Below are 57,671 nucleotides of genomic sequence, written 5' to 3' on the forward strand. Positions count from 1 at the left end.
CTTCAGTGCGGGCCTTGACCTCAAAAAATCAATCAAATAGTAGTGTGAAAGTTGAGCGGGCGTTGTGTAATGGTTAAGACCTCAGTTTTCCAAACTGAAGATGCGGGTTCGATTCCCGCCGCCCGCTCCATAAAATAATTTCCGACACATTACCTGCAAAAAGTTGTTTCTGGTTTGGTTAAGTATCTGAAATATTGAAATTAATTGCGTTTTGATGGCTGGCCTTCCAAGCTGATGATACGGGTTCGATTCCCGTCGCCCGCTCCAGATCTTCCAAAAATTGGCTATTTCCAAGTAGAACCGTCGCCTTGCATGCGACTCATGGCTTGACCCCACGCCTTCGCGACGCCACTAACGGCTGCACGTTAAACCGGGGATGACACAGACATGGCCAGACAACCCAAACCGCCCGTGACCGAGGCGGAACGCGAGAAATCGAAGCGCGTTGGAGCGCTGCGTGGGCTTGGCCCTTTTCTGGCACCGTATCGCGTGATGGTGGTGCTTGCGGGCATGGCGTTGACGTTGACCGCCACAGTATCATTGATCCTGCCGATGGCCGTGCGCCGTGTGGTCGATAATTTTGGCACTGAAAGTGACGCTCTGCTGGATCAGTATTTTGTTGCAGCCCTTGGGTTTGCGGCATTGCTCGCCGTTGGAACAGCCTTGCGCTACCTGCTTGTGACACGCCTTGGTGAAGTGGTCGTGGCGGATATCCGGAAAGCGGTTTTTAACCGGGTTTTGTCTATGAGCCCGGCATTTTTTGAAAAGGTTATGACCGGGGAAGTGCTGAGTCGGATCACCACCGACACCACTGTGATCCAATCGGTGATTGGATCGTCTGTTTCGGTGGCCTTGCGCAATGTTTTGTTGTTCTTTGGCGGCTTGGTTTTGATGCTTTTCACATCGGCCAAGTTGACTGGGATGGTGTTGTTGATCGTTCCGATGGTGATCGTGCCAATTCTTCTTTTGGGTCGGCGTTTGCGCAAACTCAGCCGCGAAAATCAAGATTGGATTGCAGCCAGTTCCGGTGCTGCATCCGAGGCGCTGACTTCGGTCCAGACGGTTCAGGCCTTTACCCATGAAACTCAAACCCAAAAGAGCTTCGGGGACGTCACGGATTTGTCTCTGACGGCCGCTAAACGTCGGATCAACACCCGTGCAGTGATGACAATGATCGTCATCTTTTTGATATTCACCGGTGTTGTGGGTGTCTTGTGGATTGGCGCACGTGATGTGCGGGCAGGGGGCATGAGCGTGGGTGTAATGGTCCAGTTCGTGATCTACGCCGTTTTAGTTGCAGGCGCTGTCGGCGCACTGTCGGAAATCTGGGGTGAGCTACAGCGCGCGGCTGGGGCAACCGAACGGCTGGTCGAACTGCTGCAGGTTGATGACAGCGTGCAGGACAAGCCTGAACCCAAATCTCTGACCCTTCCTGTGAAAGGCGAGATCGTTTTTGAAGATGTGTCGTTCTCATACCCTTCGCGCCCGAATATCTCGGCCTTGGATCAGGTGTCATTGACGATACAGCCCGGAGAAACTGTGGCATTTGTCGGCCCTTCTGGTGCTGGCAAAACCACAGTAATTCAATTGCTTCAGCGTTTCTATGACCCAGACAAGGGTCGTGTATTGCTGGACGGTGTGGCACTCGATGATCTTGCACGTGAAGATTTCCGCCGGGAACTGGCACTGGTTCCGCAGGACGCCGTCATTTTTGCTGATACGGCCCGCGAAAACATTCGCTTCGGTCGTCCCGATGCCAGCGATGCCGAGGTTGAAGCCGCCGCACGTGCCGCAGCCGCTCACGATTTCATTATGGCCTTGCCGGACGGCTATGACGCCTTTGTCGGCGAGCGTGGTGTGATGCTGTCGGGGGGGCAAAAACAGCGGATCGCAATTGCTCGTGCCATCTTGCGTGATGCGCCTGTATTGTTGCTGGACGAGGCCACGAGCGCATTGGACGCCGAAAGCGAACGCCTTGTGCAGCAAGCGGTCGAGGAAATGGCCCGTACGCGCACAACATTGATCGTGGCCCATAGGCTGGCGACCGTTAAGAAAGCAGACCGAATTGTCGTTTTGGAAGACGGACGCATTGTGGCGCAAGGCAAGCATGATGATCTGGTAGCCCAAGGTGGCCTATATGCCAAACTGGCCAAACTGCAATTCACTGACGGGGCAAATTCGCTCTGAATTCCCCTTAAGTATGCCCCGTTCATTGACCATTCTCTACTCATCTTAAACTGGGAGAGAAAAAATGGGTTTTTGGAGTTTCCTAAAAGGGTCTGGCAAATCTTTGGTTGGCGGCAGCGACACACCGGATGTCGATGCGCTGAAGCAAGAAGTTGCTGATTTGGGTCTGGATGCAGACGGTCTTGATATTTCCGTTGAAGGCGACACAGTCAAAGTGACCGGTGATGCCGTCAGCCAGGAAATGCGCGAAAAAGTAATTCTGGCTGTTGGTAATGTTGAAGGTGTTGCAGCCGTTGAGGATGACACAAGCGGGCCCGAGCCCAAGTTCCACACCGTTGAAAAAGGCGACACGCTTTGGGCGGTTGCGGAAAAAGCCTTGGGCAAAGGTAATCGCTACACCGAGATTTTTGAAGCCAACCGTCCCATGCTGAGCCATCCGGACAAAATATATCCTGGTCAAGTTCTGCGCATTCCGCAGGACGCATAAGTCATGGAGACCGGGGGTAGGGCTATTCCCGGTCTCAAACCATCCAGATTATCCAGAAAAATTTGCTCAAAACCGAAATTTTTAGAAAATTTGACACCTCATGTGAAAACTAACGCAACGTCTTTGTTTGCCTTGACCTTGGGTGAGTGCTGGTCAAATGCTTGCGACTTGGTGTTTTTAGCTCCATCTTGGCTGCACCAGATGCGTGCGGGCGCAAGGTTTAGGGGAGGAGATCATTCATGTCATTTTCAACAGGCGCAGAACTTCGGGCTATCGAACAGGAAGAACCGTGGGAGAAACGCAATAATGCGGCCACGATGTATCAGTTTCTGACGCACACCAAGGATCGCTTTCCAGATCGTCCAGCGGCCAGCTACCAGTTGTTGTCGGGACCAGCAGACAAAGCCGAAACCGTCACCTGGAGCGAGCTGCATGCCAAAGTTGTGCAAGCCGCCAATTTGTTTCGGTCCCTTGGTGTTGGGGAAAAGGACACAATTGCCTTTGTCATGCCGAACTGTAACGAAACGCTTTATACGCTGCTCGGGGGAATGATCGCGGGTATCTCGAATCCAATAAACCCGCTCTTGGAACCAGAACAAATCGGTGCGATCCTTCGGGAAACCGACGCCAAAGTTGTTGTGACGCTCAAAGGTTTCCCTAAAACAGACGTGGCCCAAAAGGTGGCCGAGGCTGTGCGCCACGCGCCGCATGTCCATACGGTGCTTGAAGTGGACCTCAATCGCTACCTCACCCCCCCAAAAAGCTGGATTGTGCCGCTGGTCCGTCCGAAAAATCCGGGCAATCACCATGCCGACGTCAAAAACTTTAACCGCGAGATGGCAAAGCAAAACACCACGCTTGATTTCGCGGATTCTGATGGTGATCGTGTCGCGGCCTATTTCCACACGGGTGGCACCACCGGGAAGCCCAAGGTCGCGCAACACCTGTACTCTGGCATGATTTACAACGGCTGGTTGGGCGACACGCTGTTGTTTGATGAAACCGACAGCATCATGTGTCCGCTGCCATTGTTCCACGTGTTTGCCGTGCATGTGATCATGCAGGCGGCGATTGCGTCGGGCGCGCATGTGGTGTTTCCAACGCCTGCTGGGTACCGCGGCGATGGTGTGTTCGACAACTTCTGGAAGTTGATCGAGCGCTGGAAAACCACTTTCATCATCACCGTGCCGACCGCAGTATCTGCTTTGATGCAACGCGAGGTCGACGCTGACATCTCGACCGTAAAAACCGCGTTTTCTGGATCGGCGCCGATGCCGATGGAATTGTTCAAACGATTTGAGAGCGTCTGTGGCGTCGATGTGGTCGAAGGTTATGGCCTGACCGAAGCGACCTGCCTAGTGTCTTGCAACCCGCCGACAGGGTCTAAGAAAGTCGGCTCGGTCGGCTTGCCACTTCCCTATACAGATGTGCGCATCTTTATCAACACCGTTGAAGGCCCGGTAGAGTGTGCCGCAGATGAAGTTGGAGAGATTTGCGTGTCCAACCCGGGCGTCTTTGCGGGCAACACCTATACCGAGGCCGAAAAGAACAAAGACCTATTCCATCACGATAAATACCTGCGTACGGGCGATTTGGGCCGCATCGACGAAGACGGCTATTTGTGGATCACCGGCCGCGCCAAGGATTTGATCATTCGCGGCGGTCACAACATTGACCCCGCCGAGATCGAAGAAGCTCTGTTGGCGCATAAAGACGTGGCCTTTGCCGGAGCCATCGGACAGCCCGATGCTCACGCGGGTGAGGTGCCATGTGTCTATGTCGAGCTGGTCGAAGGTGGCACAGTGACGGCTGAAGAACTGCGCAAACACGCCAAAGTCCATGTGCATGAGCGCGCTGCACACCCCAAACACGTTGAGGTGATGTCGGAATTGCCGAAAACGGCGGTGGGCAAAATCTTTAAGCCTGACCTGCGCAAATCTGCGATCACACGTATTTACAATGCGGCCTTGGAAAAAGAGGGCGTGCCTGCGCGGGTGACAAGTGTTCTGGACGACAAAAAACGCGGCCTTGTCGCGCAATTGGCCAACAACGGTGATGCGTCGGATGAGGAAGTCGGCAAAGTCTTGGGGGCCTTTGTACGCCCTTGGGAATGGTCTGAGTAAGCCAAACACCAAACGCCGAAATTTTCCGGATGGCGGGGCAACCTGCCGTCCGGTTTTCTTTTGGAGCTTTTCAACGCGCCGAAACAGGGCTAGCGAGTGAGAAGGATAAAAGGACCGCATCCATGGTTGAACCAGACAATACGGTCGATCTATTTGTGATCGGCGGTGGTGTGAACGGAACAGGTATTGCCCGTGATGCTGCGGGCCGTGGCCTGTCGGTGATGCTGGCGGAAAAGGGTGATCTGGCCTCGGCGACATCGTCTGGATCTACCAAGCTGTTTCACGGTGGGCTGCGGTATCTGGAGTACTTCAAATTTCGTCTGGTCCGAGAAGGTCTGACAGAACGAGAGGTGCTTTTGCGGGCGATGCCGCATATCAGCTGGCCGATGCGGTTTGTGTTGCCCTTGCACCCTGAGATGCGGTTTGAAGGGGACACACCTACGTCGCGGCTTTTGACATGGGTCATGCCGTGGATGCGGGGCAAACGCCCGGCCTGGCTGATCCGGTTGGGGTTGTTTCTCTATGACCACATGGGAGGGCGCGAGATTTTGCCGGGCACCCGGGCGCTGGATCTTGGTCACGATCCCGCGGGTGCGGCGCTAAAGCCTGAAATGCAGCGCGCTTACGAATACTCGGATTGTTGGGTGGATGACGCTCGTCTTGTCGTCCTGAACGCCCGTGATGCTGCAACGCGTGGCGCGACGGTTCTGGTTCAAACCGAAGTGACGTTTGCCAAACGGGTAGGTGATCTGTGGCAAATCACCCTGCGTGATGGGGCAGGGGTGCGAAAGGTCAAAGCACGGGCCTTGGTGAACGCAGGGGGCCCGTGGGTAAGCCGCATTGTCGATGAAGTGATCCAGACAGATAGCCGCGAAAACGTGACCCTTGTGCGGGGGAGCCATATCATTCTGCCGCGTCTCTTTGACCATGACCGTGCCTATTTCCTGCAAGGGTCAGACGGGCGCATCATTTTTGCGATACCCTACGAAGATGATTTCACATTGATTGGCACCACGGACGAAACGCATGATACGCCGAACACGCCGCCTGTTTGCACAGATGAAGAGCGTGACTATCTGATCGCCTTTGCAGCACAATATTTCGACGTTTCGATTCGTACCGAAGACATTGCCTGGACTTATTCCGGGGTGCGTCCACTTTACGATGACGGGGCGAGTTCTGCGACAGCTGCTACGCGGGATTATGTTCTGACGTTGGATCAGACCGGCGCGCCTTTGTTGAATGTATTTGGCGGCAAGATCACCACATATCGCCGTTTGGCGGAGGCCGCACTTGCGAAACTCGCACTGTTTTTCCCTGAGGCCAAAGGGAACTGGACCGCGGCTGTGCCTTTGCCAGGGGGGGATTTTGCCGTTTCTGAAAAGCCCGCTTTAACGGCGCGTTTGATGCAAAACTATCCATTCTTGTCAGAATATTGGGCGGCAAGATTGATGCGTACTTATGGCACCGATGCGCGCCTGCTTCTGGGGGACGCCAAAGCCTCAAGCGACTTGGGGCAGGATTTCGGGGCCACGCTCAGCGAGGCTGAGCTGCGCTGGATGAAGACCCAAGAATTCGCGACCTGCGGTGAAGACGCGTTGTGGCGTCGCACAAAGCTGGGGCTGCGTTTGGATGCACAGCAGCGCGCGGCCGTAGAGAATTGGTTTTCAGAGCAAAACTGATTGGCGGCGCAGGGGAATCGGGGCAAGCTGACGACCACACGTGGCAACTCGGATACCGATATGACCTATATTCTTGCGATTGATCAGGGCACCACTTCTTCCCGGGCCATACTGTTCGATTCCGGGATGAAGATCGCCGCAACAGCACAGCAAGAGTTTCCTCAGCATTTCCCGGCTTCAGGCTGGGTGGAACATGATCCCGAGGATATCTGGACGACGGTCCTGACGACCTGCCGCAAGGCAATGGTAAAAGCGAACGTAAATGCCAGTAATATTGCTGGCATAGGGATCACGAACCAGCGGGAAACCACCGTCGTCTGGGATCGCCACACCGGAGAATGCATCTACAATGCCATCGTATGGCAAGATCGCCGAACGTCGGATTTTTGTCGGGATCTCAAAGACAAAGGCCATGAAGCTGAAGTCACGGCACGGACCGGCCTTCTGTTGGACCCATATTTTTCCGGCACCAAGATCAAATGGATTTTGGACAATGTTGAAGGCGCACGTAACCGCGCTATGGCGGGCAATTTGCTGTTTGGAACCATCGACAGCTTCCTAATCTGGCGGCTGACCGGAGGCACCGTACATGCGACGGATGCGACCAATGCGTCACGCACATTGCTGTATGATATTCATCAAGGGGCATGGAGCGACACCTTATGTGACTTGCTGGATGTGCCCATAACCATGCTGCCAGAGGTCAAAGACTGTGCTGCAGATTTTGGCGCAACCAGACCAGATCATTTGGGTGGGGCTATTCCCATTCTTGGTGTCGCAGGAGATCAGCAGGCCGCCACGATCGGGCAGGCATGTTTTGCGCCCGGCATGATGAAATCCACCTATGGGACGGGTTGTTTTGCTTTGCTCAATACGGGGTCGACCGCAGTTACATCAAACAACCGCCTGCTGACCACTGTGGCCTATCAGTTCGAGGGGCAGCCCACCTATGCCCTTGAAGGTGCAATCTTTATCGCGGGCGCCGTGGTGCAATGGCTACGAGACGGGTTGCAGATCATCTCTTCGGCAGAGGACACTCAGGCATTGGCCGCAAGTGCAGATCCCTCGCAAGACCTGATCCTTGTTCCTGCGTTTACGGGTCTTGGCGCACCCTATTGGGCCCCCGATTGCCGGGGCGCGATCTTTGGGCTGACGCGCAATTCTGGTTCTGCGGAAATGTCCCGCGCGGCATTGGAAAGTGTCGGGTTTCAGACCCGCGACCTGATAGAGGCGATGCAGGCTGATTGGGGAACCTCCAGCGATACAGTGCTGCGGGTTGATGGCGGCATGACGGCCAGCGACTGGACTATGCAATTCCTGAGCGATATCATTGGCGCGCCTGTTGATCGACCAGAGGTTTTGGAGAGCACCGCAGTGGGTGCCGCCTGGTTGGCGGGAATGCGTGCTGGTATTTATCCGGAAAAAGATTCGTTTTCAAAATCTTGGGCGCTGGAGCGCAGGTTCGAACCTGCTATGGAAGAAACTTCTCGCGCATCGCGCTATGCCGCCTGGAAGCGCGCCGTCCAGGCCACTTTGGCTGTTTAGGACTTAAGAGCGATTAAAAGGTCCATAACATTGGTGCCTGTCGGCCCTGACTTGAACAAGGCACCGCGCTCTTCAAGAAAGTGACCACTATCGGCCAGACGTTGGAACCGTTTGGCTTCTTCGGTCCAAGTCGCGCCGTTTACAAACGCTCCGGCAGCGTCTGTTGGCCCATCGGTGCCATCGGTCCCCGCGACCAGTATATCCAGACCAAAGGTGCCAGATATCTGTTCCGCCAACGCCAGCGCCAGCGCCTGATTGCGCCCTCCCTGACCGGGGTCTGGTGGCAGAACAATGGTTGGCTCACCACCCCAGATATGCACCCCAGGAGGCGCTTTACGCAAAATGGGACCTATTTGTGCCGCCAATTCGAAAACATCAGAATACAGACTTTCGGAGTTGGTCATCACACCAAGCCCCAGCTTTGCAGAGTGGTTCGCACAGGCTGAGCGGGCAATTGCATTTGAGGCCACGATGAAGGGATCAAAGGAAAACCGGTGATACTCAGGTGCCTGTCCAATACCTGATCCGATCACTGACAGGCTGTCACCTTCCACGTCCGAGATGGCAAGGGTGGTCACCAATTCACCCTGAAAATGGGATAGCAATTTGCCCCCTTTGATTTGGGACAGCTCCTTGCGACGGGCGTTCATGGCGTGAATGTCGAGCCCTTCTGAAAGCAAATGGGCATTCTCGGACTGCAGAGCATGAAGTGATTTTCCCACCTCGGGCAGTTCCACCAATGACGAAGCTCCTCCTGAGACCAAAAACAGAAGGTGTGCATTTTCAGGTTGATGTTGCACGGTTTTCAACATTTCCACTCCGGCTACCAGCGTGTTTTCATCCGGCACAGGGTGGGCCGCTTCGATCACGCGTACAGGCCCTGGTAATGCTTGGCTGTGCCCATATTTCGTGACGACAAGGGCAGGGCTGTCAGGTCCAAAGACGGCTTGCGCCCCGGCAAGCATGGCCGAGGCAGCCTTGCCAACAGCGATTATCTGATCCGGACGCGCGACCTGATGTTTGCGCAAAGCCGTCTCAACAGCTTTGCTTCCCTGCACAGCCCGCACACCATGCCACCAAATACTTTTGACTATTTCTTGGGCGTTAGTGTCCATCACCGTGCTCTCCTCGCGCGCTGCTCAGTACAGTCGCGCAAATGGCGAAGGGATTCCAGAAAAATCAGGGGCTGTAACCGGTCTGGACCCGATCAATGTAAAAGGTCATAAGCATCTTAACCCGAAAGGAACTTCTCATGGCCGCTCCTTGTGTACTGTGCAGTGCTGATGCCTCCGACACTCATGTTGTAGCACCCAAAACAGATGAGATCGCTGTCTGTGCAATCTGTCTGGAAGGTGTGGAAAATGGCCCTAAGGATGCGCCCCATTGGCAGTGCCTGCACGGCGCCATCTGGTCAACCGAAGCGGCGGTTCAGGTTGTGGCTTACCGAGTGTTGAATGCCCTGACCGAAGCTCCTTGGGCGCGCGATCTGCTGGATATCGCCTATCTGGAAGACGACGTAAAAGCCTGGGCCGAAGCCGGAATGACCGATGCGGGCACAGTCGAACATCGCGACAGCAATGGCGCAGTTCTGTCCCAAGGTGACAATGTGGTACTGATCAAAGATCTACTTGTCAAAGGCGCAGGTTTCACTGCCAAACGCGGGACACCCGTTCGCAATATCGGGCTGGTTCAGGACAATGCCGAGCACATCGAAGGTCGCGTTGAAGGTCAACGCATCGTGATCCTGACTAAGTTTGTAAAGAAATCGTAATTGAAGGGAAAGATCGCGGAGCTGGCATGCTGCTTTGCGGGGTGGAGGCGATTTTGTGCAGTTGCCGCGTGATTTGTCTCCAATCCTAGACTTTCGTTTCACACACGCAGATGCTGAAGTACGCGCGCGCGAATTGGGTATCTTTGGGCGCAGTTATCGTCAGTTGCATTCACATTCACCATCTCAAGAGTGGGTGGAAACGCCCCGATTATTCAGGGCCGCTCAACGTGTGGTGTGGGTTAACCTAGATCTTATTTCATGTGCCGAGCCGCGTGAAGGTGGACAGGTCATCTGGTAAATGATTCACAAATAGCCCGCTATCAAGAAGTGGGCTGCCATGCTGAAAACCTTTTAGCAGTGAGAGAGGTGTTGCTGTGGCACGGCGAATGGCGCACGACAGCCCGTCGCCGGCTTTGTTCACCATTGTTGACAGTGCCCGGGTCATCTCAAGGTCGGCGCCGGCCAGTGTTCCGTCTTGCAAGGTCAACCGTTGATCTTTTCTGATCACGTGTCGGCCATTGAGGACAAACCCGTCAATCCGCGATCCGGCCGTTGCCATAGCGTCGGTCACAAGCATGATCCTCTCGTTGTTCTCAGCGGCAGCGAGCGCAATGCGGATCACTGTGGGATGAACATGGATCGCATCAGCAATCAATCCCGCGTAGATGTTTCCCCGCGCGAGGGTCGCGCCAACAAGCCCGGGCTCGCGATTGCCAAGTTGGCTCATTGCATTGAACAAATGCGTCACGCAGAGCGCGCCGGCATCAAAAGCAGCCATGCAGGTTTCGAAATCAGCATCGGTATGACCAAGAGAGACGATGACACCAGCGTCCGTCATTGTGCGGATTTGTGAATTTGTAGTGTTTTCTGGCGCAACGGTCATCATCACGTTCGGCAAGCGGTTTGCCGCATCCAAAACAATCGCCAGATCGGTTTCCGTCATCCGACGGATCAAGCCCGGATCATGGGCACCCTTTCGGGCTATTGACAAGTGCGGCCCTTCCAAATGGATCCCTGCGATGCCTGCAACCTGCGCGGCAATGGCTTGTTCTACCGCGCGGATTGCGGCTTTGGTTCGGTCTGGAGTGTCAGTGATCAGTGTCGGCAAAAGCGCCGCAGTTCCGATCGAGGCATGTGCTTTTGCAATGGTGCGCAGGGCATCGACGGACTGATCGTCATTGAACATCACTCCACCACCACCATTCACCTGCAAATCCACATAACCCGGCAAGATGATGCCACCCGGCAAAGTTTTTATTTGGTTGTCGTTGGATAACTCACTGCGGGCGATCAGGTCGCGTGAACCATCAGTGTAAATAACCAGAGCGTGGTCATCATGAAATCTGACACCATCGTGGATTCGCGCGCCGACATAGGCCTTTGCAACCTTGCTCATACTGTTTCGGTCACTTTTTTCAGGTGACGAGGGGCGTCCGGATTAATTCCGCGCGATGCTGCGACCTTTTCCACCATGGCATAAAAGCTCGCAATCAAACTAATCGGATCCGTCAATGCATGACCGGTGCGGATTGTTTTCAACTGGGTCGCACGATCGAGTTTTTCGCTTGTGGCAAAGACGGCTGCACCCTTGGCCGCGATATCATCTGCAACGCTGGCCAGTGCGCTTTCAGCTTCGTCCTGCGCAGCAAGGCCGATCACAGGAAACCCCCCATCCACGATAGAGATAGGACCATGAAGGACCTCTGCGGAGGAGTAAGACTCTGCGTGGATCTGGCACGTTTCCTTGAATTTCAACGCGGCTTCATTTGAGATGGCATAGGCCGGTCCGCGGCCCAGACAGAATATCGAATTACGGCCAGCTAGGGCCGCGCGCGCCTCAGGCCAATCTAGCTGTACGGCCTGTTCCAGCTTCGAAGGCAAATCCGCAATCGCACTTTGCAAAGCCATATCTTCGGCGCATTCAGCCAGAAGCCAAATTCCTGCAATTGTCGAGTTCACAAACGTCTTGGTAGCGGCGACGCTGAGTTCCGGCCCGGCGTGTAGATTGAGCGTATGGTCAGCCACCTGTGCCAGTGGGCTCTCAGGTTGGTTCGTCATCGCGATGGACAGCGCGCCACTTTCGCGCGCCGTTCGTGCCATTTCGACGATATCTGGGCTTTTGCCTGATTGCGAGACAGACAGGCACACGCTCCCGTCCAGCCGTAGCTTGCGTCCGTAGATCGAAGCTATCGAGGGGCCGATTGATGCAAGCGGCGTGCCCAGCAGGAGTTCGGATGCATATTTCAGGTACGTTGCGACGTGATCTGATGATCCTCGCGCAACACTCACCAAAAACTGCGGATCCCGGGCTCGTACCGCGTCGGCTGCGCGCTGTATGGCATCGCCGCCGTTTGCAAGTAAGCGTTCAGCCGCTACGGGAATTTCCAGCACTTCCGTGCGCATTTGGGTTTGGGCGGCGGTCATAATTTTGGCCTACTCTTTGGCAAGGCGAAGTTCGGCTACAAAGTTGTAGGCGTCGCCACGATAGATGGATTGGGTAAATTCGACGACACGGCCGTCAGGAAGATAAGACGTACGCTCGATGCGCAAACCAGCTGTCCCAACTGGCACATCCAGCAGATTTGCTTCATTTTCGCTAAGGTTGATTGCTGATATTTTTTGAAGCGCGCGATGTGGCCTCAGCCCGGATTCTTCCAACACAGCGTAGAGCGATGTTTCAACTTCCAATGGATTTGGCAGCATCTGGGTAGACAGGGATGCGCGCTCTACCGCCATCGGTTTGTTGTCGGCAGTTCGAAGCCTTGCGATCCGGGAAACAGAGGCATCAGGAGTCAAAGCAAGCGCCAACACTTCGTCTGGAGATGGCATAAAGATACCGCGTTCCAGCCAAACGCTCGACGAGGACATGCCTCGGCGCGCCATGTCCTCGCTGAAAGACGTGAGACGTGAAAGGGATTGCTCGATTTGTGGGGTATCTGACGCGACGAAAGATCCCGACCCTTGTTTTTGAACAATGATTCCGTCTTTGGCGAGCGCTTGAATGGCCTTGCGGACGGTGACACGAGACATTTCTGTGATGGAAGCAATTTCCCGTTCAGGTGGCAGCGAACTACCGGCCTTCAGCAAGCCCTGATCAACGCCGTCGGTCAACCGCTTGCGCAGCTGCATGTAACGTGGCCCGCCATCTGATTTTAGCCATCTGTCTGGTGATAAAAACTCTGCGATGTTCATATCTGGGCCTCTGGATGTTTCTCAAAATGTGCCCTGGCAAAGTTGAAGGCGCCGTCTAGGGCATTTCCTTTGCACGCCACCAGACCCGCAGTGATATCCGAAGGCAGGTAGTTTGCGTAATGTGGTCCAACGCCACCCGTTAAGCACAGCGCATCGCCTGCCTTGAACCCCAACGCATTCAAGCATTTCCTCAGATACTCAACCCCTGAGCCTATGATTTTTTGACCTACCAAGTCATTGGCGCGGGCACTTTCAACAACATCGGGCGCGAATGTGCCGTAATCACCCGGCTTGGCTGACATGCTGAATGCCACAATCTCATTTGGGTCATTTTGGAATTTTGCTAAAAGGGCGCGTGTCAAATCACTGTGCAGCGCTAGCCCATCATGGCAGAGCAGCACGTGACGCAGGCTTTCCTGACCGAGCCACGAACCAGAGGCCTGATCGCCAACATGAAACCCCCAACCACCGACACTGCGGTAAACTCCGTCCGTACAAGCGGCTGCAATTGTACCCGTTCCCACCGATAGCAAGAACCCGTCCTGCCAACCAAGCGCACCGTTTAAGGCTGTCGGGCGGTCGTCTGAGACCGTGACATTGCCATAGGGGACGGCTGATGCCACCATGTGGGCATCTTGTGCTGTCATTACCCCGGCCAGACCAAGATGCGCCGTGGCGGTCTTTAGCTGTTTAGCTGTAAGTCCGCATTTGGCGGCGGCTGCCGTGACTGCATCGATAATATTCTTGATAGCAAGCTCCGGGTCTGAGGCCACGTTGGCGCGGCCACCTTCTGACTTTGCCAACACCCCGTCTGTCGGCGTGCCAACAGCCGCGCGACAACCTGTGCCGCCGCCATCAACGCCAATTAGTAGGGTGTGTGGTGAATCAATCATATAGTACCTTTACAATACCTATTTGGTAAAAGCCATACCTATGCCTGTATTGTTGGACTGTATTGGTCTTTCATTTCAGCAATTACTCCCCCAAACACAAAATGGTAGACAAAAGGTATTGTAAAGGTATTGTATGTTGAGCGAGGGGATTCGAATGCCACTGCCACGAACCGAAACAGTATCACCGGGGCCGCATATAGATGCGCGGTCAACGCTTGGGGCGGCGGCTTTCCTGCTGGATGGTCAGGTGGATGCGATTGATGCGGTCCGGCCCGCTATTGCGGCGATTGCGAAATGCGCGCTGAAAATGGCGGCGGCCATTCGTGAAGGCCATCGCCTTCACTATGCGGCTGCAGGAAGCTCTGGTCTGATGGCGCTTGCTGATGTCAGTGAGTTGCGTGGCACTTTTGGTATCGAGTCCGATAAACTCCGTATTCATATGGCCGGTGGTGTGCCTGTCGACGCAAATATGCCGGGTGATACAGAAGATGACGATAGGGCGGCCGCCCAGCTTGCCAAAGGCATTCACGAAGGTGATGTCGTCATCGTGCTGACAGCCAGCGGCACGACGCCGTTCGCGCTGGCCATAGCTCGTGCCGCTCAGGGCAAGGGGACCAGTGTGATCGGGATTGCGAACAATCCGGGCACACCTTTGTTAGCGATGGCAGACGAGGCTGTTTGCATCGCGACACCTCCTGAAGTTATTGCCGGGTCGACCCGACTGGGTGCCGGAACGGCACAGAAGGCAGCCCTAAACCTGATGTCCACACTCATGGGGATCGAACTTGGCCATGTCTACCGTGGCGAGATGGTCAACGTTATTGCCGACAACGCCAAGCTTGTGCGGCGGGCCGTCGGCATGGTGGTCCGTATTGCAGATGTTTCTGCCGACGCTGCAGAGGCCGCCATCAAGCAAACGGGTGGGCGCGTCAAACCTGCCATTCTTGTCGCAGTCGGATGCACCCCCGAAGAGGCGGCCAGCTTACTTGAACAAAGCAATGGCCAACTTGGCGATTGCCTTAATTCACTTTCACCACGCAAAACAAACACGTTTACCTAGGGAGAAGACAATGAAAAAATCCACATTGATTGGTACCATGATGGCCACATCAGTTCTTGCGGGGGCTGCTGCTGCCCAGGACGTGACGCTAACGATCGAAAGCTGGCGCAATGATGACCTTGCCATCTGGCAAGATAAAATCATTCCCGCGTTCGAAGCCTCGAACCCAGGTATCAAGGTTAAGTTCACACCCTCTGCTCCGGCAGAATACCCTGCTGTTTTGAATGCCAAGCTTGAAGCTGGATCGGCCGGTGATCTGATCACATGTAAGCCATTTGATCACTCGCTGGGCCTTTATAATGCAGGTAGACTGGCAGACCTGACGGATCTTGCTGCAATGTCCAGTTTTTCTGACGTGGCAAAATCGGCGTGGCAAACTGATGACGGCGCACAGACGTTCTGTGTTCCGATGGCGTCGGTTATTCACGGCTTTATCTACAATAAGGATGCCTTTGCAGAACTGGGTGTGGAGATCCCTGAAACCGAAGCGGAATTCTTTGCGGTTTTGGACACGTTCAAAGAAGACGGCAATTATATTCCAATGGCGATGGGCACCAACGATCAATGGGAAGCCGCCACAATGGGTTATAACAACATTGGTCCAAACTACTGGAAGGGCGAAGAAGGCCGGCTCGCTCTTATCAAAGGTGAACAGAAGCTTACGGATGAAGCATGGGTTGCACCATTCCGCCAGCTTGCTAAGTGGAAATCCTATCTTGGCGATGGTTTTGAGGCGCAGACTTATCCCGACAGCCAGAATATCTTCACATTAGGCCGGGCGGCGATTTACCCAGCGGGTTCGTGGGAGATTTCCGGGTTCAACACCTTGGTCGATTTTGAAATGGGCGCGTTCAAACCGCCAGTGGCCAATGCCGGTGATGATTGCTACATTTCTGACCACACCGACATTGCACTGGGCCTGAACGCGGCAAGTGAACATTCCAAAGAGGCCAAAATCTTTCTGGATTGGATGGGAACGTCAGAGTTCACTTCGCTTTACGCCAACTCTCTGCCTGGTTTCTTTTCGCTGGCCAGTGCACCTGTCGCAATGGAGGACCCGCTGGCTCAGGAGTTCGTGAGCTGGCGTTCTGATTGTAAGTCCTCGATCCGATCAACCTACCAGATCCTGTCACGTGGCACACCGAATCTGGAGAATGAGACGTGGAACGCATCGGTGGCTGTGATCAAAGGCGAAGAAAGCCCCGAAGACGCAGGTGCGCGCCTGCAAACAGGTCTGGCAAGCTGGTACGAACCCCAGCAGAACTAAAGTGACCTCCTCGGTCCTGTGCGGCGCCTTTTACTGCACAGGACCACCGCCCAATTTCCAACCGTTCGGCTTATTTGCAAGGCGCCTGTCAGACGCTTTTCGCATAATTCGTATCAATTCGAAGGATCAAGAAAATGGCAGAAAAACCACGTTTCCGGTGGCACATCGTTGTCTTTCTGGCCCCCGCAGTCCTGGTTTACACGGCTGTGATGATCTATCCGCTTTTCAACACGCTGCGCCTGTCACTGTTTACCGAAGTTGACCAATCACGGGTCTTTGTCGGTTTGCAGAACTTCAAAACCCTGTTCGGAGATACTGTCTGGTCTACGCAGTTCTGGAATGCCCTGGGCAATAACTTTTGGTTCTTTATGATTCACATGTTGGTGCAGAACCCGATCGGGGTTGCGCTGGCCGCCATCCTGAGCCACCCGAAACTGCGCTTTGCGAGTTTATACCGTTCGGCTATTTTTATCCCCACAATCCTGTCCTTCGTGATCGTCGGTTTCGCGTGGAAGCTGATCCTGTCGCCAATCTGGGGCATCGCGCCCGGCATGCTGGATGCCGTTGGCCTCAAGGCGCTTTACGCACCCTGGCTTGGCAAAGAGGCATACGCCCTGACGACATTGTCTTTGGTCTCGGTTTGGCAGTTTGTCGGCATCCCGATGATGCTGATCTACGCAGCCCTATTGTCCATCCCTGATGAAATCCTTGAAGCCGCCGAAGTCGAAGGCATCACCGGTCTTTCTTCCTTCTGGAAGATCAAACTGCCGCTGATCCTGCCGTCCATTGGCATCATCTCAATCCTGACATTTGTGGCGAACTTCAATGCATTTGACCTGATTTATGCTGCACAGGGCGCATTGGCCGGGCCGGATTTCTCGACCGACATTTTGGGGACGTTCATGTATCGCACGTTCTTTGGCTTTCAGTTGCAACTGGGGGATCCGCATATGGGGTCGACCATCGCATCGGCCATGTTCGTAATCATCCTCATCGGTGTGTGCCTGTACCTCTTTGGTATCCAATCCCGCATGCGCCGCTACCAGTTCTGAGGAGAATGAAAATGAACGCCGTACGTCAAAACCGCCTCAACACATTTGCAGCTCACGGTGCGCTGGTCGTTTATGTGCTCATTGCCTTGTTTCCGGTCTTTGTGATTGTGATTAACAGCTTCAAAGACCGCAGGTCGATCTTTCGCGAGCCACTCGCTTTACCGAACTCAGAGAGCTTTTCGCTGATCGGCTATGAGACCGTTCTGAAGCAAGGCGATTTCTTTCTCTACTTTCAGAACTCCATGATTGTTACAGTAGGATCGCTGTTTTTTATTCTGATCTTTGGGGCCATGGCCGCCTTTGCGCTTGCTGAATACCGGTTCAAGGGCAATACCCTGATGGGGCTTTATCTTGCTCTTGGCATCATGATCCCGATCCGGATCGGCACCGTCGCCATTCTGGAGATGATGGTCCAAACCGGACTTGTGAACACCCTTTGGGCTTTGATCCTTGTCTATACTGCCCAGGGCCTGCCTCTGGCGGTGTTCATCCTGTCAGAGTTTATGCGTCAGGTCAGTGATGATCTCAAAAATGCAGGACGCATTGATGGACTATCGGAGTATCGCATCTTCTTCCGGCTTGTTCTGCCGCTGGTGCGTCCGGCGATGGCGACAGTTGCTGTATTCAATATGATCCCGATCTGGAACGACTTGTGGTTCCCGCTAATCCTTGCCCCCGCCGAAGAGGTAAAAACCCTGACGCTGGGAAGCCAAGTCTTTATCGGGCAGTTTGTCACAGACTGGAATGCGGTTCTGTCGGCGCTGTCTCTTGCGATCCTGCCAGTTATGGCACTTTATGTTATCTTCTCGCGCCAGCTGATCCGCGGCATCACATCCGGTGCGGTCAAATGAGGGTCGTTGTCGCAGGTTTGGGCAATATGGGGCGCAGTCACGCGCTGGCCTATCACACCCACCCAGACGTCGAAATCGTCGGGCTAGTGAACCGCTCTGAAGTAGATTTGCCAGACGCGTTACAGGGTTACCCACGCGTGTCGACTTTCGCTGACGGCCTCGCTCTCAAACCTGATCTGGTCTGCATCGCAACGTATTCCGACAGTCACGCCAACTATGCGATTGCTGCAATGGAGGCCGGTGCGGATGTTTTTGTCGAAAAACCGCTTGCCACAACGGCAGACGATGCGCGCCGCGTGGTTGCGGCTGCGATGCGTCTGGGCCGCAAACTGGTTGTCGGCTATATCCTGCGCCATCATCCCAGCTGGCAGCGCCTGATTGCCGAAGCGCGGAACCTTGGCGGGCCTTATGTATTCCGTATGAACCTCAATCAGCAATCTGACGGCGAGACGTGGAAGACGCATAAGGCGCTCATGCAAAACACAAGCCCGATAGTCGATTGCGGTGTCCATTATGTCGACGTCATGTGCCAGATCACCGACGCCAAACCCGTGCGTGTGAGTGGTATGGGGCTGCGCTTATCGGATGAGCTTGCAACGGACATGTACAACTATGGCCAGCTTCAGGTCTGGTTCGATGATGGATCTGTTGGCTGGTATGAGGCCGGATGGGGACCGATGATGTCAGAAACCGCGTTCTTCGTGAAGGACGTGGTATCCCCCAATGGGGCTGTGTCCATCACCGATGACAACAAAGGCGCATCTGACGATGTCGATGGTCACACCAAAGTAGGCGGCATTCTTGTCCATCGCCCGTCTGGTGACCACCTGATCGAAATGCAAGACGAGCCCGGCCATCAAGAGCTTTGCGATGCCGAGGCCCTCTTTATGATCAATGCGATCAAAACCAATGCTGATCTGACCCGTCACATGGATGACGCCGTTCAATCTCTGGCAATATGCTTGGCTGCCGATGAAAGCATCCGGTCCGGCCACCCAATCGAATTAGGAGACACCCAATGACCGCTCTGACTCTCACAGATATTTGCAAGTCTTTTGGCAGCGCGGAAGTTCTCAAAGACATCAACCTGACAGTTGAGGATGGCGAATTTGTTGTTTTCGTCGGCCCGTCAGGTTGCGGCAAGTCTACGCTGCTGCGTGTGATTGCCGGGTTGGAGGATGCCACAAGCGGTACGGTCAATATTGGCGGTGACGTTGTCAACAACACGCCACCCGCGAAACGAGGCATCGCCATGGTGTTTCAATCCTACGCGCTTTATCCGCATCTGAGCGTACGTGACAACATGGCCCTTGGTCTCAGGCAGGAAAAGCAGCCCAAAGCGGTGATTGAAGAGCGTGTCAGCAAGGCCATTCAGATGCTTGATTTGAATGCTTACGTTGACCGTCGCCCGTCTGACTTGTCAGGTGGTCAGCGTCAAAGAGTGGCCATTGGACGCGCTATTGTGCGTGAACCCAAGCTCTTTCTTTTTGATGAACCGCTTTCCAATCTGGATGCCGCTCTGCGAATGAATACCCGCATCGAAATCGCCGAGTTGCACCGCACGCTGAGCGCGTCGATGATTTATGTAACCCATGATCAGACCGAGGCAATGACCCTTGCTGACAAGATTGTCGTGCTGCGCGATGGTCAGGTCGAGCAGGTCGGCAGCCCGATGGATCTCTATAACAATCCCTGCAATAGATTTGTCGCCGGCTTCCTCGGCTCACCAGCCATGAACTTTTTGAAAAAGGCTCCGGTTGATATACCACAAGGCGGCACACTGGGCATTCGCCCGGAACACTTGCGATTGCAAAAAGGTGGCCGCATCAAAGGGACTGTGACCCATGTCGAACGGTTGGGTGGTGATACAAACCTTTTGATCTCAACAGAGCAGGATGAGGCAATCACGGTCCGTATATTTGGACAGAACGCGACGGCGGTCAGGGACGTTGTTGAGCTGGATTTTGATAGCCATTTAGCCTTCCAATTTGATGGGGATGATCAACGCATCGCGGTATGATTTCGCGTTTAACAATGCATTTCAAATAGGGTCACCGCTGACGCTTGCGCTTCAAACTTCCATCCAAATGGTAACCGGCCCATCATTCAACAGCCGCACCTTCATGTCTGCCCCAAACCGCCCCTTGGCGATGGGCAGGCCTTGCTCTGCCATTTGGTCCGCGAAGTACTCATACAGCTGCGCGCCCTCATCGGAAGGTGCCGCCGAGGAAAATCCCGGTCGATTGCCGCTGCGGGTGTCCGCAGACAATGTGAACTGAGAGACGACCAATACCGCGCCGCCGATGTCTTTGACCGACAGGTTCATCTTGCCCGCTTCGTCCTGAAATATTCGGCATTTGGCTATTTTGGCAGCGAGTTTGTCAACCTGTGACTCGGTATCGCCCTGCATTGCGCAGATCAAAACCAGCAAACCCGGTCCAATGTCTCCGGTGACTTCGCCATCGACTGTGACAGAAGCTTCGCTCACGCGTTGAATTAGGGCGCGCATTGTAAGTCCTTTATCGTTGGTGGGTTCGCCCCCGCACGGGTGACAGAAAAAGTTGCCGCGCGAACGCCAAACGCGGCGGCACGGTTGATCTGGTCGATACCAGAAAGTGCCAATGCGGAAGGCGACAACACCTTCTGTTGCGCAAGGGACGCCAAAAAACCTGCGTTGAACGTGTCTCCAGCGCCCACGGCATCAACCACGGTGACGGGGGGGGCAGGAATATGCTGTGCACCGTGACGCGAATAGGCTGTGACCCCATTGGCGCCGTGGCTGTGCACCACCACAGACGCGCGGCCCTGCAGAAGCTGTTCCGGCGGGTCCGGGCGCAACCATTCAATGTCCTCATCTGAAAACTTCAGGATATCGGCCATGGCAATCATCCGGGTCAGCCTCTGGCGATAACTTTCCTCTTCAGTCTCAATCAGGGCAGGGCGAATATTGGCATCCAGCAGAATCAGACGTTTGGGTCCGGCCATCTGCATCAGCGCCTCAAACGTACCTGCGGCGGGGCGATGGATCAGGCTGAGACCACCAAAGATCAAGGCGCCGATACCCTGAAGGTTTGGTATCTGTGCCATGCTCAAACTACGCCCGGCGCTGCCACTATCCTGAAATGTGAAACGCGGCGAGCCGTCGACCAATTCCACGAAAGCCAATGTTGTTGGGGATTCTACTAGCGTGCATCGCGAAAATGAGATGTTTTCAGCGCGCATCGCCTGGCACAGAAACTGGCCGTATTCGTCCATCGATAATCCACCGAAAAACCCGACCGGCTGTTCCAGACGCGCCAATGCAACTGCTGTGTTCACCGCAGCCCCACCGGTCACTGGGTGATGTTTAGGTGCTCCGTCTGCGCCCATTTGGGGCAACATATCAATCACGGCTTCACCGCAAGAAAGGATCATTGGGGGGCTCTCTTTTTGGTCTGCCCAAGAGTGTGCGATCAGATGTGCAAAGACAAGCCGTTGCACGTGGTATACGCGGTTGCCGGTCAATTAGCCGAGCATAGCGAGGCCACGCCCAACCAGAGGCGGGTGCCATTGCACCTGAAAATGGGCGGGAGTGCCTGTCCTAAAGCTCTGGCGCGTTCATAATGATACAGGTGGTTGACCCGGTCGCATAAAGCCTGCCATCTTCGACGCCCTTGATCTCACCATCTGCAATCCCGGTTGAACGCCCCGCATGGTGTACAGTCCCGATCGCATGCACAGTGGTGCCAATAGGAATCGGGCGGATAATGTTCACTTTGAATTCAAGAGTTGTGTAAATCTGCCCCTGTTTCAGCTTGGTTTGAACAGCGCACGCCATACAGCTGTCCAAAATGGTGCCATACCAGCCTCCATGCACAGTGCCGAGTGGGTTCAGAACATTGAACTCAGGCGTGCCTTCAAAGATGACTTTGCCATCTTCTGCAACAACCGGCCAAAGACCTAGGGTTTCGCCAATCGGCGGCCCGGCAATGTCGCCCTTCACGATATCCTGCATCAACTGCAACCCTGAGCGCGAGACTACCTCGCTCATTTTCGGCAATTCGCTGAGATTTTTGGCAAAGTAACGCCTGGACATTGCGGCCTCCTGAATACGTCAGATCAGATGGCCGCAAATACGTTGCTGTCGCAAGACCGGGTGTGAATTACGCTACGTTCTCAAGCGTGACTTTGGGGGTGACACCCAAAGCATGACAAACATCGCGGGTCAGTTCAGGGCGGTTGAGCGTGTAGAAATGGAAGTTCGCGACACCTTCATCCATCAAATCCGAACAAAGCTCGGTGCAGATGGCTGTGGCCAAAAGATCGGTGCGATCGTCGCGCTCTGCTTTGGCAAAAGCATCGTCCAGCCACGCTGGAATATCGGTACCACAGCGTTTGGCAAAGGCGCGCGCACCCTTCCAATCCTCGATCGGTAGGATTCCCGGAATTATGGGGGCGTCGATGCCAGCCTTGGCGCAGGCATCGCGGAACCGCAGGAAGGTCTCAGCCTCAAAGAAAAACTGGGTGATGGCTTCGGAAGCACCGGCATCGATTTTACGTTTCAGCCAGTCAATATCGGCCTGCGCATGGGCCGCTTCAGGGTGTATATCGGGATAGGCACCCACACGAATTGTGAATTTTCCCGTCTCTGCAAGGGCCTCGATAAGTTCAACCGAATGGGCAAAGCCTTGGGGGTGGGCCTCAAAGTTGGCGCTGCCTTTGGGCGGGTCGCCCCGCAATGCCACGATTTCATTTACACCCGCAGCGGCAAATTCATTGGCAATACGCAGGGTTTCCTCTCGCGTTGCATTCACGCAAGTTAAATGGGCCGCAACGTTCAAATCGCTTGATTTGTGCAACGTGGCTACCGCATCACGTGTAAGGTCGCGGGTCGTGCCGCCTGCGCCATAGGTCACCGACACGAAGCGCGGCTCAAGCGGGGCAAGGGTTTGCACTGTGTCCCACAGACGAAAAGACGCCTCGAGGTTTTGGGGCGGGAAGAATTCGAGCGATATTGTTGGCGCAGTCATGTTTTTTGTCCTAACTTGAGGTTGCGCTCAACATACAGATATGAAACCTGTAGCCAAATTCATAATCCTAAAGAACATCATGAGCCCAACATGAAGATGCACATTGAATTCCGTCACCTGCGCACTGTGCGCGCTATCCACGAAGCGGGGGGGCTGGCCCGAGCGGCAGAACAGCTGAACATCACGCAATCTGCGCTGAGTCATCAGGTCAAAGGGCTCGAGACGCAGGCGGGTGTTGAATTGTTTGTGCGCCGCTCAAAACCAATGAAACTGTCGGCCGCTGGCCTGCGCTTGTTGCGCCTTGCCAACACCGTTTTACCCGAGATTGAAGCGCTTGAGGCTGAATTTAATGGTCTTAGAGATGGCAGTTCGGGGCGGTTGCACATCGCCATTGAATGTCATGCCTGTTTTGAATGGCTGTTTCCCGTACTTGAGAAATTCCGCAAGAAATGGCCGGATGTAGATGTGGATATCCGTCCCGGTCTGGCCTTTGAGGCCATGCCCGCGTTGCAAAAAGAGGAGGTCGATGTGGTTGTATCTTCGGATCCTTTAGATCTGGCGGGCATTTCTTTTTCACATCTCTTGGACTATGCGCCTGTTTTCGTCGCGGCATCGACCCACCCGTTGGCCCAGAAAGAATGGATTGATGCAGAAGATTTTAGGAGTGAGACCTTGATCACCTATCCGGTCGAACGTGCGCGGCTGGACATATTCTCCGAGTTGTTAACTCCGGCAAAAGTTGAGCCTGCTGCAATGCGCCAGGCTGAGCTAACGGCTGTTATTCTCTTGTTGGTCGCTTCAAACAGGGGCGTGTCGGTGTTGCCGGATTGGGTGGTGCGTGAGGTCAAATACTCGTCGGATTATGTGACCCGACCGCTTACAGAGAACGGGATTACAAAAAAGCTGTTTGCAGCGACCCGCGATGACGACCTTGAAAAGCCGTACATGCGCGATCTGATTGAGCTGGCAGGCGAAGAGGCGCGCCGTCTTCAGGCGCTCTGATCGCAGCGCATAGCGGCTAGGCGGAAGCTGCGCGCGTGATAGGTCTTGGCTTTGCGCGCATGGGCGCGTATACGCGCGGCCTGAGCATACTATCCTGAGCATCTTATACGGAGCCGCGCCATGGCAGGCAGTGCAAATCTCAACATCATGATGAAGGCCGCACGTAAAGCGGGCCGCTCGCTGGTCAAAGACTTTCGCGAAGTCGAAAACCTGCAGGTTTCGATGAAAGGCGCCGGTGATTTTGTCAGCCGTGCAGATATTGCCGCCGAGGCGATCCTGAAAGAAGATCTAATGGGCGCACGCCCAACCTATGGTTGGTTGGCCGAAGAGGGTGGTGAGGAGCTCGGTAAAGATCCAACGCGACGCTGGATTGTGGATCCGCTGGATGGTACCACCAACTTTTTGCACGGGCTTCCACATTGGGCGATCTCCATTGCGCTGGAGCACAAAGGTGAAATCGTCGCCGGGGTGATTTTCGACGCTGCCAAAGACGAGATGTTTTATGCAGAAAAAGGTGAAGGCGCCTGGTTGAACGACAGCCAGCGTCTTCGGGTTTCCGGCCGAAACAAAATGATCGAGTCAGTCTTTGCGACCGGCTTGCCGTTTGGCGGACGCGCCGATCTGCCTGAGACCTTGAAGGACCTTGCGCGTCTGTTGCCTGCGACGGCTGGTGTGCGCCGTTGGGGCGCTGCTTCTTTGGATCTCGCCTACGTTGCGGCGGGTCGTTACGAAGGATTTTGGGAGCGGAACCTGAAGGCCTGGGATCTGGCTGCCGGGGTCATTCTTGTCAAAGAAGCCGGCGGATTTGTTCAACCTTTGAACCCAAAAGGCAATATCATTGAAGACGGTGAAGTGATCTGTGCCAACGAGCCGATTTTCGATCAGTTTTCTAAGGTCATTCGCAACAAATAGGGGGCAGTGTCTCTCACGTTGTCTTTGCGGAGCAAAGGGACGCTCACTTCAGGATATTTGCCTCCGTTTGGAAAAATGGGGGCTTTTATTTGTCCGAAGGGTGGTTGACCCCATCGGCCCAATCGATGTCGCCAAGATCACGTGGATTTACGTTTTCCAAAGCACCCAGATTGACGCCATATTCGTTGGGATTTGATCTGCGTTGGTGGTGTGTGTAGATGCCACAAGTTTTGCAAAAATAGTGCTTCGCAGTGTTGGTGTTCCATTGGTACAGGGTCAGATTGTCTTCACCTTTGATGATCGTGATGCCATCTAACGGCGCGGTGACCGCTGCGGCCCCACGGCGGCGGCAGAACGAACAATCGCAGCGCCGTGCGGTGTTCAAACCGTCAAGCAGCTTCACCTGAAGTTCAACAGCACCGCAATGGCAGGTCAATCTATGGCTCATTTTCGTCTCCTGACTGTTGGAATGGTGCTGCGGGTTATGGCATATTTTGTTTCTGGATGTGGTGGAGCGCCTTGTGTTTTTTTCCAGAACCCAGCGCCGCCTCGTTTTATCCAGACGGGCAGGGTCAGGATTAGGCCAGCCACAAATCCACCTGCGTGGGCCCAATAGGCAACGCCACCACCGCTGGTGTCAGTTAAAACACCACTAAAGATTTGCCAAAGGAACCAAAGCCCCAGCATGACCCAGGCGGGCAGCGCGAAGATTTTGAAGAACACAATAAAAATAACGATTACATCTACGCGAGCTTTTGGAAACAGCAGTAAATAACCACCCATAATTCCGGCAATGGCACCAGAGGCACCCACCGTTGGAATTTGCGAGTAGGGGTCAGAGATGACCTGTGCGAGTCCAGCTGCAAGCCCGCAGAGCGTATAGAACAAAGCAAATCCGAAATGGCCCATCACGTCTTCGAGGTTGTCTCCGAAAATCCACAGGAACAGCATGTTTCCTGCCAGATGCATCCAGCCTCCGTGCAGGAACATCGACGTAATCAACCCAAACGGATCAGAGCCGTCGGTGACCTCATGTGGAATCAGCGCCCAATCATGGAAAAAGGCACCTAGTTTGTAGGGCTCATTCAATATCGGCACATACATCACAAAGATGCCGATATTGAGCGCCATCAAAGCGTAGACAACGTAAGGCGCTCGTCCTGATGGATTGTGGTCACGGATTGGAAACATGCGCCCACTGTGGGCAATTCGGATGGGTCGTCAAGTCACCCCGCCCAAAAGCGCGGCGTTTCCGCCCGCTGCTGTTGTGTCGACACAGACGTGGCGTTCTCCGATGGCTCGCGCGCGATCCGGCAGACCTGTGAGCAACGGCAGGATCGGGCCTCGGCGCCGCGAGAGGGCTTGCTCGCAAGCTTGAGCAATGCCCGTCTCTCCCCACCATAAAGCGCCTGAGAACCCTTGCAGCGTTGTCAGGTCTTTGGGGTCGATTTGTCCGGTCGCCTGAATGGCCACACCACCAAGGTTTGCAATTGTGCTGGCTTGCTCGGCGGCGGCCTCTGCTCCGGGGCCGAGACACAGAACTGGTGGTCGGGCGAAGGTGGTCAACCGATTGGATTCACCGGTCGGGCCCGGCAGTGACACTGTCACGGTTTGCGTATCGGTCAGGGTTGTGTCGATCAACGCTTGCAAATCGCCTGCGGACATAGATCTGTCCCAATGTCCCGAGCCCTGGTTTTTCACTGCCAAAAAGCGCCCCATATAGTTTGGTCCACCCGCCTTAGGGCCGGTTCCAGAAAGGCCCTCTCCGCCAAAGGGTTGCGATCCGACAATCGCGCCAATCTGGTTTCGATTCACATAGATATTTCCCGCATGAATGCGGTCCGAGACATGTTGAACGCGATCGTCAATTCGGGTTTGCAGGCCGAACGTCAGGCCGTAACCGGTTGCATTGATCGCATCTATCACCTCGTCCAATTCGTCTGACCGGAAGGTTGCAACATGCAAGACTGGACCAAAAATTTCACGCTCCAGATCGGCAATGCCATTCACTCGGATCAGGGTGGGTGCTATGAAAGTGCCTGTTTGTGGCACATCCATTTGAAACATCACGCGCCCCTCGGATTGAGCCTGCGCAATATGGTTCGCAATGCCAGATTGAGCCGTGATATCAATGACTGGCCCGCTGTCTGTGCGCAATTCCCACGGATCGCCTACATGCAACTCCTTCATCGCACCTGTCAGCATTTCGATCAGACCGTCCGCGATATCCTCTTGTACGTAAAGGCATCTGAGAGCTGAACAGCGCTGGCCAGCTGATTGAAACGCGCTTTCGATGATTGCTGTGACGGCCTGCTCCGGCAGGGCCGTGGAATCCACGATCATCGCGTTCAGCCCACCGGTTTCAGCAATCAGGGGCGCGCCCGGGGCAAGATTATCGGCCATAGAGGCGCGAATTTTCAATGCGGTGGCGGTTGATCCTGTAAAGGCCACGCCTTTGACACGTCGATCCGACGTCAGCAGAGCACCTACGTCTCCTGCGCCGGGCAAGAGTTGCAAGGCTGTACGTGGCACTCCTGCTTCATGAAGCAATTTCACGGCCTCGTGCGCTATCAATGGCGTTTGTTCGGCGGGTTTGGCCAGAACGGCGTTACCTGTGGCCAGCGCGGCAGAAATCTGCCCTGTGAAGATTGCCAATGGAAAGTTCCAGGGGCTGATACAGGTGAAAGTTCCTGCAGGAGCGGCCTTGGGGGCATTTGCGGCGAAGTACCTGAGAAAATCTACCGCTTCGCGTAATTCGGCGACAGTGTCCAACTGAGTTTTACCGGCTTCTCTGGCCAAGAGGGCGAACAATGCGCCGAAGTTCTGTTCGTACAAATCTGCCGCTTTGTTCAGGATCACGCCGCGTTCTTTGCGAGAGGCCTCCCAAGGATGTGCCGAGGCCAAAGCGGTATCAACATCTTTTGCGCTGGCGGTTGCGACTGTGCCCGGCTGATCTGCGGGCAGCGCAGGATTCTGCACGGGCTGCGATTTGTTGGCATTGTTTGATCCAGCTATAAGCGGACCTGCCTGCCATGTATGGTTCAAAAAGGGTGCCCGGGCGGTTTCGACCTGTTCGATTGTGGGGACATCGCGCAGATCGAAACCTTTTGAGTTTGGCCGCTCAGGCGCAAACAACTCTGGCCCGGTCGGAAGGTGCGTGTGCGGGTCATTCACGGTGTCAAACGGATCTCGGGCGACGTCTTCGGCTGGAACCTCTTCGTCAACAATCTGGTTCACAAAGGACGAGTTTGCTCCATTTTCCAAAAGGCGACGTACCAGATAGGCCAACAGATCGCGGTGTGCTCCAACCGGAGCATAGATGCGGCATCGAGTGTTTTGTTCGGTCAGGACAATGTCATGCAGTGATTCACCCATGCCGTGCAAGCGTTGGAATTCATAGGAACAATTATCTTCGGCCATATCCAAAATAGCGGCAACGGTATGGGCGTTGTGGGTCGCGAACTGTGGATAGATTCGATCGGTCATGCCCAGTAGTTTGCGCGCGTTGGCGATGTAGGAAATGTCCGTGGAAGCCTTGTTGGTGAAGACCGGAAATCCGTCCACACCCAGAACTTGCGCGTTCTTGATCTCGGTGTCCCAATAGGCGCCTTTGACCAGCCGTACCATAATCTTACGATCCAGCTTTGTGGCCATCTCGTAAAGGGTGTCTAGCGCAGCGCCTGCCCGCTTGCTATAGGCCTGCACCACAACGCCAAAACCATCCCAACCGGCTAGCGCGGGCTCGGTCAGTACTGCGTCAATCACGTCGATCGAAAGTGACAGGCGATCGGCTTCTTCAGCATCGATGTTCAGCCCCATGCCTGCAGATTTCGCCAGCAACGCCAAAGACCGCAAACGCGGTACCAGTTCGTCCATGACACGGGTGCGATGCGCAATCTCATAGCGAGGATGCAGCGCAGACAGTTTGACGGATATGCCAGGGTTTTCGCGGATATCTGTGTTTGTGCAAGCAGAGGCAATTGCCGTGATGGCGCGTGAATAGGCCAGATGATACTTCATGGCGTCAGCATCGGTTTTGGCTGCTTCGCCCAACATATCATAGGAATAGGTGTATCCCTTTTTCTCCATGTTTGCAGCGCGTTCCATGGCAGAAGTGATGCTTTCTCCCAGCACGAATTGTCGCCCCATCTCTTTCATGGCGCGACCCACGGCCGTGCGGATGACCGGTTCTCCAAGACGTTTTACGGCCCCGCGCAAGGAGCCGATCAAACCCGGTTCCCGGTCTTCGAGAACCTTACCGGTCAGCATCAGAGCCCAAGTGGACGCGTTGACCAAAGACGAGGTGGACGCGCCGAGGTGACGTCCCCAGTCCGAAGGCGCAATCTTGTCTTCGATCAGGGCGTCGATCGTTTCGGCGTCTGGCACTCTCAATAAGGCTTCGGCCAGACACATCAGGGCGATACCTTCATCTGTGGATAGGCCATACTCTGCCAAAAACACCTCCATCAAACCGGGGTTGGTGGTGTCGCGAATGCCGCGCACAAGGTCTGCTGCCTGATCGCAAATGCGGGCACGATCTTCGGGGGACAGGGCTGCTTGCTGCGTCAGACGCTCCACAAGTCCGGTTTCATCGGCGTAAGTTGTGGTGTCGATCAAGGTGCGAGGGTTCATATTAGGTGACTCCGGCTGTTTCGACCTATATATCACTTAAAGTCAGGTCATTATTCCCGAAATGTGCAAAATGACTTTCCAGAATGGCCGAATTTGGGGGGAAATTGATGCATAGTGATCAAGTAGGCTTGGATCGGTTTGACCGCGCGATTCTGGAAGTATTGGCCGGGGAAGGGCGAATTTCGGTCACCGAACTGGCCAAGCGCATTGGTTTGTCCAAAAGCCCAACGCAGGCGCGATTGCGTCGGCTTGAGGCCGAGGCTGTCATCACGGGCTATCAGGCTTTGATTGACCCGATCCGGCTGGGGTTGGACCATGTAGCTTTTGTTGAGGTGAAGCTGACGGACACGCGAGAGGTCGCATTGAAGGCTTTTAACCAGGCCGTTGCACAAGTTGCGGAAATTGAGCAGGCTCATATGATCGCCAGCAACTTCGACTACCTTCTCAAAGTGCGCACACGCAGTATGGCGGCGTATCGCTCTGTTTTGGCGGAGAAAATCTCCACCTTACCGCATGTCTCCAGCACCTCGACCTATGTGGCCATGCAGGCAGTAAAAGAAAGCGCTCTCGGGGATGTGACTTGATCGAGCGGAAATCCGTGCCACTCTAACAGGCATGAAGCACCTGATCCTTCCTCTTGTGATGGCCATGATGGGCGCACCTGTGCTGGCCTCGGAATGTCCTACTCCTCCGGACCATTCTGAGTCGCTGAATATGTTGATTGCCCAGGTTCAGAACGCCCCGGATGAGCACAGCGCGCGGCTGATTTTCAATGATATGTGGAGTTATTGGGCGGATGCGCCTGATGAGATTGCACAGGGTATTCTGGATCAGGGCATGCAAAAACGAGCGGCTTGGGATTTGTTGGGTGCACGCGAGGATTTTGACACCCTCGTCGCCTATTGTCCGCACTATGCCGAAGGTTTCAATCAACGCGCCTTTGTAAATTTCCTACGACAGGACTATGTGGCAGCGTTGCCCGATCTTGAGCGCGCGATTGATCTGTCCCCGCGCCATATTGGCGCTCTGTCCGGGCGTGCCATGGCTTTGATCGGATTGGGGCGGGATGCAGAAGCACAGGATGCGTTGGCCGAAGTGTTGGAGCTAAACCCATGGCTTCCGGAAAGGGGGCTGTTAAAAGCTCCACCATCGATGCAAAATCCGGGTGAGGAACTCTAACCCAATCAAGTCTTTACACCTCGGAACAAGCGGCTATTGTCCGGCCATTCGATTTGACTCTGCACAAAGGCGTGGAGAGAAATGGCGCGCACACAAGGCTTATTTCCTTGGGCCTGCCCAACAAACCGAGTAGGCAACAAGGCGTTGCAAAAACGAGTCGTTTTTTGGGCCACATGGCTTGGGAAGCCGAATTTGAAAACAACGCCAGTTGCGGGCGTGATGGAATGGTAGACATACCAGACTTAAAATCTGTTGGGCGTATGCCCGTGTGGGTTCGACTCCCACCGCCCGCACCATTTTTCTTAATTTTTTCAATGAGATATTTGAATTTTGAGATTTATGACAGTCGACTATTCGTCGTGGATTCGATCGTTGACACGTATTCACAATTGTTTGGCCATATCGCAAATGCGGTTTTGCCGGGCAGGACCCAAATCGGGGGTGTAGCGACACACCCGAAGGGCCCTTTGTCCGGTCCGAGATTTTTATCCCGAGACGGCGTGCTGGGGACGCATAGGCCATTGATGACCTTCGGAAAAAGGAAAGGGGTTTCTCATGTGGGAGGCCCCTTTTCTGATAGCGGCCCTCAAAGATAGCTAGTCGCGGGTTCCGGCAAAACGTTCTTGCCATTCCTCGCGTTCAGCATCGGCGATCTTACAGAAAGTCACGTCCGGTACGGTAAAGGCATGTCCGGGCTGCAGCACCCCGAGTGCGGCGGGCACATCGTCAGGCCAGCTGTCATCCGAAGTCTGCATCGCGGCCATCAGCGTGTCTTTGGCGTCGGGAATAAAGGGCGACGACAGCACCGCATAAAGACGGATCAGGTTCAGCGCCAGGCGGATCTGCATGGCCGCAGTTTCAGGGTCAGTTTTAAAGACCGACCAGGGGGCGGCGTTTTGCAGATATTCATTGCCTGCCACCCAGATCGCCCGCAGCTCTTGCGCGGATTTGCGGACCTCCATCGCGGTCATGTGGCCTTCGTAGGCGCGGATGCGGGTGGTCAGTTCAGCGATCAGTGCGGTTTCGGTGTCGCCGTAGGCGCCGCCTGCGGGCACCTCTTCGCCGAACTTGGAGCGGCAGAATTTGGTGACACGGCTGACGAAGTTGCCGAGCACATCGGCAAGGTCCTTGTTCACCGATTGCTGGAAGTTTTCCCATGTGAACTCAGAATCGCTGCTTTCGGGGGCGTGGGACAACAGCCACCAGCGCCAGTAATCCGCAGGCAGGATCTCAAGCGCCTGATCCATGAACACACCGCGCCCGCGCGAGGTTGAGAACTGGCCGCCATCATAGTTCAGGTAGTTGAACGACTTGATGTAATCGACCAGCTTCCACGGCTCGCCCGACCCAAGGATGGTGGCGGGGAAGCTAAGTGTGTGGAAGGGCACGTTATCCTTGCCCATGAACTGGGTGTAGGTCACGTCATCTGCGCCCTTGTCGGTGCGCCACCAGCGTTGCCAGTCCGATCCTTTGCCTGCTTCTTCCCATTCCTGGCTGCAGGCGATGTATTCAATCGGCGCGTCGAACCAGACGTAGAACACCTTGCCTTCCATGCCGGGCCAGACGTCACCGTCCTTCATCACAGGCACGCCCCAGTCGAGGTCACGGGTGATGCCGCGATCCTGCAACCCATCGCCATCGTTCAGCCATTTGTTGGCGATCGAGGTGGTGAGAATGGGCCAGTCGGCCTTGGAGTCGATCCAGGATTGCAGCTTTTCGCGCATCTGGCTTTGGCACAGGAACAGGTGCTTGGTCTCGCGCTCTTCCAGATCGGTCGACCCTGAGATGGTCGAGCGTGGGTTGATCAAATCGGTGGGATCGAGCTGTTTGGTGCAGTTGTCGCACTGATCGCCGCGCGCATCCTCAAAGCCGCAGTTGGGACAGGTGCCCTCTATATAACGATCCGGCAAAAAGCGGCCATCGGCGTGCGAATACATTTGCTTTTCGCTGACTTCGCGGATCAGGCCCGCGTCATCCAGACGACCGGCGAAATGCTGGGTCAGGGCGTGGTTCTGAGGGCTGGACGAGCGGCCAAAGTGGTCGAACGACAAACGAAAACCATCAGCGATCTTGGACTGAATGCTGTGCATCTCGGCGCAATAGTCTGCGACCGGCTGACCGGCCTTGGCGGCGGCCAGTTCAGCGGGGGTGCCGTGCTCGTCTGTCGAGCACAAAAACAGCACCTCATTGCCGCGCGCGCGTTGATAGCGGGCGAACAGGTCCGCAGGCAGTTGGCTGCCCACAAGGTTGCCGAGATGTTTGATGCCATTGATATAGGGAATGGCAGAAGTGATTAGGTGGCGCGCCATGGTAACGTCCTCAGGTCGTGTGTTGAGGTTCGTCTAGCCGAAAGCCACGCACAGTGCCAGAGGGTTAAGGGGCGTCTGTCCCGTTGTCATTGCGCTTTTCGCGCTGACGGCCCATCAGGCGGCCAATGGTGAACGAGGTGCGCGGCGCATAGACATAGCGGGTGATATTGCCCCCGGACGAGCGGACCCGCATCCGGCTCAGTCCAAACAGGATCAGCGCCGCATGCCCAACGGCAATCATGACGAACAGCGCGCCGGGTCCGTACCAGCCAATGAGGTTCGAAGCAAAGACCGGCGCGGCGATGGCCCCAAGCGCGTAGAAAAACATCAGTGCCGCCGACAGTTCGACCCGCTCTTCAGAGGTGGCAAAGTCATTTGCGTGCGCACTTGAGACCGAGAAGATCGGGAAAGAGACCAACCCGAAGAAGCCCGCGTTCAGCATCACCAGCGTGGTACCTGCAGCCCCCATGACAACCGTGGTGCCACAGGCCAGAACCGCTGCCGCCGACAGCCAGATCAGCACCCAGCGCCGGTCATATTTGTCGGCCAGCCAGCCGACGGGATATTGCGCCAGCGCGCCACCCAGCACAAAGGCCGACAGGAACCACGCAATCTGGGTCACCTCCAGCCCAACTTGGGTGCCATAGACCGGCCCTATCATGCGGAAGCTGGCCGAGCTGAGTGCGGCGACGACCACGCCGGCGGCGGCCAGCGGAGATTTCTGCACCGCCAGCATCGGGCGCAGGCGCGGGGCGCTGGGGGTTTCGGGCTGGCTGGCCTTGGTCAGGGTCAGCGGCAGCAGGGCGGCGCAACAGATAATGGCCAAAAGGTTGTAGGACACGTAAGAGGCCGGCTCCAGAACCGAGATCACCATCTGGGCGGCCAGCGACGCGCCCATGTCGACGATCCGGTAGGTGCCCATGGCGCGGCCACGGGTCTCGTTGGTGACTTTGGACTGTAGCCAGGCCTCGATCACTGTGTAGCATCCGGCGACACACAGGCCCGAGGCAACCCGCATCACGGCCCAGGCAATCGGGTCAACAATCAGGAAATGCGCCATCAGCCCGATCGAACCTGCGGCGGTAAAGGCGGCAAAGGCGCGTGAATGGCCAACCGTGCCCATCAGGCGCGGCGCCCACCAGCAGCCGATAAAAAAGCCAAGGAAATGCGCTGAGCCCAACATGCCGATCTGTGCGGTGCTGAACCCCAGCATGATCCCGGACAATGCATCCAGTGGCCCCACACCGCCGGTGGCCAGCTGCATAAGAATGACAGAGAGGAACAGGGCGGAGAATGAAATGATCATGCGCATAATGGGTCAACATCGCTGTCTTGGGGACAAGGGCTTGTGGTTATTCGACGTGAGCGCGTCGTTTTTGGCCCATTTTTGTGTTTTGTTGCGATCAGGTCGAACAGATGGCCTCTGTGACCACAGGATGCGTTCGTGCTTTGTGGGGCAGGCCGCTCACCTGCCAGCTTTGGACCGGGGCGGTGCGGGCGCGCAGGCGGGTCAACTGCCAGCGGTTGTGCTCATTGTTGTGATCTGGTTCCATCTGCCAGCGTGTCTCGATCCCCGGTGCGCCCCCCGTCCCGGGCGTGAGCAGCAGCCCGGTGGGGGCGACCTTGCCCTCGGTGGCGCCGGTCTCGGCCGCCAGATGCATGCGCCGCACCGAGGTGAGACCGGGCGGGCCGGGAATATCGGCTACCACCAATGACACCGTGCCGGATCGCAGCACTTCTTCCGTGCACCATAGCACGTCTTCAGGGCGTAGCGGTGAGATAAAAGTAAACCGTGCCGGGCTGGTAAAGTCAGCTATCCCATCCGGATTTAGCCGATGCGGGGTCCAGGACGGGGCAATCCAGAACACGGGACCTTCGGTCTGGGTGGCCAGCCACAAGGCAAAGGTCGCTCGTGCAGCACCGCAGACCTCGTGCAGACGGGCACGCGCCAGGTCAAGCCCCGGTGCCAGCTCCAGTTTGGGGCGATCCCGCCATGCTTTGCGATCCAAAAGATGTGTCATCGCGAAACATCTTATAGTGTTCTGTATTTGTTCTCAATGTGTGCAGTCAAATTTCTCCTCTTGCCCATGATCTGAAAACCGCTCAGGCTGAAACCCGCAAGACAGGGTGATCACAGGAGAGACCAATGTCCGGACATGGATATGAAAGCGGCAGGCTCAATCTGCCATTTGTAGGGATTTCGACCTTTGGCAAACGCGAATATGTCGCAGATTGGGATGCCATTGACGCGGATGTTGCGGTTCTGGGCGCGCCTTATGATTTTGGCACACAGTGGCGTTCCGGTGCCCGGTTCGGCCCGCGCAGCGTACGAGAAGCCTCGACCCTGTTCAGCTTTGGTCACGCAGGTGCCTATGACCACGAAGATGATGCCACCTACCTGCCCAGCGACGTACGGATCGTCGACATAGGCGATGCCGATATTGTGCACACGGATACCATGCGCAGTCACGCCAACATTGAAACCGGCGTGCGGGCGATCCTCAGCGCTGGGGCCATGCCGGTGGTGGTCGGAGGCGATCATTCGATCAACATTCCCTGCATCAATGCCTTTGATGATCAGGGCGATATCCACATACTGCAAATCGATGCCCATCTGGATTTTGTCGACGAACGCCACGGCGTGCGCTTTGGCCATGGCAATCCGATGCGCCGGGCCGCTGAGAAACCTTACGTGACTGGCCTTACTCAGGTTGGTATCCGCAACGTCTCATCCACCGCCAAAGAGGGCTACGAGGCCGCGCGCGCCATGGGTAGTGAAATCCTATCGGTGCGCCAAGCCCGCGAGCTTGGCCCGCAAGGCGTAATCAACTGCATTCCAGAAGGGGCGAGGGTCTATGTCACGATCGACATTGACGGGTTTTGTCCCTCCATAGCGCCGGGTACCGGTACCCCCAGCCACGGCGGCTTTTTATATTACGATGTGCTGGAAATTATGCAGACACTGGCCAATCGGCACGACGTGGTCGGCATTGATCTGGTCGAAGTCGCGCCGGACTATGATCCAACCGGGGGCACGTCCATCCTTGCTGCACAAATCCTGCTCAACACATTGGGGTTTATCTTTCACGCCCGCAGTTTGCGCTGACATCCCGTTTCACCATTTCAAAAATACTCCGGGGTGAGTGCCGCCTTTGGATCCCAAATGCGATGTGAGGGACCGCGCCCCTTTTCCCAATTTCACAGGACCACTATACATGAAAATGAATCCGCTTGGCCGCACTGGCATTAAAGTCTCAGAGTTTTGCCTTGGAACTATGACCTTTGGCACGCAAACTTCTGAATCCGAGGCCCATGCTCAAATTGAAACGGCGCTGGCTGGCGGCATCAATTTTGTGGACGCCGCCGAAATGTACCCGGTTAATCCGCTGTTGGCGGAGAATCTGGGCAAGACCGAAGAGATCATCGGCAACTGGTTCGCCAAATCGGGACGTCGGGCTGAAGTTGTCATGGCTACAAAACATTCAGGCGCTGGTTACAAGGCGGCGCGGAATGGCAACCAATTTCTTCCAAGACGATACCAGAGGTCGTTGAGGGCTCTTTACGGCGGCTTAAAACCGATTACATCGACCTTTATCAGTTCCACTGGCCCAACCGCGGCTCTTACATGTTCCGTCAAAACTGGCGATTTGATCCGTCAGGTCAAAACCGGGGCGAAACGATTGCCCATATGGAAGACGCCTTGGGGGTCATGCAAAGAGAGGTCGACAAAGGCCGGATTCGCGCCTTTGGGCTGAGTAACGAAAGCGCATGGGGGACGGCGCAATGGCTGCGGGTTGCCGAAAACACTGGGGAGCCGCGTGTGGCCACGATCCAGAACGAGTATTCGTTGCTGTGCCGTATGTACGACACTGACCTGGCTGAATTGAGCGTAAACGAAGATGTGGGGCTGTTGGCTTTTTCTCCCTTGGGAACGGGATTGCTGACTGGAAAGTATCAGCATGGTGCGGTGCCTGAAGGGTCGCGAAAATCCATCGTGGACACCTTGGGAGGTCGGGTGACGCCGAGAGTGTTCGACGCCGTTGATGCCTATATCGCGATTGCGCAACGCCATGGTCTTGATCCGATCCATATGGCGATGGCCTTTACTGTTCAACGTCCTTTCTCGTGTTCTTCGATCTTCGGAGCCACACATATGGCGCAACTCGAGCACATTCTGAAAGGTGCGGAGATGCGACTGAGTGCTGAGGTGCTGGCAGAAATTGACGATGCCCACCGCGCGCATCCTATGCCCTACTAAGGCCAGGCGCGCTGTCCCTCACGGGGCGAGCGGGGCCTTTGCAAGACAATGGCCCCGCTCGCCCCGCGGCTTGTTTGACCAATCGGAAGATCAGAATATCCTGAAATTGCAGAGGGTTGGCGGATTTGTATACCATCGCATTCTTGTAACATGTTGAAAAATAACATTTTTCTTTACAAATTTGGATGTAAGGATAGTGTGCGGGGAAATCAGGAGCGCGCTATGACACCCGTTGAAGACCACCCGTTGCGATACAAATTGGCAAATGAGCTGCATGCGCGACCGTTTCCGTCCTTGGAGGCGCCTTGCACGGCAGTGTTTTTGGCAATCAAACAGACAGAACGGGCAGCAGGGCGGGATCGGGTGCGCGATCTGGAACACCTGATTGATTTGCTGGATCGTCATGGAGCGCCGCATCCACAACCGGGGGCAACACATTATTCAGGCGAGATTGGTCGCCATGTCCTGAAGTGGGAGCAGCATACCGAATTCGTGACATACACGGTTTTTACGCGCGGTCTGAGTGCCCGGCCTTTTGATCCCGCAGAATTCGAAGTCTTTCCGGGAGAATGGTTGGCGCGAATGCCCGGCGTGCGGATGACCTCGGCCCTGATCCGGGTGGAGGAACGCCCTGATGAAGAGGTCTTGCTGAGCAATCTGAAGGATTGGTTTGTACCCGAGAGCCTTGCTGTGTCCGAAGTTTTGGACGGCGCAGCCGTTGTAGCCTCGGACTTTCGCATCAATCCGGCAGGGCATATGCGCATGGCTGTGTTTGTGTCTGAAGGTACAGGTAAGAGGCGCGCGGGACGTATCGTTCAGCGCCTGTGCGAGATCGAGACCTACAAGAGTGTGTCGATGCTGGGATTTGCCAAGGTCCGGTCTTTGTCGCCTTCTTTGGGTGAGTTGGAAAGCCAGTTGAATGACATGATGGCTGAGATTTCCAGCGGAGATGCCCGCGCCGATGAAACGCTTGACGTGCTGCTGCAAACCTCGGCGGAGCTCGAAAAGATGATTGCACAAACGTCGTTTCGATTTGGCGCGACAGGTGCCTACGAGACGATTGTGAACCAGCGTATCGAGGTGATGCGGGAGCAACGTTACAATGGCCGTCAGACTTTCGCGGAGTTTATGATGCGCCGCTATGATCCAGCGATGCGAACTGTAACCTCAACCAAAGTGCGGCTTGAGGCGTTGGCAAACCGGGCCATGCGGGCAGGGGAATTGCTGCGGACCAAAGTAGATGTCGCGCGGTCAGCGCAGAACCAGGCCTTGCTGGAAAGCATGGACCGCCGCGCCGATATGGCGTTGCGGTTGCAGGAAACTGTCGAAGGGCTCTCTGTGGTGGCAATCAGCTATTACGCGGTGTCGCTGGTATCTTATGCAGCTTACCCTCTGGCGAGCGCGGCTGGGCTCTCCAAGGGGATGTTAACAGCGGCCGTTACTCTGCCGGTTGTAGGGGCGGTGTGGTGGATGGTGCGTCGGATCCGAAAGCGTATGCATTAAGCACCCGGTTGGTAGCCAGCGCGCCGGCCACGATCGACAGGATAGCAACCACGGCTGTGACGGTCAGCGTAGCGATGCCTGACAGGCCCGCGCCCACGGTGCAGCCGCCTGCTAGGACACCGCCGAAACCCATCAATGTGCCGCCCAGCAGATAGCGGCCTGTTTGAGCAGGTGTTTCAAAGCTCTGCCATTGGAAACTACCAAAGATCAGCGACATGGCCAGACTGCCTAAAATCACTCCCCCGATCAGACCCACGCCAAAGTTGGCGCTGATGGCGAAGGAGGCGATGCTGAAGAACAAGCTGTCCGCAGCAGGGGCGGTGAAGGCAAGGCTTTCAAAGGCCACAGGGTCAAAGTCATCATAGAGAACATAGCCTGTACCGACCCATGCCAACGGCACCAATGCCCCCAGAAAGGCGGCCAGAACAAGGCCCGAAGCACGGTTGCCAGAACGCATGGCAAAGATGATGCTCGTCAGTGCAATGAGAGCTGTCCAGAATAGGGCCGGTCCGGGCAAGGCAGCGCTTTCCAACGGCAGTGTAAAGCTGTTGATCCACACGCGGGCAGGGGCCAGCACGCCTTTGAGGGTGGCGTGAGCAACAAAGGCAAAGATCAGCATCACCAGAAGGGCGCGTAGATTGCCTGTGCCTGTTAACACTGTAAGCCGTGATGCACAGCCACGTGTCAGGATCATACCGGCACCAAACAGGATTCCACCAAGCAAAAGGGCACCCAGCGGCAAATCCGAGGCCATGTAACGGTGATCGGCAAACGAGATGAGTTCGGCTGAGACGGCGGCTCGCGTGCCGATCAGGGCCGCGGCCAGTGCTGTCAGCCAAACGCCCAAGGCGGCGCGGCGATCATCACCGACCAAAGCGCGGCGCAGACAGAAGGCGGTGCGCTCAGCAAGGCCGCCAAACGCGACGCCAACAATCAGTGCAAAGAACACCGTGACTTGTGGAGCGGTGACATTTTCGAAGCCAAAGGATTCAAACATGATTTTGTCTCAATGATTGGAATTTTTTCCCACATGAAGACAAATTCACATTCGTTCAAGTGTTAATGATGCGTGTTTGGATGGTAGCCATGGGAGAAAATTCTAAATCGGCAGGGCATCGAGAACTGTTGTTTTTCCCGAAACAAAAGGTCAGACGCTTTGGTCCGGCCTCATTAGATTTGAAGTAAGTTTTTCCTTTTTCGCCCTAGCGACCCCGGATCCGTGGATCGAGAGCGTCGCGTAGACCATCACCGAGGTAGTTCACGCTCAGCACGGTGAACGAGATCGCCAACCCGGGCAACATTACGCGTTCCGGGAACTGATCCATACGCGGTACCGAGTCAGCCAGCATCTTACCCCATGTCGGAAAATCAGGCGGAAAGCCGACCCCAAGGAAGGACAAAGCGCTTTCGGTGATAATGGCCGTCGCTAGGCCGAGTGTCGCCGACACCATAATGGGAGAAATCACGTTGGGCAGTAAATGTCGTCGAATGATTGCCCCCGGAGTTGTGCCGATTGAACGGGCTGCCAGAATGAATTCGCGCTCTTTTAATGCCAGCACTTCGGATCGCACGATGCGCGCTGTTTGCATCCATGAAGTGATCCCGACGACTCCGACAATCAGGATGAACATGCCAGTTTCGGGCCCAAAGCTAGCGCGTAGTGGATCGCGGAACAAAGTCACAGCGACCAATAGCAAAGGCAAGATCGGCAGAGACAGGACAAGGTCGGTAAACCGCATTAAAGGTCCGTCCAGTTTGCGGAAATACCCGGCCAGAACACCAATCGACGTGCCGATTGACAAGGCTAGGATCATCGCGACCCACCCTACAGCCATCGACGTGCGCCCGCCGACAATCATATTGGCCAGCGCATCGCGCCCAAGGTTGTCTGTACCCAAAGGGTGGCCCCATTGCACCTTGGCGTCACTGTTCCAAAGAACTGAATAGATTGGGCGGATATCCTTGTTTCGAATGTCGAGCTTTTGCGGATCAATGGTCCAGATGTACTCGCCAAACAACACACCCAGCGTGATGCACAGCAGGAATGTGCCCCCCATCAGGGCGCCTTTGTGTTTGCGGAACTGGTCCCACACATCACGCCATTGAGAATGCGGGGGATCGGTTGGGCCCGCGTCCTGCAGTGCTTCGATTTTTTGGACAGGCTCAATCATAGCGAATCCTCGGGTCAAGGACGCCGTAGAGGACGTCAGCGATCAGGTTGAAGGTCACGATCAGCACCGCGATCATAAAAGTCAGCGTTTGAACTGATGGCAGGTCATTGGCGAAAAGCGCGCTCAGTAGTTGCGCACCGATGCCGTTCACTTTGAACACCACCTCGGTGATGATGGCGCCGCCGAAAATGCCGGGAACGCCAAGGGCAATCGCGGTGACTACGGGGATCATCGAGTTGCGCAAGACATGGACCATCACCACTACCTTTTCCGGCAGGCCTTTGGCGCGGGCGGTGCGCACGTAATCCTGGTTAAGGTTGTCGAGCATGGAGGCACGCATAAAGCGGCTGATCTGGGCAGTGGTCTGCAAGGCTAGCACCATCACCGGCATGATCATCTGTCGAAGCTGTATTTTGAAGCTGGCCCAGTCGTCGACCACATGAGTGGTGTCATAGACAGATGGGAACCACCCCAGCTGGACCGCGAACACCATAATCAGCAGCGGGCCAGTAAAGAACGGCGGGATGGAGAAACCTACCATCGTAATAAAAGTGCCGGATTGGTCAAATAACGAATACTGGCGATAAGCCGAATAGATGCCGATGGGCAAAGCAATCAGGATACCGACAACATAAGACATGCCGACCACCCAAAGAGTCTGGGGCAGGCGCTGAACAACCATGTCCATCACCGGAGAGCGGGTCTGCCAGCTAAGAATACGCAGTTTTCCTTCAGAGAAGGTTGTGCCGAACCAATGGTCAAACAGCACCTGAGGTTCGATCCAGAAGAATTGAACCAGCCATTTCCAGTAGCGTATGTGCAGCGGCTCTCCCAGCCCAAGTGCTTCGCGCATCTTGGCTTTGACCTCGGGGGGCACAGTTAGCGGAACTTGCGCCATCGGATCACCCGGAGCGAGTTCGAGCAGCAGAAAAATCACAAGGCTGATGAACAAAAGCGTCGGGACCGAAGTTATCAGTCGTCGGATCGTGAATGTGAGCATTAACGGCGCCCTTGTTGATCGGTCTTGAAGAAGGTGGAGTGAACGGGATGTGGAAAGACGCCCCCATGCGATGCACAGGGGCGTCTTAAGTCAGGTCACATTACTTAAGGCGGTGCCAGTCGGCTGCGTTCCAAAGCTCAGAGTCCCAAGTGTTCAAAACAACACCACCAAGGCTGTTGGCGTGGGCCGAAACACGACCACGGTCCACCAGCGCAACAACCACATACGAGTCCTTGGTCAGCATGTCGTTCAGCTTCTTAGCCAGCGCGTAGCGGGTCTCAAGGTCTGAAGTTTTCGACAGCTCAGCAACCAGTTTGTCGTACTCTGCATCACAGAAACGGTTGATGTTTTCACCCTGCCACTGAGTTTCGGGGCTTGGGTTCTTGTCACAGGTGTGCTGCGAAAGATAGCTTTCCGGGTCGGTGCCATCAAAGTTGTTAGCGTACATTTCAACGTCAGCATAGAAACGCTGGAATGTGTCGGGCGAACCGGGATCGCCACCGAAGAAGACCGATGCGTTCAGGTTGCGCAGTTCGGTTTCAACACCAATCTCGCTCCACCACTGTTTGATCAGAGCCTGGAAGTCCTGACGTACGGCGTTGGTTGAAGTTTGATAGAGGATCGAAATACGCACGCCGTCTTTGGCGCGAACACCGTCAGATCCCAAGACCCAGCCTGCATCGTCCAACAGTTTGTTGGCGCCCGCAATATCTTGGGTCAAGCAGTCGGTGTTGTCGGATGCATAAACTGCGGGTCCGGGAACCAGATTACAGGTCGGACGGCCAGCTTGACCATAACCCACTTCAACCAGCAGGTTGCGGTCGATGGCCATCGACAGAGCTTTGCGAACGTTGATGTCCGAGAGGAACGGGTGCGGATGCTTAGAGGTTGACCGTTCGCCTTCAGGTAGGTCTGGTGACGGGTTCGTCATGTTCATCTCGAGACGTTCAACCAAAGACCCGAAGGCTGCGATTGGCTTACCTTTGCCGCCTTGGGCCATTTTGGCCAAAACATCAGGTGCTAGTTGCAGGTTCCAGGCATAGTCAAACTCGCCGGTTTCCAAAACTGCACGACCGGCTGCGGTTGCATCACCACCGCCTTTGAAGGTCAGTGTTGCGAAGGCTGGTTTAGCAGCATCGCGGTAGTTCGGGTTTGCCGACATCGAAATCACGTCATTTGGACGGAACTCGTCCACCACAAACGGACCTGTACCGATTGGACCAAAGTTGGCGTCGGTACACTCAGGAGCTTTGGCGCCTGTACATTCTGCAAACTGAGCTGCTTGAATGATAGGCGACTGGCCGCCCATGAACGGACCATATGGGTTCGGTTTGGGTTCAGAGAAGTTCACGGTGACGGTCAGATCGTCGACGATATCAACACTGTCCACGCCTTCGAACTTGGCCAGCTGTGCACAGCCACCTTCGGGGTGCATGCAGTAGTCAGCGGTGAATTTCACGTCTGCCGAAGTGACAGCAGACCCGTCTGACCAGGTCAGGCCCGACTTCAGTTTCCAAGTGATGGATTTCAGATCTTCCGCAACACCGCCGTTGCCGACAGTGGGGATATCTTCGGCCAGATATGGCACCAAGGCGCCATTTGGATCGTAACGACCGAGAGGCTCAATCACCAGCGACGCTGATTCGATGTCCTTGGTGCCGCTTGAAAGATACGGGTTCAGAATCGAAGGCGCTTGCCAGTAAATGATGTTCACATGGCCGTCCGAACCGCGCTCAGCGATCGCGGCAGGGGCGAGCGCAGTTGCGGCTACAGCCCCTAGCATCAGTGACTTTATCTTCATGTTTCACTCCTTGTTGGGCACTTTTCGTGCTTGCGTCCGGTGTCATTGGCTGACACTCGGAATTGGTTTGTCAAAATGAGAAAATGAAACATCAAACAACCACGGGCTGCCCCGGATTTCTGCGCTCATCCCCTCAAGACTAGGGGCATCACAGACCAAGGTGGTCAAAAATGCAAGCCTTGGATTGCGCCTTACCCTACGCAAACCATTCCGATGCAGGCAGTTGTTTGACAGTTGGGGGATGCTGTCGTTAGCGTCCAACATACAACAACAAGTTCACCAACAGGGTAGATCAACCATGCTGGATTCCGCGATCGCGTCCATCGAAAACCTAAGAGTCGAATTTCAAACCAAGTCAGGTCCGGTTGTTGGCGTCGAAGATGTCTCGTTCAAGGTCAATCCGGGCGAAACTGTTTGTATCGTTGGGGAATCTGGCTCTGGTAAGTCGGTCTCAAGCCTGTCTTTGATGCGCCTTGTAGAGTTCGGTGGCGGCAAAATTGCCGGGGGTCGTATGATCTTTGACCGCAAGGATGCGGACAATGTCGATCTGGCCGAAACCGGTCAGGATTTGATGAGGACGATTCGCGGTAATGAGATCGGAATGATCTTTCAGGAGCCGATGACCGCGTTAAATCCGGTATTTTCGGTTGGCCGTCAGTTGACCGAAGGATTGCGACTGCACAAAGGAATGTCTAAGCAAGAGGCCGAAGAACGCGCGCTAGAACTGATGAAGCAGGTGCGGATTCCAGAGCCAGAAAGACGCCTCAAGCAGTATCCGCACGAATTGTCCGGTGGTATGCGCCAGCGGGTTGTGATTGCCATGGCCATGGCGTGCGAACCTCGGCTTTTGATTGCGGATGAACCGACAACGGCATTGGATGTAACCATTCAGGCTGAAATTCTTGCGCTGATGGATCGTCTGAAGCGCGAAACCGGCACGGCGGTGATGTTTATCACCCACGATATGGCCGTGGTCGCCCAGATGGCAGATCGCGTCGTGGTGATGTTTCGCGGCAAAAAGGTCGAAGAGGGCACGGTCGAAGAAATCTTTGAAAACCCACAGCACAACTATACCAAGGCATTATTGGCCGCGGTGCCAAAGCTGGGTGAGATGACAGGCACGGATTTGCCCGCGCCCATGAAATTGTTTGGCGATAATACCCACAGTACTGACCCTATCCCTGGGTCGGACGAGCCAATCCTGACAGTAAAAAATCTGACCACGCGCTTTCCAGTGCAAGGCGGATTGCTCCGCCGGACCGTGGCCAATGTGCATGCGGTTGAAGACGTGTCATTTACCTTGAACAAGGGCCAGACGCTGTCTTTGGTTGGCGAATCTGGGTGTGGCAAGTCCACGGCGGGGCGGTCGATTTTGCGTTTGGTTGAACCGCAGTCAGGACATGTCGAATTTGATTGTTGCGATGTTCTGGACTTGAATCAAAAGGACTTGCACAGGGTTCGCCAGGATATGCAGATGATCTTTCAGGATCCTTTTGCGTCGCTCAACCCACAGATGCAGTTGATGGAACAAGTCGCTGAGCCGATGCGTAACTATAACACCCATTCGGGCAGCGAGTTGCAGGACCGTGTGGCGATGCTGTTTGACCGGGTAGAGCTGCCACGCAGTTTCATGAAGCGCTATCCGCACGAATTGTCCGGTGGTCAACGCCAGAGAATTGCGATCGCACGCGCTTTGGCGCTGAACCCGAAATTGATTGTATCTGACGAGGCTGTTTCAGCGTTGGATGTGTCGGTGCAGGCGCAAGTTTTGAACCTGATGATGGAGCTTCAGGCCGAATTGGGTCTGAGTTACCTGTTCATCAGCCACGATATGGCGGTGGTTGAACGGGTCAGTCACTATGTCGGCGTGATGTATCTGGGTCGTATAGTCGAGATTGGCCCGCGCCGAGAGGTTTTTGAAAACCCACAGCATCCATATACTCAGGCCTTGATGAAAGCGGTGCCAATTGCCGATCCGCGCCAAAGAAAGTCGGAGAAAGACTTGAACTTTAAACCGATTCCGTCCCCTATCCATCCCATCGGTTACGAAGCGGCGCCAAGCGAATATCGCGAAGTGTCACCTGGCCACCTGATTCTGACCACAGATAGCGGATATTGACCCAATGGCTGAACGCCTATCGCCCCGCGCGATCCTAGATAAACTTGTCTCTTTTCCTACTGTTAGCCATGACAGCAACCTTCCATTGATCGAATGGGTCGATAATTATTTGACCAGTCATGGAATTGCCGCGCATCGCCATTACAACGAAGACAATGAAAAGGCTGCGATCTTTGCCCATGTCGGGCCGATGATTGAAGGCGGCATTGTGATGTCAGGCCACACGGATGTTGTACCGATCGAAGGTCAACCATGGGGCACGGACCCCTATGAGGTGGTCGAAAAAGATGGCAAGCTGTTCGGACGCGGCACTTGCGACATGAAAGGGTTCGATGCGTTGGCGATCTGGGCCATGGTCGAAGGGCATTATGGCGTTCTCAAGCGCCCGTTGCAGATCGCACTGAGTTACGACGAAGAGATCGGATGCGCCGGAGCGCCGCCATTGATCGACGCGATGGGGCCAATTGTGCCAAAGGCAAGTGCCGTTATCGTTGGCGAGCCATCGATGATGCAAGCCGTCACTGGTCACAAGGGCGGTTGTGGATTCCATGTGCATATGCGCGGCTTTGAAGTGCATTCATCACTCATGCACACTGGGGTGAATGCAATTATGTCCGGGGCCAAGCTGATTGAATGGGCCAACGACATGAACACGGCCAATATCGCACAAGAGCCCAGCGAAATTGATGCTGTGTTCGAACCGCCTTGGACCACGGTGCATGTCGGGACCATTTCGGGTGGCACGGCTCATAACATAACTGCACTAGATTGCCATTTTGGGCTCGATTTTCGCTGCGTTCCCGGCGAAAGTGCGGAAGACTGGAAAGCCCGCTTTCGCGCCAAAGTGGCCGAAGTTGAGACCGAAATGCAGGCCGTGCAGCCTTCGGCGCATATTGCGTTGGAAGAAATGTTCGATGTTCCTGCTCTGACACCAGAACAAGAAGGTGAGGCCGAAATGATCGTGCGCCGCCTGACTGGCGACAACGCCAAACGGGTGGTTAGTTATGGTACCGAGGCCGGGCATTTCCAGAACGCGGGCTATTCTGCCGTGATTTGCGGCCCAGGTGATATTGCGCAAGCCCATCAGCCGAATGAATACCTGACCGTCGCCCAGTTCGAAGCAGGGCAGGCGTTTATGCAGCGATTGCTTGAATTGTTGAGAGGCTAAATCGCTATGGCTGGTTTTCCGATCACGCTGACCAGTCCGGTCGAACATTGTGGTCCTTTGCCGAAAGAAGCCGACGTTGTTATCATCGGTGGCGGTGTGATTGGGGTCTCTGCTGCTTATTACCTTGCAAAAAAGGGTCTGAAACCAGTCGTCCTGGAAAAGGGGCGTATCGCGGGCGAGCAATCGGCGCGCAATTGGGGGTGGATTCGCCAGCAGGGCCGCGATCTGGCAGAATTGCCGATCATGATTGAGGCCAATCGCCTTTGGGCAGATATTGCTGAAGAGGTCGAACAAGACATTGGCCTGACCACCTGCGGTCTAACTTATTTTTCCGAAAGCGATGCAGAAACCGCATCTTACGAAGAATGGCTGGCCAAGGCCGTCCCGATGGGGGTGGATAGCCACCTTTTGTCTTCCAAAGAACTGGCCGAACTGATCCCCGGCATGACCCGAACGTATTCCGCTGCTTTGCACACGCCCTCGGACATGAAGGCCGAACCGTGGGTGGCTGTGCCAGCATTGGCGCGCGCTGCGGTTAAAGCTGGTGCGGAGATTGTCGAAAACTGTGCGGCACGAACCTTGGATCGATCTGCCGGACGGGTGAGCGGCGTTGTCACGGAGCAAGGTCTGATCAAAGCGCCTCAGGTAATTGTCGCGGGCGGTGCATGGTCCGCCCTGTTTTTGCGCAACGAAGGGGTGAACATCCCACAGTTGTCTGTGCGTGCCACGGTTGCGACAACCGAAGCCTTGCCTGATGTGTTTCAGGGGGGAGCCGTAAGTGCGCGCCTAGCATTTCGACGACGTCAGGATGGAGGCTATACGTTGGCTTCGGCAGGCTATCACGAGATTTTTGTTGGCCCAGACGCATTGCGTCATACACCCAAATACTTACGCCAAGCGCTACGTGATCCGCTTTCTCGCGCCTATCGTCCAGTGGCTCCAAAAGGGTTTCCTGATGGTTGGGGTACGGCGCGTCGCTGGGCTGGGGACGTGACGTCTCCTTTTGAGAAATTGCGTATTCTTGACCCAGCGCCGCATACCGGCAAGGTCGAAGAGATACGCAAGGCCTTTGCTTCGTTGTTGCCCATCGTCGGAGAGGTCAAAATCGCCGCCAGTTGGGCGGGGATGATCGACACTATGCCCGATGTCGTTCCAGTGGTGGATCAGGCCCCGATTGAAGGCCTGAGCGTCTGCACCGGCATGTGTGGTCATGGTTTTGGTATCGGTCCAGCCTTTGGGCGGATCATGTCGGATATGGTAAGTGGCGGTGACATTGGTCACAATTTATCGCGCTTTCGGTTTTCGCGATTTTCGGATGGGTCAAAGCTTGAATTGGGGCCAGACCTATAGGTTTTGAAATTCTTGAGGGATAAGAAATGCCAACCAAAAACAGCTTTGCAGAAATGCACGATGAGATCACCGGATGGCGTCGCCACCTACACGAAAACCCGGAACTTCAATTTGACGTTCACGAAACCGCTGCGTTTGTACAAAAGCGCCTGAAAGAGTTCGGCGTTGACGAAATCACACCCGGCATAGGCCGGACCGGAGTTGTGGCCGTTATCAAAGGTCGTCAGGACACCAAAGGGCGTGTCATAGGACTGCGCGCAGATATGGACGCGTTGCCAATCCATGAGGCAACGGGGCTGGACTACGCGTCGAAAACAGATGGAAAGATGCATGCCTGCGGCCACGATGGCCACACGGCCATGTTGCTTGGCGCGGCCAAATATCTGTCAGAGACCCGCAACTTTGATGGCACCGCTGTGTTGATCTTTCAGCCGGCCGAAGAAGGCGGTGGTGGCGGCAAAGAGATGTGCGACGACGGTATGATGGATCGTTGGAACATTCAGGAAGTCTATGGCCTGCACAATATGCCGGGGTTTCCGGTGGGCCAGTTCGCCATTCGCTCTGGTGCCTTGCTGGCATCTGCCGATGAGTTTGAGATCGTCGTGACTGGCAAAGGTGGCCATGCCGCAGCCCCTCACGAGGCCGTGGATGCGACGTTGGCTGCCTCTCAGATTGTGGTAACACTGCAGTCGGTTGTGGCACGTAGTGTGAACCCGATCCACCGGGTTGTGGTAACGGTTGGGACGTTTGAGACAGACAGTGCCGCGTCCAATATCATCGCGCATACGGTTCGGATGAAGGGCACGGTGCGTACGCTGGATCCCGAAAACCGAGAGCTGGCAGAGGAACGTATCCGCCGTGTCGCCGAAGATACAGCATCGGCATTTGGCGCAAAAGCCGAGATGACCTGGACGGTAGGATATCCGGCGACAATCAACCACGAGGCCGAGACAGTCTATGCTGCTGAAGCTGCGCGCGCTGTGTCAGGGGATGTGATCGACAATGTCGATCCGATTATGCCTGCCGAGGATTTCTCGTTCATGCTTGAAGAGCGCCCCGGAGCCTATATCTTTCTTGGAAATGGCGACACAATGATGTGTCACCATCCCGAATACAACTTTGATGATGATGCGATCCCTGCTGGGTGTAGCTGGTTTGCAGAGATGGTCGAACGCCGCATGGCGCTGGACTGAAAATTATTCCTTTGAGGAGCGAGACGAGATGCCCGTAAAGAACCGATTTGCCGAGTTGCAGTCCGAAATCACCGAATGGCGCCGCGATATTCACGCCCATCCTGAAATTCTGTTTGAAACCCATCGTACCAGTGCTTTGGTCGCTGAAAAGCTAGGGGAATTTGGCTGCGACGAAGTGGTGACAGGCATTGGTCGGACCGGTGTTGTGGGCGTGATTAAGGGTAAATCCACCGGTTCAGGAAAAGTGATCGCATTGCGCGCCGACATGGATGCGCTGCCGATCCATGAAGCCACCGGATTGGGCTATGCGTCAAAAACCGATGGAGCCATGCACGCCTGTGGTCACGACGGACACACAGCGATGTTGTTGGGAGCGGCGAAATACTTGTCCGAAACCCGCAATTTCGACGGTACGGTTGTGCTGATCTTTCAGCCCGCCGAAGAAGGCGGCGGCGGCGGCAAGGAAATGTGCGATGACGGCATGATGGATCGCTGGGGCATTCAGGAAGTTTACGGAATGCACAACTGGCCGGGCAGGCCTGTGGGATCATTCTCGATCCGTCCAGGCGCGTTTTTTGCCGCGACCGATACGTTCGAGATCGAATTCGAAGGCAAGGGTGGCCACGCTGCCAAGCCCAATGAAACTGTCGATACCACTGTGATGGCGTCGCAAGCTGTGATCGCGATGCAGTCGATTGTCAGCCGCAACGCCGACCCAGTCGATCAGATCGTAGTATCGGTTACGTCTTTTGAAACCTCTTCCAACGCGTTCAATGTGATCCCGCAAAAAGTGCAGCTGAAAGGCACCGTGCGGACCATGAGCCACGCCATGCGAGATCTTGCAGAGACACGCATCAAAGAGGTTTGCACCGGCATTGCCTCAACTTTTGGCGGCTCCGTGGCAGTGAACTATCTCCGCGGCTATCCGGTCATGGTGAATTCGGACCAGCAAACCGAATTTGCCGCAGAAGTGGCCAAATCAGTGAGCGGAGCTTGTGATGACGCCCCATTGGTCATGGGGGGCGAGGATTTCGCCTTTATGCTTGAAGAGCGCCCCGGCGCCTACATCCTTGTGGGCAATGGTGACACTGCGATGGTCCACCATCCCGAGTACAACTTTAATGACGAAGCCATCCCGGCGGGGTGCAGCTGGTGGGCGGAAATTGCCGAACAACGGATGCCTGCGGGCTAATCCGAGCGCTATTGAGAGGCGTTGTCCCTCAAGCTGGCTTTGCAATATGGCAACGCTTATTTCAGGATGATTTAGGCCAGATGACGGCTTGAGACTTTACCCTGCAATAGGATAGGGCGGGTGCAAGCAAGGGAGCATATCGATGACGGATGAAATTCTGGCAACAGTGAGCGCCTCTGCTCCGCGCCGCTGGCTTGGGGTCGGAGTCATGGCGCTTTTGGGGGCGTTATTGCTTTATGTGGCGTTTGCAATCCCACCCGGTAAATTCTTGTGGCAAGCCTTTCTTGTGGTGTTGGGGCTGGCTGCTCTAGCTTTGGCTGAGAAAACGCGCAGGGCTACTGAACGTGTTATTGAACTCACTGCCGAAGGCTTGCGCGATAGTGCTGGCGAAATGGTGGCCTCGATTGAACAGATTGACCGGATAGAACGCGGCACCTTTGCGATGAAGCCGTCAAACGGATTTTTGGTCCGCCTAAAAACGCCAAGGGCCCGGCGCTGGTTGCCGGGCCTCTGGTGGGCCACGGGGCGCCGGGTTGGGATTGGCGGTGTGACGCCAGGATCTCAGACCAAATTCATGGCGCAGATGTTGGAAGCGATGCTTGCTGAAAGAAACTAAGAATTTCCCAACTCTCTATCCCACACCAATTGGGATGCAAAGCGAGGACGGGTAAATACAAAAGTCGTCAAGTTCTGGTCACCGAGACCAACGTTTAGACTTGGTTCGTAAGTGGATTTTGTTTCCACCAAAATAAGCGTTTCTCCATCCACCATTTCCGGCAGCTTCGCAACGATCTCAGGCAATTCGGATTCATTTAGTGGTTCAATATTGCCCTGCGCATTCGACCACTCCATTTCGTATTGCTCTCTTACGCGGCTGTACGAAATAACTGTTGTGCGAAGGCCAGATGCCGAATCTGATTCCGCGAGCAGATCAAAAAGACTTTTGGCACTCGCCATGTAGGTCTCTGTTATTGCGCCAGTTTCCCTGGAAAACATATCCGATACTACAAAGGCGGCTTTTTCGGTCAAAGCACGTGTCCGGTAGGCATCAAAGAACACCCACATCGCAATAAAAGACCACAGCAATAAAGGTAGGATTATGGCGGCTTCGACGGAAACGGAACCCGACACATCACGAGAGAATCTGCGGCGAAATTTCAGGAGTTTCTTGAACATAACTACGAGGGCTCCTGTACAAATGCAGAAATTGCAACGATCGCAACGTCGCCGGAACTGTCACGCTGCATCAACGAGCTCATTCCAATATTTTCGAACAAAGTTTCATACTTAGCGCAAATCCGTACAACCATCAGATCGTTATCCATACCATTGTGGAACGTTGTAACGGGATCAACTTCTTCGGCACGGTTGGTACATGTCGTCGTTTCTGCAATATCGTACCAAGCCCGAGGGTCGATGTTGTAAAGCTCGATTGCGATGTTGTTTTGGCAGCCTGGGATTGCACCGGTTTCATCGCAGATCATGGTTTTGAGTTCTTCGTGTGTCGGAGAGTTACCCGTTGACAGACGTACGTCTCGGACTACGACATCCAAAGCGCGCTCTACCAATGCTGATTTAATTGTGAACACGCCAAGCTCGATCGAAGATAACATAATGAAAATGAAAACCGGGAAAAGGATCACAAACTCAATCGTGGCATTTCCTGTCTCGGATTTACGAAGGCTTTTCAGCCAATGTTTGATCGTTGTTTTCATTGTGTCAGCTTCAATTGTCTGATGGATACAGAGATTGCGTCAAACGCATCCCCAATTTCAGCGCCATCCGCCTCAAAGAAATGGTTCGGCGTGCTGGCACATCTTTCCAGAACCCTTTTCCCCTGTCTCGGAGCCTCAAAACCGATAGAATAGACAAATATTCCTTCGTCTTTTGCTGCGTCGCAAATGTGATTTGTAAACTGGTTCTTTGCTGCGGTTTCGAGTTTTGAGAAAGCCGACGTTACCCAGTCGGCCCACGCGCTGGAGGTGAACTCGTAATTGTATTCTGCGTTCCACTTCAGCGAGACTTGATTGAAAAGCTCTGGATAGGTTAGTCGAACTGCTGTTCCATCTTCAGTTTGTGTTGCACAGTTTTCAATTCCGTTACTATCAGTGCTGCAAGCCTGATGTGTTCCATTCCCATAGGGATGGTCATTCCATGAGTCGTCGTGGGGCCAATAGTACATAGGCGTACCATTTGAATGGTAGACGGAATACTTGCCTTCTTCGGCGTTGTACCAGACGTCTGAGTTGCCTTCGCGCAACGATGGATTCAGCATATATTGATCCGTGTTGTAGCCATCGGACATCACAATAGCGATCTTGAGTACGTCAGTATTGCTGTACTCGACGGGCCTATTGCTGAAATCTCCGCTGACCAATCCCTGGTCTATCAATCCGCCAATCGCAATACGGCTGCTCGGATCAAGTAACGCGACGCCCCACTTCATACCCATATCAATGGAAGTGTTGCCTCCGGCGCTCATACCATTGATGTAAGCTTGCAGGGTACTAATGTTGTTCTGAAATGGCAGGATCGCACTGCTTGCACGCACTGGGCATACCGGACTTGAGATAGTGCCTTCGCTATACGACCAAGGATCAAAATGCCCGGTTCTATCTAGTGGATCTGTCAGGTCGATATCCGATTTGCTGAACTGATCTGCAACAAAATCAACACAATGAGAGTAATTGTGTTCCGTTGAAATGTTGTACTGGTCCAGCAGTTCTTCTCCTGCGTTCACCTGAGTAGCGTAAGGAATGATCGAAATAGACACCGATCCTAAATCAGCCTCGCTAAGCACGTCAGAAACAAACTGATTGGCCGCTGTCTTAAGGTGACCCAAGCGGCCATATGATCCCATCGACCCAGAAATATCCAAAATGAGGGAGATCTCCACAGCACCAATGCTTTCTTCCGCGATGCCGCTGGCTGATACTGACAGGGTGTCAATGCCAAACATTTTCATGAAATTAGTTGAAACCGGGCGAGAAGCGCTGGCTTGTACACGCCTCATGTTGATGCCGTCTTCAATTTCAACAGAAGCAAGGTACTCTTCCATTTGTGATTTGTTGAAGTAGTCTTGTACGACATCCCGGGGCGCGCGCTCCTGTTCCAAATCAGCCGCTGCCAAAATGGAACGGTCAATTGTGTGCTGCAAACGGGTGCGTTTCATTTCGGAACGCATGATGTCGATGCCGATGCCACCGATCATAACAATGATTAGGAACAGGAAGACCGCGAAACCGACAATGGCGCCGCTTTCGTCACTCGCGAAATTCCGCAACCAACCGCGACGATATGCTCGCAAGGATTGCTGCATTTTTCCTGTCAGGTCTTTTCTAAACAGAGGCATTTTTTTTCACCTTTTAGCTCAAAGCGACTTTGGGAAATGCTTTTGCCAAACCCACTGCGCCACGATCTTTATGACTCTGAAATACGGCGAAACTAGGGCGGAAAATGTCCTGAAGTGGGGGGTTTTTGGATAATTAACAGTGACTTGTGAACAATAAGGTTGTGCAGAACGGAACTGTTTACAAATTGGAAAATCAGTAAAAAGGGAAGCCGTGCGGGCAAAAAATTACTCGCCAGTTAAAGAAAACCCGTCATAGTGTGCCTAATAATTGTGCAAACATGATGAGTCGCAATTGATCCATTGAGAGGAACAAAATGAACATCCCTAAAGAGCCGAGTTTTCGTGAAAGTGTTGATCTGATGTTCAACCGTGCGGTCGCTTTGATGGACTTGCCGCCAGGGCTCGAAGAAAAAATTCGCGTTTGTAATGCGACCTATACCGTACGCTTTGGCGTGCGATTGCGTGGGCAAATGCAAACGTTCACGGGCTATCGTTCTGTCCACTCGGAACACAAAGAGCCGGTCAAGGGTGGCATTCGCTTTGCGATGGGGGTCAATCAGGATGAGGTTGAGGCGCTGGCTGCCCTGATGACCTATAAATGTGCCTTGGTTGAAGCGCCCTTTGGTGGCTCAAAAGGTGGGTTGCGCATTGACCCGCGCCAATATGATGAACATGAGCTTGAGAGGATCACGCGGCGGTTTACCTATGAGTTGGCCAAACGCGACCTGATTCACCCTTCGCAAAACGTTCCGGCGCCAGACATGGGGACCGGCGAGCGCGAGATGGCCTGGATTGCGGACCAATACGCCCGAATGAACACCACAGATATCAACGCCACCGCCTGCGTCACTGGAAAGCCGCTGAATGCGGGTGGCATCTCGGGGCGGGTCGAAGCGACCGGGCGTGGGGTGCAATATGCGCTGCGCGAATTCTTCCGAGACGAGCGCGATATGGCAAAGGCTGGTCTGACTGGATCGCTGGATGGCAAACGTGTGATTGTACAGGGCTTGGGCAATGTAGGCTATCACGCTGCCAAATTCCTAAGCCAGGAAGATGGAGCGATCATCACAGGCATCATCGAATGGGATGGGGCGCTTTTCAACGAAAAAGGCCTCGACGTGGATGCTGTGCGCGCGTGGATCGTCAAGAACGGTGGTGTCACCGGCTTTCCTGACGCGGTTCACACCTCTGATGGTGGTGCTGTTCTTGAAGAAGAGTGCGACATTCTTATTCCTGCAGCACTTGAAGCTGTGATCAACCTGACCAATGCGGACAAGATCAAAGCGCCTTTGATCATTGAAGCTGCCAATGGACCAATTACGGCAGGGGCAGATGACATACTGCGCGAAAAAGGCACAGTCATTATTCCGGACATGTACGCCAACGCTGGTGGTGTGACGGTGTCGTATTTTGAATGGGTCAAAAACCTGAGCCATATTCGCTTTGGTCGGATGCAACGCCGCCAGGAAGAAGCACGTCACCAATTGGTTGTGGATGAACTCGAACGTCTTGATCGATACCTCGGTGATGCATGGACCATGTCACCGGATTTCAAAAAGAAATACCTGCGCGGTGCGGACGAGTTGGAACTGGTTCGCTCGGGTCTCGATGACACAATGCGTATTGCTTATCAGTCGATGCGAGATGTCTGGCATGAACGCGCCGACGTGGAAGACTTGCGCACTGCGGCCTATCTTGTGGCGATTGAAAAGGTTGCTGCCAGCTATCGCGCTAAAGGCCTGTAACGGGTGACAGACGTCATTCTTTCTTGCAAATGCGGCACCCTTACGGGGGTGCTGCACGACGTTTCGGCGCAGGCAGGAACTCAGGTTGGGTGCTACTGTAAGGACTGCCAGGCAAACGCCCGGTTTCTCGACGCACGTCACGTTTTGGATGCGCGCGGCGGCACATTTCTTTTTCAGACATTGCCTTCAAAGTTGGAACTGCGCACCGGTCAAGAGCATTTGGCGTGCTTGCGTTTGTCTCCAAAAGGGTTGCTGCGCTGGTACGCAGATTGCTGTGATACCCCTATGTTTAATACGCTGACAAAACCGTCTTTGCCGTTTGTCGGAGTGCTTTGTTCTGCAATGGTGGACCCGAAGTCCGACGCTGCAATCGGCCCAGTGGTGGCTATGAACGCAGTGGAATGCGCGGCGCCCGGACCAGAAGCTCTTACATCTTTTGGAATTTCGAAAGCGATTTGGCGGTTCTTAACGCGTGCTGTTTTTGCAAAGTTGCGGCGCGATCGGGCGACGCCGTTCTTCCAGCCTGATGGTTCGCCGGCTGTCACGCCCAAAATCCTGACGCTTGAAGAGCGTCGCATAGCGACGCCAGATTAAAAAAACATTTCTTGTGACTTTGTGCGACGGAAACATAAGTTGTCATCGTACAAGTGAAAATGGGCTTCATAGAGCCTGTCTCAAAAAAATTCGAGGGCGAGATGTCTGCAAACCACAAACGGCTGCTGTTGCAGGCTGCCATACCACTATTGTTGACCGCTGGAACCACAGTTCAAGCTCAACAACAACGTACCGGATGGGCAACCGTTGTTGATGGCTTGGCACTCTATCAATTAGACGCAGATCTGAGCGGTGGGGGGGAGTTTTCGGTGAATCGCAGCTTTTTGCGCGCAGGGAAGCTGTATCGCAGCGAAGACGGCGTCTCTTACGGATTATTCCTTAGTTACGGCGAATTGTCTTATGATTTTGACACAAGCACCGCCGCGCCTTGGGGTGACATACGTGATGTGCGCATCTCGGTGCCGATCCGTTTCCCGGTCAGTGATACGGCGACGGTATTTCTTTCACCGCAAGTCCGGTGGGACTATGAAAAGGGTGTAAGTGCGTCGGACGGTCGAACTTATGGCGTGTTTGCAGGCGTCACCTGGCAATTGGGAAACGACCTTCAGATCGGACCGGCCTTTGGAGCTTTCACCGAATTGGGTTCGGATGACATAGAACTGTTCCCGGCGCTTTTGGTGAACTGGGAGATCTCTGAAAAATGGAGCCTGAGCACAGGCGGCGGTCTGGGCGCCTCTCAGGGCCCCGGTGTTTCCCTGACTTACGATCACAGCCGCGCCACAAGCTTTTCGCTGTCTACACGTGCTGAGAAAACCCGGTTTCGTCTCGACAATTCGGGACTTGCCCCGGGTGGCATCGGCGAAGACACCAGCCTTCCGGTGGTGTTCTCGTTTAATTATCACCCCAACCCGCGAATGTCTTTTGGTGCCTATATCGGCGCCGAGTTTGATGGGGAGCTAACTTTGGAAGATACCAGTGGTGCGACCGTCAGCACTCAGTCCTATGGGACGGCTCCGATTGCGGGCTTGATATTCCGAGTTCGTTTCTGACTAAGACTGCTCCAGGATTGCGTAGAGCACGAATAACAAATCAATAGCATCCTTCGACAGGC

At 54.8% G+C, this 57,671-nt stretch carries 49 protein-coding genes, 2 tRNA genes and 1 pseudogene; 30 read left to right on the plus strand and 22 right to left on the minus strand.

Annotation, left to right across the window (positions count from 1 at the left end):
* Positions 1-55: 55 nt before the first annotated feature.
* The 6 genes from BUC32_RS08480 to glpK all read left to right on the plus strand — a co-directional run bounded on the left by BUC32_RS08480 (position 56) and on the right by glpK (position 8,024).
* Positions 56-130 (plus strand) — tRNA-Gly (locus BUC32_RS08480).
* A gap of 257 nt (positions 131-387) precedes the next feature.
* Entirely contained in the window at positions 388-2,187 is a 1,800-nt protein-coding gene (locus BUC32_RS08485; protein ID WP_073251606.1) for an ABC transporter transmembrane domain-containing protein, read from the plus strand.
* A gap of 64 nt (positions 2,188-2,251) precedes the next feature.
* The gene (lysM, locus tag BUC32_RS08490) at positions 2,252-2,674 is read left to right on the plus strand and encodes a peptidoglycan-binding protein LysM (protein ID WP_073251608.1); all 423 of its coding nucleotides are present in this window, start codon (positions 2,252-2,254) and stop codon (positions 2,672-2,674) included.
* Between the two features lie 239 nt (positions 2,675-2,913).
* A complete protein-coding gene (locus tag BUC32_RS08495) occupies positions 2,914-4,797 on the plus strand; it encodes an acyl-CoA synthetase (RefSeq protein ID WP_073251610.1) in 1,884 nt (627 codons plus the stop codon).
* A gap of 122 nt (positions 4,798-4,919) precedes the next feature.
* Positions 4,920-6,479 carry a glycerol-3-phosphate dehydrogenase gene (gene glpD / locus BUC32_RS08500; protein WP_073251819.1) on the plus strand — a complete coding sequence of 520 codons (1,560 nt, stop codon included), beginning with the start codon at positions 4,920-4,922 and terminating at the stop codon, positions 6,477-6,479.
* Between the two features lie 60 nt (positions 6,480-6,539).
* Complete coding sequence (gene glpK / locus BUC32_RS08505; RefSeq protein ID WP_073251821.1) at positions 6,540-8,024, plus strand: glycerol kinase GlpK; 1,485 nt, start codon at positions 6,540-6,542, stop codon at positions 8,022-8,024.
* Here the strand turns inward: glpK and BUC32_RS08510 are convergent.
* Positions 8,021-9,139 (minus strand): glycerate kinase type-2 family protein, encoded by a 1,119-nt coding sequence (locus BUC32_RS08510; RefSeq protein ID WP_073251612.1) that lies wholly within the window; start codon positions 9,137-9,139, stop codon positions 8,021-8,023. The genes glpK and BUC32_RS08510 overlap by 4 nt on opposite strands.
* Positions 9,140-9,276: 137 nt before the next feature.
* On the opposite strand from BUC32_RS08510, the gene BUC32_RS08515 reads away from it, so the two are divergent.
* Positions 9,277-9,795, plus strand: a complete 519-nt coding sequence (locus tag BUC32_RS08515) for an alkylphosphonate utilization protein (protein WP_073251614.1) — start codon at positions 9,277-9,279, stop codon at positions 9,793-9,795.
* Between the two features lie 256 nt (positions 9,796-10,051).
* On the opposite strand, the gene nagA is transcribed toward BUC32_RS08515, so the two are convergent.
* From nagA to BUC32_RS08535, 4 genes are read right to left on the minus strand one after another with little or no spacing between them, the layout of a single operon-like run.
* Positions 10,052-11,191: an N-acetylglucosamine-6-phosphate deacetylase gene (gene nagA / locus BUC32_RS08520; protein ID WP_073251616.1), complete on the minus strand. Its 1,140-nt coding sequence runs from the start codon at positions 11,189-11,191 to the stop codon at positions 10,052-10,054.
* Positions 11,188-12,219 (minus strand): SIS domain-containing protein, encoded by a 1,032-nt coding sequence (locus BUC32_RS08525; RefSeq protein ID WP_073251617.1) that lies wholly within the window; start codon positions 12,217-12,219, stop codon positions 11,188-11,190. Before BUC32_RS08525 ends, nagA begins: the two co-directional genes overlap by 4 nt.
* Positions 12,220-12,228: 9 nt before the next feature.
* On the minus strand, positions 12,229-12,987 hold the full coding sequence (locus tag BUC32_RS08530) for a GntR family transcriptional regulator (RefSeq protein ID WP_073251619.1): 759 nt from the start codon (positions 12,985-12,987) through the stop codon (positions 12,229-12,231).
* Entirely contained in the window at positions 12,984-13,880 is an 897-nt protein-coding gene (locus BUC32_RS08535) for a BadF/BadG/BcrA/BcrD ATPase family protein (protein ID WP_073251621.1), read from the minus strand. Before BUC32_RS08535 ends, BUC32_RS08530 begins: the two co-directional genes overlap by 4 nt.
* Before the next feature lie 154 nt (positions 13,881-14,034).
* On the opposite strand from BUC32_RS08535, the gene BUC32_RS08540 reads away from it, so the two are divergent.
* The 6 genes from BUC32_RS08540 to BUC32_RS08565 all read left to right on the plus strand — a co-directional run bounded on the left by BUC32_RS08540 (position 14,035) and on the right by BUC32_RS08565 (position 20,130).
* On the plus strand, positions 14,035-14,940 hold the full coding sequence (locus BUC32_RS08540; RefSeq protein WP_073251623.1) for an N-acetylmuramic acid 6-phosphate etherase: 906 nt from the start codon (positions 14,035-14,037) through the stop codon (positions 14,938-14,940).
* A 10-nt stretch (positions 14,941-14,950) separates the two neighbouring features.
* Complete coding sequence (locus tag BUC32_RS08545) at positions 14,951-16,207, plus strand: ABC transporter substrate-binding protein (protein WP_073251625.1); 1,257 nt, start codon at positions 14,951-14,953, stop codon at positions 16,205-16,207.
* Positions 16,208-16,341: 134 nt separating this feature from the next.
* Positions 16,342-17,259 carry a carbohydrate ABC transporter permease gene (locus tag BUC32_RS08550; RefSeq protein WP_073251626.1) on the plus strand — a complete coding sequence of 306 codons (918 nt, stop codon included), beginning with the start codon at positions 16,342-16,344 and terminating at the stop codon, positions 17,257-17,259.
* Positions 17,260-17,270: 11 nt separating this feature from the next.
* Positions 17,271-18,110, plus strand: a complete 840-nt coding sequence (locus BUC32_RS08555) for a carbohydrate ABC transporter permease (RefSeq protein ID WP_073251823.1) — start codon at positions 17,271-17,273, stop codon at positions 18,108-18,110.
* Positions 18,107-19,132, plus strand: a complete 1,026-nt coding sequence (locus BUC32_RS08560) for a Gfo/Idh/MocA family protein (RefSeq protein ID WP_073251628.1) — start codon at positions 18,107-18,109, stop codon at positions 19,130-19,132. The genes BUC32_RS08555 and BUC32_RS08560 overlap by 4 nt, the downstream gene beginning before the upstream one ends.
* Positions 19,129-20,130, plus strand: a complete 1,002-nt coding sequence (locus BUC32_RS08565; protein WP_073251630.1) for an ABC transporter ATP-binding protein — start codon at positions 19,129-19,131, stop codon at positions 20,128-20,130. The genes BUC32_RS08560 and BUC32_RS08565 overlap by 4 nt, the downstream gene beginning before the upstream one ends.
* A gap of 51 nt (positions 20,131-20,181) precedes the next feature.
* Here BUC32_RS08565 and dtd read toward each other — a convergent pair whose 3' ends face one another.
* The 4 genes from dtd to metF all read right to left on the minus strand — a co-directional run bounded on the left by dtd (position 20,182) and on the right by metF (position 23,119).
* Positions 20,182-20,619, minus strand: coding sequence for a D-aminoacyl-tRNA deacylase (gene dtd / locus BUC32_RS08570; protein WP_073251632.1), 438 nt, complete (start codon positions 20,617-20,619; stop codon positions 20,182-20,184).
* The gene (locus tag BUC32_RS08575) at positions 20,607-21,524 is read right to left on the minus strand and encodes a carbohydrate kinase family protein (protein WP_073251825.1); all 918 of its coding nucleotides are present in this window, start codon (positions 21,522-21,524) and stop codon (positions 20,607-20,609) included. The genes dtd and BUC32_RS08575 overlap by 13 nt, the downstream gene beginning before the upstream one ends.
* Positions 21,525-21,690: 166 nt before the next feature.
* Positions 21,691-22,185, minus strand: a complete 495-nt coding sequence (locus BUC32_RS08580; protein ID WP_073251633.1) for a PaaI family thioesterase — start codon at positions 22,183-22,185, stop codon at positions 21,691-21,693.
* Between the two features lie 67 nt (positions 22,186-22,252).
* On the minus strand, positions 22,253-23,119 hold the full coding sequence (metF, locus tag BUC32_RS08585) for a methylenetetrahydrofolate reductase [NAD(P)H] (protein WP_073251635.1): 867 nt from the start codon (positions 23,117-23,119) through the stop codon (positions 22,253-22,255).
* Positions 23,120-23,215: 96 nt separating this feature from the next.
* Here metF and BUC32_RS08590 point away from each other — a divergent pair, with 96 nt between their 5' ends.
* Together BUC32_RS08590 and BUC32_RS08595 are read left to right on the plus strand one after the other, a co-directional pair.
* The gene (locus tag BUC32_RS08590) at positions 23,216-24,121 is read left to right on the plus strand and encodes a LysR family transcriptional regulator (RefSeq protein WP_073251827.1); all 906 of its coding nucleotides are present in this window, start codon (positions 23,216-23,218) and stop codon (positions 24,119-24,121) included.
* Positions 24,122-24,241: 120 nt separating this feature from the next.
* Positions 24,242-25,033, plus strand: a complete 792-nt coding sequence (locus tag BUC32_RS08595; RefSeq protein WP_073251637.1) for an inositol monophosphatase family protein — start codon at positions 24,242-24,244, stop codon at positions 25,031-25,033.
* An 85-nt stretch (positions 25,034-25,118) separates the two neighbouring features.
* Here the strand turns inward: BUC32_RS08595 and BUC32_RS08600 are convergent, their stop codons facing one another.
* From BUC32_RS08600 to putA, 3 genes are read right to left on the minus strand one after another with little or no spacing between them, the layout of a single operon-like run.
* Positions 25,119-25,481: a GFA family protein gene (locus BUC32_RS08600; RefSeq protein WP_073251639.1), complete on the minus strand. Its 363-nt coding sequence runs from the start codon at positions 25,479-25,481 to the stop codon at positions 25,119-25,121.
* Positions 25,478-26,224 (minus strand): rhomboid family intramembrane serine protease, encoded by a 747-nt coding sequence (locus tag BUC32_RS08605; protein WP_073251641.1) that lies wholly within the window; start codon positions 26,222-26,224, stop codon positions 25,478-25,480. Before BUC32_RS08605 ends, BUC32_RS08600 begins: the two co-directional genes overlap by 4 nt.
* 30 nt (positions 26,225-26,254) lie before the next feature.
* Entirely contained in the window at positions 26,255-29,665 is a 3,411-nt protein-coding gene (putA, locus tag BUC32_RS08610; RefSeq protein WP_073251643.1) for a bifunctional proline dehydrogenase/L-glutamate gamma-semialdehyde dehydrogenase PutA, read from the minus strand.
* Between the two features lie 107 nt (positions 29,666-29,772).
* Between putA and BUC32_RS08615 the strand changes: the two genes are divergently transcribed.
* From BUC32_RS08615 to BUC32_RS08625, 3 genes are all read left to right on the plus strand, one after another.
* Positions 29,773-30,249, plus strand: a complete 477-nt coding sequence (locus tag BUC32_RS08615) for an Lrp/AsnC family transcriptional regulator (RefSeq protein WP_073251829.1) — start codon at positions 29,773-29,775, stop codon at positions 30,247-30,249.
* A gap of 31 nt (positions 30,250-30,280) precedes the next feature.
* Entirely contained in the window at positions 30,281-30,844 is a 564-nt protein-coding gene (locus BUC32_RS08620) for a tetratricopeptide repeat protein (protein ID WP_245815155.1), read from the plus strand.
* 210 nt (positions 30,845-31,054) lie between these two features.
* A tRNA-Leu gene (locus BUC32_RS08625) sits at positions 31,055-31,140 on the plus strand.
* 300 nt (positions 31,141-31,440) lie between these two features.
* On the opposite strand, the gene metG is transcribed toward BUC32_RS08625, so the two are convergent.
* From metG to BUC32_RS08640, 3 genes are all read right to left on the minus strand, one after another.
* Entirely contained in the window at positions 31,441-33,153 is a 1,713-nt protein-coding gene (metG, locus tag BUC32_RS08630; protein WP_073251645.1) for a methionine--tRNA ligase, read from the minus strand.
* A gap of 64 nt (positions 33,154-33,217) precedes the next feature.
* Positions 33,218-34,465, minus strand: coding sequence for an MFS transporter (locus BUC32_RS08635; RefSeq protein ID WP_073251647.1), 1,248 nt, complete (start codon positions 34,463-34,465; stop codon positions 33,218-33,220).
* Positions 34,466-34,556: 91 nt separating this feature from the next.
* Positions 34,557-35,174, minus strand: a complete 618-nt coding sequence (locus BUC32_RS08640; protein WP_073251649.1) for an ImuA family protein — start codon at positions 35,172-35,174, stop codon at positions 34,557-34,559.
* Between the two features lie 125 nt (positions 35,175-35,299).
* Here BUC32_RS08640 and speB point away from each other — a divergent pair, with 125 nt between their 5' ends.
* The 3 genes and pseudogenes from speB (at position 35,300) to BUC32_RS08655 (ending at position 38,914) form a co-directional block, all read left to right on the plus strand.
* Positions 35,300-36,259 (plus strand): agmatinase, encoded by a 960-nt coding sequence (gene speB, locus BUC32_RS08645; RefSeq protein ID WP_073251651.1) that lies wholly within the window; start codon positions 35,300-35,302, stop codon positions 36,257-36,259.
* 109 nt (positions 36,260-36,368) lie between these two features.
* Positions 36,369-37,411, plus strand: a pseudogene (locus BUC32_RS08650) (aldo/keto reductase).
* Positions 37,412-37,633: 222 nt separating this feature from the next.
* The gene (locus BUC32_RS08655) at positions 37,634-38,914 is read left to right on the plus strand and encodes a DUF3422 family protein (RefSeq protein WP_073251832.1); all 1,281 of its coding nucleotides are present in this window, start codon (positions 37,634-37,636) and stop codon (positions 38,912-38,914) included.
* Here BUC32_RS08655 and BUC32_RS08660 read toward each other — a convergent pair.
* From BUC32_RS08660 to BUC32_RS08675, 4 genes are all read right to left on the minus strand, one after another.
* On the minus strand, positions 38,850-39,911 hold the full coding sequence (locus BUC32_RS08660) for a YeeE/YedE family protein (protein WP_073251653.1): 1,062 nt from the start codon (positions 39,909-39,911) through the stop codon (positions 38,850-38,852). The genes BUC32_RS08655 and BUC32_RS08660 overlap by 65 nt on opposite strands.
* Before the next feature lie 205 nt (positions 39,912-40,116).
* Positions 40,117-41,085, minus strand: coding sequence for an ABC transporter permease (locus BUC32_RS08665; protein WP_073251655.1), 969 nt, complete (start codon positions 41,083-41,085; stop codon positions 40,117-40,119).
* The gene (locus BUC32_RS08670) at positions 41,078-42,085 is read right to left on the minus strand and encodes an ABC transporter permease (RefSeq protein ID WP_073251657.1); all 1,008 of its coding nucleotides are present in this window, start codon (positions 42,083-42,085) and stop codon (positions 41,078-41,080) included. The genes BUC32_RS08665 and BUC32_RS08670 overlap by 8 nt, the downstream gene beginning before the upstream one ends.
* Before the next feature lie 100 nt (positions 42,086-42,185).
* Positions 42,186-43,886: a peptide ABC transporter substrate-binding protein gene (locus BUC32_RS08675; RefSeq protein WP_073251658.1), complete on the minus strand. Its 1,701-nt coding sequence runs from the start codon at positions 43,884-43,886 to the stop codon at positions 42,186-42,188.
* A gap of 298 nt (positions 43,887-44,184) precedes the next feature.
* Between BUC32_RS08675 and BUC32_RS08680 the strand changes: the two genes are divergently transcribed.
* The 6 genes from BUC32_RS08680 to BUC32_RS08705 all read left to right on the plus strand — a co-directional run bounded on the left by BUC32_RS08680 (position 44,185) and on the right by BUC32_RS08705 (position 51,524).
* The gene (locus BUC32_RS08680) at positions 44,185-46,005 is read left to right on the plus strand and encodes an ABC transporter ATP-binding protein (protein ID WP_073251660.1); all 1,821 of its coding nucleotides are present in this window, start codon (positions 44,185-44,187) and stop codon (positions 46,003-46,005) included.
* Positions 46,006-46,009: 4 nt separating this feature from the next.
* Positions 46,010-47,173: an acetylornithine deacetylase gene (argE, locus tag BUC32_RS08685; protein ID WP_073251662.1), complete on the plus strand. Its 1,164-nt coding sequence runs from the start codon at positions 46,010-46,012 to the stop codon at positions 47,171-47,173.
* Positions 47,174-47,179: 6 nt separating this feature from the next.
* Positions 47,180-48,523, plus strand: a complete 1,344-nt coding sequence (locus BUC32_RS08690) for an NAD(P)/FAD-dependent oxidoreductase (protein WP_073251664.1) — start codon at positions 47,180-47,182, stop codon at positions 48,521-48,523.
* 26 nt (positions 48,524-48,549) lie between these two features.
* The gene (locus BUC32_RS08695) at positions 48,550-49,716 is read left to right on the plus strand and encodes a M20 aminoacylase family protein (protein WP_073251666.1); all 1,167 of its coding nucleotides are present in this window, start codon (positions 48,550-48,552) and stop codon (positions 49,714-49,716) included.
* 28 nt (positions 49,717-49,744) lie between these two features.
* Positions 49,745-50,908 (plus strand): M20 aminoacylase family protein, encoded by a 1,164-nt coding sequence (locus BUC32_RS08700; protein WP_073251668.1) that lies wholly within the window; start codon positions 49,745-49,747, stop codon positions 50,906-50,908.
* 142 nt (positions 50,909-51,050) lie between these two features.
* Positions 51,051-51,524: a hypothetical protein gene (locus tag BUC32_RS08705; protein ID WP_073251670.1), complete on the plus strand. Its 474-nt coding sequence runs from the start codon at positions 51,051-51,053 to the stop codon at positions 51,522-51,524.
* Here BUC32_RS08705 and BUC32_RS08710 read toward each other — a convergent pair.
* The 3 genes from BUC32_RS08710 to BUC32_RS08720 are packed head-to-tail and all read right to left on the minus strand — an operon-like array spanning position 51,521 to position 54,260.
* Complete coding sequence (locus BUC32_RS08710) at positions 51,521-52,084, minus strand: TadE/TadG family type IV pilus assembly protein (protein ID WP_073251672.1); 564 nt, start codon at positions 52,082-52,084, stop codon at positions 51,521-51,523. The genes BUC32_RS08705 and BUC32_RS08710 overlap by 4 nt on opposite strands.
* A 2-nt stretch (positions 52,085-52,086) precedes the next feature.
* Positions 52,087-52,623 carry a TadE/TadG family type IV pilus assembly protein gene (locus BUC32_RS08715; protein WP_073251674.1) on the minus strand — a complete coding sequence of 179 codons (537 nt, stop codon included), beginning with the start codon at positions 52,621-52,623 and terminating at the stop codon, positions 52,087-52,089.
* Positions 52,620-54,260 carry a pilus assembly protein TadG-related protein gene (locus BUC32_RS08720; RefSeq protein ID WP_083599285.1) on the minus strand — a complete coding sequence of 547 codons (1,641 nt, stop codon included), beginning with the start codon at positions 54,258-54,260 and terminating at the stop codon, positions 52,620-52,622. Before BUC32_RS08720 ends, BUC32_RS08715 begins: the two co-directional genes overlap by 4 nt.
* Positions 54,261-54,574: 314 nt before the next feature.
* Between BUC32_RS08720 and BUC32_RS08725 the strand changes: the two genes are divergently transcribed.
* From BUC32_RS08725 to BUC32_RS08735, 3 genes are all read left to right on the plus strand, one after another.
* Positions 54,575-56,005 (plus strand): Glu/Leu/Phe/Val family dehydrogenase, encoded by a 1,431-nt coding sequence (locus BUC32_RS08725; RefSeq protein WP_073251675.1) that lies wholly within the window; start codon positions 54,575-54,577, stop codon positions 56,003-56,005.
* Between the two features lie 3 nt (positions 56,006-56,008).
* A complete protein-coding gene (locus BUC32_RS20800) occupies positions 56,009-56,599 on the plus strand; it encodes a DUF6151 family protein (protein ID WP_073251677.1) in 591 nt (196 codons plus the stop codon).
* 101 nt (positions 56,600-56,700) lie between these two features.
* Entirely contained in the window at positions 56,701-57,609 is a 909-nt protein-coding gene (locus tag BUC32_RS08735; protein ID WP_073251836.1) for a hypothetical protein, read from the plus strand.
* The last annotated feature ends 62 nt before the right edge of the window (positions 57,610-57,671 follow it).

The sequence above is a fragment of the Shimia gijangensis genome (genome assembly GCF_900142085.1).
Taxonomy (GTDB): Bacteria; Pseudomonadota; Alphaproteobacteria; order Rhodobacterales; family Rhodobacteraceae; genus Shimia; species Shimia gijangensis.

Bases quoted from the DNA above. Each gene is read 5' to 3' on its own strand.
- BUC32_RS08485 (WP_073251606.1), top strand. From the start codon at position 388: ATGGCCAGACAACCCAAACCGCCCGTGACCGAGGCGGAACGCGAGAAA.
- lysM (WP_073251608.1), top strand. From the start codon at position 2,252: ATGGGTTTTTGGAGTTTCCTAAAAGGGTCTGGCAAATCTTTGGTTGGC.
- BUC32_RS08495 (WP_073251610.1), top strand. From the start codon at position 2,914: ATGTCATTTTCAACAGGCGCAGAACTTCGGGCTATCGAACAGGAAGAA.
- glpD (WP_073251819.1), top strand. From the start codon at position 4,920: ATGGTTGAACCAGACAATACGGTCGATCTATTTGTGATCGGCGGTGGT.
- glpK (WP_073251821.1), top strand. From the start codon at position 6,540: ATGACCTATATTCTTGCGATTGATCAGGGCACCACTTCTTCCCGGGCC.
- BUC32_RS08510 (WP_073251612.1), bottom strand. From the start codon at position 9,139: ATGGACACTAACGCCCAAGAAATAGTCAAAAGTATTTGGTGGCATGGT.
- BUC32_RS08515 (WP_073251614.1), top strand. From the start codon at position 9,277: ATGGCCGCTCCTTGTGTACTGTGCAGTGCTGATGCCTCCGACACTCAT.
- nagA (WP_073251616.1), bottom strand. From the start codon at position 11,191: ATGAGCAAGGTTGCAAAGGCCTATGTCGGCGCGCGAATCCACGATGGT.
- BUC32_RS08525 (WP_073251617.1), bottom strand. From the start codon at position 12,219: ATGACCGCCGCCCAAACCCAAATGCGCACGGAAGTGCTGGAAATTCCC.
- BUC32_RS08530 (WP_073251619.1), bottom strand. From the start codon at position 12,987: ATGAACATCGCAGAGTTTTTATCACCAGACAGATGGCTAAAATCAGAT.
- BUC32_RS08535 (WP_073251621.1), bottom strand. From the start codon at position 13,880: ATGATTGATTCACCACACACCCTACTAATTGGCGTTGATGGCGGCGGC.
- BUC32_RS08540 (WP_073251623.1), top strand. From the start codon at position 14,035: ATGCCACTGCCACGAACCGAAACAGTATCACCGGGGCCGCATATAGAT.
- BUC32_RS08545 (WP_073251625.1), top strand. From the start codon at position 14,951: ATGAAAAAATCCACATTGATTGGTACCATGATGGCCACATCAGTTCTT.
- BUC32_RS08550 (WP_073251626.1), top strand. From the start codon at position 16,342: ATGGCAGAAAAACCACGTTTCCGGTGGCACATCGTTGTCTTTCTGGCC.
- BUC32_RS08555 (WP_073251823.1), top strand. From the start codon at position 17,271: ATGAACGCCGTACGTCAAAACCGCCTCAACACATTTGCAGCTCACGGT.
- BUC32_RS08560 (WP_073251628.1), top strand. From the start codon at position 18,107: ATGAGGGTCGTTGTCGCAGGTTTGGGCAATATGGGGCGCAGTCACGCG.
- BUC32_RS08565 (WP_073251630.1), top strand. From the start codon at position 19,129: ATGACCGCTCTGACTCTCACAGATATTTGCAAGTCTTTTGGCAGCGCG.
- dtd (WP_073251632.1), bottom strand. From the start codon at position 20,619: ATGCGCGCCCTAATTCAACGCGTGAGCGAAGCTTCTGTCACAGTCGAT.
- BUC32_RS08575 (WP_073251825.1), bottom strand. From the start codon at position 21,524: ATGATCCTTTCTTGCGGTGAAGCCGTGATTGATATGTTGCCCCAAATG.
- BUC32_RS08580 (WP_073251633.1), bottom strand. From the start codon at position 22,185: ATGTCCAGGCGTTACTTTGCCAAAAATCTCAGCGAATTGCCGAAAATG.
- metF (WP_073251635.1), bottom strand. From the start codon at position 23,119: ATGACTGCGCCAACAATATCGCTCGAATTCTTCCCGCCCCAAAACCTC.
- BUC32_RS08590 (WP_073251827.1), top strand. From the start codon at position 23,216: ATGCACATTGAATTCCGTCACCTGCGCACTGTGCGCGCTATCCACGAA.
- BUC32_RS08595 (WP_073251637.1), top strand. From the start codon at position 24,242: ATGGCAGGCAGTGCAAATCTCAACATCATGATGAAGGCCGCACGTAAA.
- BUC32_RS08600 (WP_073251639.1), bottom strand. From the start codon at position 25,481: ATGAGCCATAGATTGACCTGCCATTGCGGTGCTGTTGAACTTCAGGTG.
- BUC32_RS08605 (WP_073251641.1), bottom strand. From the start codon at position 26,224: ATGTTTCCAATCCGTGACCACAATCCATCAGGACGAGCGCCTTACGTT.
- putA (WP_073251643.1), bottom strand. From the start codon at position 29,665: ATGAACCCTCGCACCTTGATCGACACCACAACTTACGCCGATGAAACC.
- BUC32_RS08615 (WP_073251829.1), top strand. From the start codon at position 29,773: ATGCATAGTGATCAAGTAGGCTTGGATCGGTTTGACCGCGCGATTCTG.
- BUC32_RS08620 (WP_245815155.1), top strand. From the start codon at position 30,281: ATGAAGCACCTGATCCTTCCTCTTGTGATGGCCATGATGGGCGCACCT.
- metG (WP_073251645.1), bottom strand. From the start codon at position 33,153: ATGGCGCGCCACCTAATCACTTCTGCCATTCCCTATATCAATGGCATC.
- BUC32_RS08635 (WP_073251647.1), bottom strand. From the start codon at position 34,465: ATGCGCATGATCATTTCATTCTCCGCCCTGTTCCTCTCTGTCATTCTT.
- BUC32_RS08640 (WP_073251649.1), bottom strand. From the start codon at position 35,174: ATGACACATCTTTTGGATCGCAAAGCATGGCGGGATCGCCCCAAACTG.
- speB (WP_073251651.1), top strand. From the start codon at position 35,300: ATGTCCGGACATGGATATGAAAGCGGCAGGCTCAATCTGCCATTTGTA.
- BUC32_RS08655 (WP_073251832.1), top strand. From the start codon at position 37,634: ATGACACCCGTTGAAGACCACCCGTTGCGATACAAATTGGCAAATGAG.
- BUC32_RS08660 (WP_073251653.1), bottom strand. From the start codon at position 39,911: ATGTTTGAATCCTTTGGCTTCGAAAATGTCACCGCTCCACAAGTCACG.
- BUC32_RS08665 (WP_073251655.1), bottom strand. From the start codon at position 41,085: ATGATTGAGCCTGTCCAAAAAATCGAAGCACTGCAGGACGCGGGCCCA.
- BUC32_RS08670 (WP_073251657.1), bottom strand. From the start codon at position 42,085: ATGCTCACATTCACGATCCGACGACTGATAACTTCGGTCCCGACGCTT.
- BUC32_RS08675 (WP_073251658.1), bottom strand. From the start codon at position 43,886: ATGAAGATAAAGTCACTGATGCTAGGGGCTGTAGCCGCAACTGCGCTC.
- BUC32_RS08680 (WP_073251660.1), top strand. From the start codon at position 44,185: ATGCTGGATTCCGCGATCGCGTCCATCGAAAACCTAAGAGTCGAATTT.
- argE (WP_073251662.1), top strand. From the start codon at position 46,010: ATGGCTGAACGCCTATCGCCCCGCGCGATCCTAGATAAACTTGTCTCT.
- BUC32_RS08690 (WP_073251664.1), top strand. From the start codon at position 47,180: ATGGCTGGTTTTCCGATCACGCTGACCAGTCCGGTCGAACATTGTGGT.
- BUC32_RS08695 (WP_073251666.1), top strand. From the start codon at position 48,550: ATGCCAACCAAAAACAGCTTTGCAGAAATGCACGATGAGATCACCGGA.
- BUC32_RS08700 (WP_073251668.1), top strand. From the start codon at position 49,745: ATGCCCGTAAAGAACCGATTTGCCGAGTTGCAGTCCGAAATCACCGAA.
- BUC32_RS08705 (WP_073251670.1), top strand. From the start codon at position 51,051: ATGACGGATGAAATTCTGGCAACAGTGAGCGCCTCTGCTCCGCGCCGC.
- BUC32_RS08710 (WP_073251672.1), bottom strand. From the start codon at position 52,084: ATGTTCAAGAAACTCCTGAAATTTCGCCGCAGATTCTCTCGTGATGTG.
- BUC32_RS08715 (WP_073251674.1), bottom strand. From the start codon at position 52,623: ATGAAAACAACGATCAAACATTGGCTGAAAAGCCTTCGTAAATCCGAG.
- BUC32_RS08720 (WP_083599285.1), bottom strand. From the start codon at position 54,260: ATGCCTCTGTTTAGAAAAGACCTGACAGGAAAAATGCAGCAATCCTTG.
- BUC32_RS08725 (WP_073251675.1), top strand. From the start codon at position 54,575: ATGAACATCCCTAAAGAGCCGAGTTTTCGTGAAAGTGTTGATCTGATG.
- BUC32_RS08735 (WP_073251836.1), top strand. From the start codon at position 56,701: ATGTCTGCAAACCACAAACGGCTGCTGTTGCAGGCTGCCATACCACTA.